Raw genomic sequence first — 57,291 nt, 5'->3', positions numbered from 1 at the left:
GAAGTACGCGCTGCGCGGCCGCGAGCGGCTCGGCATGCTGCGGGTGGTCGACGATGTGATTGCCATGCACGGCCTGCTCTGGCCGGACGAGATCCGCAGCCCGGAGGGCGTCGCCCCGGAGACCGAGGTCAGGGTCCGCGACGCCGAACTCGACCTGGCCGACGCGCTGATGGAAACCCTCGGCGAGGTCGACATGGATTCGCTGCACGACGACTACCGCGAGGCCGTCGAGGAACTGATCGCCGCGAAGGCGGAGGGCCGGACCCTGGAGCCGGCGGAGGCGGACGAGTCCGGCGGCAAGGTCATCGACCTGATCGCGGCCCTGGAGAGCAGCGTCCGGGCGGCGAAGGAGGCCCGCGGCGAGGAGCCGGAGGCCGAGGAGGAGTCGGCGGACGCCCCGGTGGCCAAGGTCACCTCGCTCAGCGGCCGCAAGAAGTCCGGCGGAACCGGGGCGAAGAAGAAGGCCACCGAGGCCGCCGAGAAGACGGCCGCGACCACGAAGAAGTCCGCATCGAGCAGGGCGCCCGCCAAGAAGACCGCCGCGCGGTCGACGAAGAAGTCGGCCGCCAAGACGGGCACCAGGACGACGGCGAAGAAGACCACCGCGAAGTCGGAATCGAAGCAGGCGACGAAGAAGGCGGCCCCCCGCAAGCGTGCCTCGGCCTGAGGTGGGGACGGGTTCGTACGGGCCGTCGCCGACGCTGCCGCCCCCGCGCACACGGCGAGGAAACACTCATCACGATCATGCTCCGAGCGCTGTCAACTGTCGCCTGATTGTTGCCAGTATGGGATCCGTCGGGGCCATCGGAGTCAGGGCATCCATGATTCCCCGGACCTCCTGCAAAGGCAGCTCGTTCTTGAGGATTCGTATGAGGCGACTGATGCACTCCGCGGCCGCTTGCTGCGATTCGGGAGAGGTGGCACTGCGCGCGGCGACCTGAACCAGCGTGGCCACCATTTGGCGTTGACGGCTTGTGTCTCCGTAGTAGAGACGAGTGGCTTCCTCGACTGCCTGTCCGGCGAAAACCTCCCACGCGACGGCCGGCTGGCCGCCCGCTTCCTGTTGCGCCGACGAGGAAGCCGGCCCGTTGCGTGCCGCCAGGGCGCCGTCAAATGCTTCCCGGGACCATTTCTCCAGCAGCCCGACGTCTCCTCGCAAGTCCTGGAAGTTCGTGAGCGAGGGGCCGAATGAGCGCAGTTCCAGGGGAACCACCGGGACGCCCTGGACATTGTCCGGACGCGGCAGCTCCGTCATGCCGCCGAAGGCGTAGTTCTGAGATCCGGATTTAATGGGTTCTTCACCTTTGAGGGCGGACGTGGCGTAAGTGTTCAAGATCTCCATGTCCCCGGTGTCTATGGGCTTCTCGCCTTCCTTCATCGGGTTGACTTCCCCGTAGTGTCTCCAGAAAGCCTGATCGATTTCTCCGGAGTTCTCCCGTAGGAATTCTTGAACACTCCCGGAAAGAGTGAGCCGTACCGATTCGAGACCGACGCGGGACAGTGCAGCGGTCTTGTTCTTTATCTGGCCGGCGGAGAGTTCGGGGCTGCCCTTGCGGCCCTTGTCGGCCAAGGCGGCCACCTGGGTGTAGAACAAGGCGCCGAACCCGCGCAGTTCCTCGCGATCCACATGAATCGCCTGATCATCCGCAAACATGCTGGTCGCATACATTTCAGCCAGAGCCGAACCGAATTCGAGCGACTTGGCGAGGTGTCTCTCTGAATGGTTTTTCGTGGCGCGGATCTTGTTCCCGGAGTTCGTTCTACCGTCAGGTTCACTGAGTGCATTGGTGAAGAACCCTGCCATGCCATGCAGAGGAACTCCCACGGTCTGATGGACGAACAGCCCGCCACCGTCTCGTCCACCGCGCTCCACGTGTGCGTTCTCGGGTGCCACTCTGGCCGTCTTGAACCCCTCTTTGGCGGCGTAGCCCTCGTCGGCAAAGAGAGTCTTCATCTGCTTCTCGGAATTTGGGGAGCTTGCGGTCGGGCCGTAGAGCCGCCTGTGAGCATCCTCAAGATGTCCGAGCGTGTCACTGAGGGGAGGGAATTCTTCGCCAGGCAGTACTGAAGCGGGCCCCGATACGATTTCTGCATTCGTGTAGAGCCCCGATTTGTCCGGGAGCCAGCGTGCATCCGAGACAACCTTGATGCCGCGCTGCTGATTTTCCGCCAAGGTAAATCCGGTGCTGTTGCCGCTCATGACGTTCTCACCGTTGTGCCGGACGACGGGACGGTCGACCTCGATCTCCAGCCCGATCGCTCGTTGGATGGTGGGTTCCCCGCTCTCGGCCGATCGGTCTGCCTGGTTCTGTTCGTCGTCCAGGCGTTCACCCTGTGGGCTGGGGGCGCTCATCAGTCGTGTGGCGTTTGCTTCGGCCTCGCGTTCAAACCGGTCGGAGGGGTCGGAGACCTTCAGCCCCGCACCGTTGTCGGTCCCGGTGACGGGGCCTTGACGTTGCTGAATGACATGGGTCAGTTCGTGGGCCAAGGTGTGCTTGGTGCCACCGCCGTCGCCGAGGACGATGTGGTTCCCGGAGGTGTAGGCGCGGGCGCCGATCTCGGCCGCGGACGCCTTCGCCGTGCTGTCGTTGTGAATGCGGACGTCGGAGAAGTCCGCGTCGAGCCGGGCTTCCATGTCGGTGCGGGTCGCCTTGTCCAACGGCCGGCCTCTGGTGCGCAGAACCTCGTGCACCGCGGAGCGCTGTACTGCGGGTCGTTCCGTCGCCCGGCCTTCCTGGTGGCCGCAGTCGGGGCCGTGTTGGTGCTGGTCCGATTGTGCTGGGACATGGCCGGCCTGACGGAGCATCTGGACGACGGCGGCGTTCCCGACGTCGGCCTGAAGAGCGAGGAGGCCGAGAGGGACCGCATGTGGTGTGGCCGCAGGCTTGAAGGAGGTGATGCGCCCGTTGTCGGCTCCGGTGCTTCGGTGGATCTCGTGATCGCGCAAGGGAACTTCTTTCCGGCGTGGGGTGTCCAACCCTTCCTGGATACGCGGTGAGTGTGCGCTGGTCCAGGTATCCAAGGGCAGTGTGGTGTGACCGGACGGGGCAACGCCTGGGCTCTCCCGGACAGGTGCCCGAGAGGCGGTCGGACCGCAGAGCGTGAGGGGGCGACGAGCATCGAACTCGTGCTCCGAGCTTGGGAATCACCTGGCACGAATGACGCCGCACTGGGGTGGGCGTTGTCGCGGTTGCGTGTGGAGCCGGTCACTCAGGCTCTCGCGCAGTCCGCCGCCGCACTGCTGCGGGGAACGGGGCTGCACGGTCACAGCTACGCCATCGACGCGATGCTGTGCGCGACCGCACCGGCGCCGCCGGGCCGCGTGACGATCCTGACCTCCGAAGTGGAGGACATTGAGATGCTCACGGCCACACACTCCCGGGCCCTGGTCGAGAAGGTGTGAGCTGGGGGCGGCTCTGCAAGAACCGGGTCACGGGACAGGGCGTACGTTGCCTCGCGATTACGGCCGGCCGTCGCGTTGTCCCCTGAGCTCCGTCGCCTGGAGGCGGTGGCTGAGTTCTGTATGAACACCCTCGAAGAAGACGGCGGCGCGGCGGCCATCGCCGACAGGGCGGTGGAGTAGGTCAGCGACGAGACCTGGAAGAGGCTTGTCAGGAAGCGTCGCGGACGGGAGGTGACGGTCTCGCGGCGCTGGCCCGGGACATCTTGAAGGGAAGGAGCAATTGCACGAGACGGCCGGCCAGGCAGTCGGTGGCTTGCTGAGGATCCGAGGGGAGGGCGAGGCTTCAGCAGCTTGTGCGGGGTGCAGTCGAGGACTGGCGCCTGCTGCCGCAACGGATGGCGGATGTGGTCGGATGACCAGGCGCGGGCCGGGAAAGCACGGGTGCTGCGGGGCGCTTGCCGGAGAGAGTCGGGGCCTCATTTTCTCGGACGGCGGCGGGAAACGCCGATTGATCACCGGCCGCATGACTGCGCGCTTATGCTCGCTGGATGGAGCAGAGTGAAGTGGTGAAGCGGGTGGTGGGCATCCTCACGGAGGCGGGCGAGATCCGTCGGCTGCTCGAAGAGAATGTCGACCGCGACGACCTGGACACCGACCCCAGCGTGGTGACCGTACTCCTGAACGAGACGATGCCCCGGATCACCGTTCCCGAGGACGCCTCGATCGAAGAGGTCGCGACGCTGGTCGGCCACGAGGTCGGCCACGCCGTGGAGCAGCTCGTCGGCGCGTTCACCCTGGCCTTCGCGATGCTGGCCCAGGTGCACGACTCCGGGCAGACGGACGTCTCCTCCGCCGATGTGCTTCAGGACCTGGCGCTGCGGGCCGAACAGATCGGCTCCGACGGGCCGGAGGACGCGGGGGCGTAGGCCGCATGTACCACGGTCCGCACCTCCTGGATTTCAGATGGCTCGCGTCGGGTCGGAACCACTGGGGTCGCGCCCGCAAACGCGGCGTTCGGGAAATTTGGCTCATCGGTGACGGTCCAGGTGCCCCACTGCTTGAGTTCGAAGATCACGGTGAGTGGCATCGCGTACCGGGCGGGGAGACGGGAGGGCGCGGGCCTGCGGCAGGGCCGTACACGAAAGACGTACACGGGGCCCGGCGCGAAAGGCGTACATGAAAAAGGCCCCTCGATCGGGCTTGTTGCCTGATCGAAGGGCCCTTCTCGACACCTTTTCCAAGGTGCCCTCGGCAGGATTCGAACCTGCGCACACGGCTCCGGAGGCCGATGCTCTATCCCCTGAGCTACGAGGGCGTATCGCTGTGTTGCTCGGCGACGGGTGAAACACTACCAGCTTCCGCGGGGTGTCCGTGAACAGGTATTTCCGGGTCGCCGGAGGGGCGGTGCGGGCCACATGGCGGGGGTGTGCGGTGCGCTCCGGATGCATCCGGCCACCCGTCGCGCCACCCGTCCGGGGGCGGAAATGGGCAAAACCCGGACGCAGCCCCTACGTCCCGCCTACCCTCGAAGTGTGTCAGGGGCGTGTGGCCGCGTGCTTGTTGTCGACGACAACAAGGTCATCCGGCAGTTGATCAGGGTCAACCTTGAGCTTGAGGGCTTCGAGGTCGTGACCGCGGCCGATGGTGTCGAGTGTCTGGATCTGGTGCATCGGGTCCGCCCCGATGTGATCACGCTCGATGTCGTCATGCCCAGGCTGGACGGTCTGCAGACCGCCACCAGACTGCGTTCCGATCCACGGACCAGACATCTGCCCGTGGCGATCATCAGCGCCTGTACGCCGTACGAGGTGGACAACGGCGTCGCTGCCGGGGTCGACGCCTTCCTGGAGAAGCCCTTCGAGCCGACCGAGCTGGTGCGGCTCGTGCGGCAGTTGATGGAGCGGGAGGAGCCGCCGTCGCTCGACGACAGACGGAGCGCCGGGACCGCGGAGCGCGCCGCGGGGTGACCGCATGGCGAAACCGGGTCGCGGGGTGCCCCCCTTCCTCCCATACGCTTGTCCTGTGACCCCCGCCGACCTCTCCAGGACCGTGCTGCACGCTGTGCGCCGCGCGGTCGACGAGAACGCCCTGCGAGCGCCCGTGCCCGCGCGCGTGCGGGTGGAGCGGACCCGGCCCGGCGGGCGCGGGGAGTACGCCTGTGCCGTCGCCCTCCAGCTGGCCGGGCCCGCCGCGCTGCCGGCCAGGGACGTGGCCGAGATCCTCCGGGAACGCGTGCTGGAGGCGCCGGGGATCGGGGACGTCGAGGTCACCGGACCGGGATTCCTGAACTTCACGCTGCAAGCCGGTGCGCGCGGCCTCGACACACTGGTGCGGGCCGTCGACGCGCACGGCACGACGTACGGGCACGGGGACGCCCTCGCCGGCACCTCGATCTCGTTCGTACCCGTCGAGGAGCTCCGCGCCCGGGTCGTCACCGGGACCGTCGAGCGGCTGCTCCGGGCCCAGGGGGCCGAGGTCGGGGAGCGGACGGCGGGCGGGGAGGCGCTGCATGTGATGCCGGTGCCGGCCGCCGACCGCGATCTCTTCGAACGGCTCGGGAGCGACGCCGCGCGCTGGGCGCTGCTGCGGGCCGCCCCGCACGACCGGCCCCGCAGCACGGGGAGCGACGAGCTGCTCGTACAGCAGGAGAGCAACCCGCTGTTCCGGGTGCGGTACGCGCACGCCCGGATCCGTGCGCTGGGCCGCAACGCGCGGCAGCTCGGGTTCGCCGCGGCGTACGAGGAGAGCGTGGACGCGCCCGTGCTCGGTGCGCTGCTCGCCGACCACCCCTCGGTGCTCGCCGCCGCCGCCCGGCACCGTGAGCCCGACCGGGTCGCCCGGCAGCTGGAAGCCCTCGCGCTGGCCTTCTTCGACTTCCACGACAGCACTTCGCCGCTCCCCGTCGGTGACGAGAAACCCTCGGCCGCCCACCGTTCCCGGCTCGCTCTTGCCGAAGCCGCCGGGACGGTGCTGGCAGGCGGCCTGTCCCTGCTCGGCATCAGCGCACCCGAAGTCCTCTGAGAGATCCGAGAGAGCAGAGCAACACCATGAGCCGATCCGCACACCCCGCCGGGCCCCGTCACGCCGATGTCATGACGGAGGGGCACTACACCGCCCCGCCCGCCGATCTCAACGCCCTGGACGAGAAGGTCTGGGCCCGTACCGTCACCCGCGACGAGAACGGTGCGATCACCGTCGGGGGCATCGAAGTGACGCGGCTGGCCGAGGAGTTCGGCACCCCTGCCTACTTCCTCGACGAGAGCGACTTCCGGGCCCGCTGCCGCGCCTGGGCCGACGCCTTCGGACGCGACGCCGACGTGTTCTACGCCGGAAAGGCCTTCCTGTCGCGCGCCGTCGTGCGCTGGCTCCAGGAGGAGGGGCTCAACCTCGACGTCTGCTCCGGTGGCGAGCTGACCACCGCGCTGGACGCCGGGATGCCCGCCGAACGCATCGCCTTCCACGGCAACAACAAGACCGTCGCCGAGATCGAGCGAGCGGTCGCCGCCGGTGTCGGCCGCATCGTGCTCGACTCCTTCCAGGAGATCGCCCGGGTCTCGCACATCGCGCAGCGGCTCGGCAAGCGGCAGCGCGTACAGATCCGGGTGACGGTCGGCGTCGAGGCCCACACCCATGAGTTCATCGCCACCGCGCACGAGGACCAGAAGTTCGGGATCGCGCTGGCCGGGGGACAGGCAGCCGAGGCGGTGCGCCGGGCGCTCACTCTCGACGGTCTTGAGCTCATCGGCATCCACTCGCACATCGGTTCGCAGATCTTCGACATGGCCGGCTTCGAGGTCTCCGCCCGGCGCGTGGTGCAGCTGCTCGCCGAGGTGCGCGACGAGCACGGGGTGGAGCTGCCCGAGATCGACCTGGGCGGCGGGCTCGGCATCGCGTACACCTCCGAGGACGACCCGCGCGAGCCGCACGAGATCGCCAAGGCGCTCGACGACATCGTGACCCGCGAGTGCGAGGCGGCCGGGCTCGCCACCCCGCGGATCTCCGTCGAGCCGGGGCGCGCCATCGTCGGACCGACCGCCTTCACGCTGTACGAGGTCGGCACCATCAAGCCCCTGGAGGGGCTGCGTACGTACGTCAGCGTCGACGGCGGCATGTCGGACAACATCCGCACCGCGCTGTACGACGCCGAGTACACCGTCGCGCTCGCCTCGCGCACCTCCGACGCCGAGCCGATGCTCGTGCGCGTCGTCGGCAAGCACTGCGAGAGCGGTGACATCGTGGTCAAGGACGCGTTCCTGCCGTCCGATCTCGCCCCCGGCGACCTGATCGCCGTGCCCGCCACCGGCGCGTACTGCCGTTCCATGGCGAGCAACTACAACCACGCCCTGCGTCCGCCGGTCGTCGCCGTGCGCGACGGTCGGGCGCGTGTCATTGTCAGGCGCGAGACGGAGGAAGATCTCCTGCGTCTCGATGTCGGCTGATGCCGATTTTCCCGGGGAACACCCCCGGACCCCCGTAGATGTCTCAGGATCCGGACGGATGGCAGGAACGCTCGTCCGGTGAGTGAGACTGGTCCATACAACAGATGTAAAGGAAACGAGGTCGGATGATGCGTACGCGTCCGCTGAAGGTGGCGCTGCTGGGCTGTGGAGTGGTCGGCTCAGAGGTGGCGCGCATCATGACGACGCACGCCGACGACCTCGCCGCGCGCATCGGCGCGCCGGTCGAGCTCGCCGGTGTCGCCGTGCGCCGGCCCTCCAAGGTGCGCGAGGGCATCGACCCCGCACTGATCACCACCGATGCGACAGCCCTGGTCAAACGGGGCGACATCGACGTCGCCATCGAGGTCATCGGCGGCATCGAGCCCGCCCGCACGCTCATCACCACCGCCTTCGAGCACGGCGCGAGCGTCGTCTCCGCCAACAAGGCACTGCTGGCCGAGGACGGCGCCGCGCTGCACGCCGCCGCCGAGCAGTACGGCCGGGACCTCTACTACGAGGCCGCCGTGGCCGGTGCCATCCCGCTCGTCCGGCCGCTGCGCGAATCCCTGGCCGGTGACAAGGTCAACCGGGTCCTCGGCATCGTGAACGGCACCACCAACTTCATCCTCGACAAGATGGACACCAGCGGCGCCGGATACTCCGAGGCGCTCGACGAGGCCACCGCCCTCGGCTACGCCGAGGCCGACCCGACCGCCGACGTGGAGGGCTTCGACGCCGCAGCCAAGGCTGCGATCCTCGCCGGCATCGCCTTCCATACCCGGGTGCGCATCGGCGACGTGCACCGCGAGGGCATCACCGAGGTCACCGCCTCCGACATCGCGTCCGCCCGCCGCATGGGCTGCACCGTAAAGCTCCTCGCCATCTGCGAGCGCGCCGCCGACGGGCAGTCGGTCACCGCGCGGGTGCACCCGGCGATGATCCCGCTGAGCCACCCGCTGGCCTCCGTCCGCGAGGCGTACAACGCGGTCTTCGTCGAGGCGGAGGCGGCCGGACAGCTCATGTTCTACGGCCCCGGCGCCGGTGGCTCGCCGACCGCGTCCGCGGTCCTCGGCGACCTGGTCGCGGTCTGCCGCAACAAACTCAGCGAGGCCACCGGCCCCGGTGAGTCCGCGTACACGCGCCTGCCGGTCAGCCCGATGGGCGACGTCGTCACGCGGTACCACATCAGTCTCGACGTGGCCGACAAGCCTGGCGTGCTCGCCCAGGTCGCGACGGTCTTCGCCGAACAGGGCGTATCGATCGATACGGTCCGCCAGCAGGGCAGAAATCCGGGCAGCGGCGACGACGTCGCCGTCGAGCAGGGTGGCGGCGGGCGACGGGTGGGCGGCGAGGCGTCCCTCGTCGTCGTCACCCACCGTGCAGCCGACGCCGCCCTCTCGGCGACCGTCGAGGCGCTGCGCAAGCTCGACACCGTGCGCGGTGTCGCCAGCATCATGCGTGTTGAAGGGGAGTAAGGACCCATGACCAGCAAGGGCACCCACCAGTGGCGCGGCATCATCGAGGAGTACCGGGACCGCCTTCCGGTCACGAGCACGACGCCGGTCGTCACGCTTCGTGAGGGCGGTACACCGCTCGTCCCCGCTCAGGTCCTCTCCGAGCGCACGGGCTGCGAGGTGCACCTCAAGGTCGAGGGCGCCAACCCCACCGGTTCCTTCAAGGACCGCGGCATGACGATGGCCATCACCCGGGCCAAGGAGGAGGGTGCGAAGGCCGTCATCTGCGCCTCCACCGGCAACACCTCCGCCTCCGCCGCCGCGTACGCGGTGCGGGCCGGCATGGTCTGCGCCGTCCTCGTACCGCAGGGGAAGATCGCGCTCGGCAAGATGGGTCAGGCGCTGGTGCACGGCGCCAAGATCCTCCAGGTCGACGGCAACTTCGACGACTGCCTGACGCTGGCCCGCTCGCTCTCGGACAACTACCCGGTGGCACTGGTCAATTCGGTCAACCCGGTCCGTATCGAGGGCCAGAAGACCGCCGCGTTCGAGATCGTCGACGCGCTCGGCGACGCCCCGGACATCCATGTCCTCCCGGTCGGCAACGCGGGCAACATCACCGCGTACTGGAAGGGTTACAAGGAGTACGCGGGGGACGGCATCTCCACGCACACCCCGCGCATGTGGGGCTTCCAGGCCTCCGGCTCCGCGCCCATCGTCCGCGGCGAGATCGTCAAGGACCCGTCGACCATCGCCACCGCGATCCGGATCGGCAACCCGGCCTCCTGGCAGTACGCGCTGAACGCCCGGGACGAATCGGGCGGTTTCATCGATGAGGTGACGGACCGACAGATCCTGTCCGCCTACCGGCTGTTGGCCTCCCAGGAGGGCGTCTTCGTCGAGCCCGCCTCGGCCGCCTCCGTGGCCGGCCTGCTGAAGGCCGCCGAAGAGGGCAAGGTCGACCGCGGCCAGAAGATCGTCTGCACGGTCACCGGCAACGGCCTCAAGGACCCCGACTGGGCCGTCGCGGGTGCACCGCAGCCGGTCACGGTCCCGGTCGACGCGGCCACCGCCGCCGAGAAGCTGGGCCTCGTCTAGGGCGTTTCGTTTGGATCATGCCGGGCTCGCGGGGCCCGGCCTGATCCAAACGAAAGACCCCAGGTCGGACACGGCCCGAGGGTCGTCCGGCACGGGGGACGCGGTCCGCCCTCGGGAGCCGCGTTCTCCCGTCCGCAAGAACCCAGCTCAACCGCCACTTTTCGGGGCGGAGAGCGCATAGGAGGCGTGCGACACGCATCGTGCGCCTCCTGTGCGCCCTATGTCGCCACAGAACCTTCCTTCGATAAGCTGTACCCAACCCGCCCCGCCGCATCTGCCGCGGCGCATGGGCCGTTGTGGCCGTCGGGTTCCCCGGAATTCCACTCCCCGCCGCCACGACCTCCCGCCACCACGAAACCGCTTCACCACCCCCGCTGCCACACAAGGAGAGTCGTCCAACCGATGGCCGGTCCCGCCTTCCGAGCCGCCGCCGTCCGGGTGCGCGTCCCTGCGACCAGCGCCAACCTGGGCCCGGGTTTCGACGCCTTCGGCCTGTCGTTGGGGCTGTACGACGACGTCGTCGTCCGCGTCGCCGACTCCGGACTGCATATCGACATCGCGGGTGAGGGCGCCGACACGCTGCCCCGCGACGAGTGCCACCTCCTCGTTCGTTCCCTGCGCACCGCCTTCGACCTGCTGGGCGGACAGCCCCGGGGCCTGGAGATCGTCTGTGCCAACCGCATCCCGCACGGACGCGGCCTCGGCTCCTCCTCCGCCGCCATCTGCGCCGGCATCGTCGCCGCCCGCGCCGTGACGACCGGCGGCGACGCCCGGCTCGACGAGGCGGCGCTGCTGGAACTCGCCACCGAGATCGAGGGCCACCCCGACAATGTCGCGGCCTGCCTGCTCGGCGGGTTCACACTGGCGTGGATGGACGGCGGATCGGCGCGCGCGATCAGGATGGATCCCGCAGAATCCATCGTTCCGGTGGTTTTCGTACCCGGCAAGCCGGTCCTCACCGAAACCGCCCGCGGACTGCTCCCGCGCACGGTCCCGCATGTCGACGCCGCCTTCAACGCCGGCCGTGCCGCACTCCTCGTCGAGGCCCTGACCGGGCGCCCCGATCTGCTGCTCACCGCCACCGAGGACCGGCTGCACCAGGAGTACCGCGCCCCGGCGATGCCCGAGAGCGTGGAACTCGTCAATCGACTGCGCGCGGACGGCGTCCCCGCGGTCATCTCCGGTGCCGGGCCGACCGTGCTCGCACTGGCCGAGGACGGTGCGGCCGACAAGGTCGCACAGCTGGCGGGCGAGGGCTGGGCGGCCAATCGCCTCACTCTCGACGCCCCGGGTGCGAGTGTGCTGCCGCTCGCCCCGTAGCCGAGAAGTGATTGCCGGTGAGTGAGAGGGGGAATGTTTGTTGGAGCCGGTAGTGTTAACCTCAAGTCTGCAACCGACGTCTATGTGGCGCGTTGCTTCGTGTCCCTTTCCGGGACCACCAATTCTTCCGGGAGCCTCCCCAACTGCCTGAGCAGCCTGCCTGAGCAGTTTCGTGCACGCTCCGGAACCGGCACGACACCCCTCGCTTGTCCAGGAGTGGGCCGAGCAGGGGGATGCTCGCGCCGGGCCCTTGCACACCTTCATCTCTCCGCCGTACCCGGCGGACCACCGCCCCGGCACGGTCCGCAAGAAAAAGACCGCAGTCGGACAGCACAACCGGTCGCCGAGCCAGAAGGCCGACGTCCGCTCCAGGGAAGGACCCTTCGTGAGCGACACCACCGATCTGATGGGCGTGACTGCCGACAAGAGCGTCGACAGCGCTGCGCCCGCCGAAGGTGCTGCCACTGGCACCACCGCACGGCGCCGCCGCTCCGGCACCGGCCTTGACGGCATGGTCCTGGCCGAGCTGCAGCAGGTCGCGTCCGGCCTCGGCATCAAGGGCACTGCGCGGATGCGCAAGGGCCAGCTGATCGAGGTCATCAAGGAGGCGCAGGCCGGTAGCTCCGCTGCGCCCAAGGCCGCCGCGCCCGCCGCGACGTCCGAGACCAAGCCGAAGCGCCGCGCCACCTCCAAGGCGCGCACCGGGGACGAGTCCGCCGCCGCCGCGCCCGCCGAGAAGGCCGCGGCCCAGCAGCAGATCGACATCCCCGGCCAGCCGGCCAGCGACGACCAGCCCGCGGGCGAGCGCCGTCGGCGCCGTGCGACCGCGCAGGCGGGCAGCCCGGAGACCAAGGCGGAGACCAAGACCGCCGAGGCCAAGACGGACACGCAGACCGAGCCCAAGGGCGAGGACCGCGCCGACGCCAAGGCCGAAGCCGCCGCCGACACGGCCGAGGGCCGCCGCGGCGACCGTCAGGACCGCGGTCAGCGCGGCGATCGGGGCGACCGCCAGGAGCGCGGCGAGCGCGGGGAGCGCCGCGACCGTCAGCGCGACCGCAGGGGCAAGGGCGACGAGCAGGGTGGTGGCCAGGGCCAGCAGGGCGGCCAGCGCCAGCAGCGCCAGGGCCAGCAGGGCGGCGGCCCGCAGGACGACGGGTACGACGATGAGGCGGGCGGCCGTCGCGGCCGTCGCGGCCGCTACCGCGACCGCCGTGGCCGTCGTGGCCGCGAGGACTTCGCCAACGAGGTCCCGGTCTCCGACGACGACGTCCTGATCCCCGTCGCGGGCATCCTGGACATCCTCGACAACTACGCGTTCATCCGGACCTCCGGCTACCTGCCGGGCCCGAACGACGTGTATGTCTCGCTCGCCCAGGTCCGCAAGAACGGCCTGCGCAAGGGTGACCACGTCACCGGTGCGGTGCGCCAGCCCAAGGACGGCGAGCGCCGGGAGAAGTTCAACGCCCTGGTCCGCCTCGACTCGGTGAACGGCATGGCGCCCGAAACCGGCCGCGGCCGCCCGGAGTTCCAGAAGCTGACCCCGCTCTACCCGCAGGACCGGCTCCGTCTGGAGACCGACTCCAATGTCCTGACGACGCGGATCATCGACCTGGTCGCTCCCATCGGCAAGGGCCAGCGAGGCCTGATCGTGGCCCCGCCGAAGACCGGCAAGACCATGATCCTGCAGGCGATCGCCAACGCGATCACCGTCAACAGCCCCGAGTGCCACCTGATGGTCGTCCTGGTCGACGAGCGTCCGGAAGAGGTCACCGACATGCAGCGGTCGGTGAAGGGCGAGGTCATCTCCTCGACCTTCGACCGTCCCGCCGAGGACCACACCACCGTCGCCGAGCTGGCCATCGAGCGCGCCAAGCGTCTCGTCGAGCTGGGTCACGACGTGGTCGTCCTGCTGGACTCCATCACCCGCCTCGGCCGTGCGTACAACCTCGCGGCCCCCGCCTCCGGCCGCATCCTGTCCGGTGGTGTCGACTCGACCGCGCTGTACCCGCCGAAGCGCTTCTTCGGTGCCGCGCGCAACATCGAGGACGGCGGTTCGCTGACCATCCTGGCCACCGCGCTCGTCGAGACCGGCTCGCGCATGGACGAGGTGATCTTCGAGGAGTTCAAGGGCACCGGCAACATGGAGCTCAAGCTCGACCGGAAGCTCTCGGACAAGCGCATCTTCCCGGCGGTGGACGTCGACGCGTCCAGCACCCGCAAGGAGGAAATCCTGCTGGGCAGCGAGGAGTTGGCGATTGTCTGGAAGCTCCGCCGGGTGCTGCACGCGCTCGACCAGCAGCAGGCGATCGAGCTCCTCCTTGACCGGATGAAGAAGACCCAGTCCAACGCGGAGTTCCTGCTCCAGATCCAGAAGACGACGCCGGCCCCGGGCAACGGCAACGACTGACGTCGTACCGGACCGGCTGAATCACAGGGCCGCCCCCGTCACTTCGGTGCCGGGGGCGGCCCTGTGCCGTGGGCCGGGCGAATGTGACGCAGCCGACCCGGCGCCCGTGGCCGATCCGAGACCTTTGCCACATGCCGGACGTGCCACCGGCCACCGTCGCGATGCCTGTACCGGGCAAGAAACCGCAGGTGAGCGCGGAATCACCGGCTGTTCAACTGCGCCGGGTGCCCGTTTTGTCCTCACGCGGAAGCAACAGGTGGCTGTGCAACCCTTCTTCGTGCCACGGCGTCGTACGCAGTACCGACGAGCCGACAGTCCAGTGCCCGAACACCGCTGCTGGGGGTAGCCGGGGAAGCTGACGACCGAAGGAGACCCATGACCGAGCAGAACGGGAGCGGCGGCCGGATACGCCCCACCGGCAAGCGCCGGAAGAAGCCCTCCCGTCGCCGCCGGGCGACAGTGATCGCCGCCTGGACCCTGGCCGGTGCGGTGGTCGTCGGTGGTGCCGGACTGGGATACGCCTACGTCAAGCTCAACGGCAATCTCAAGGCCGTCGACATCAACGCCGCGCTCGGCAAGGACCGCCCCGACAACATCGACAACGGCTCCCAGGACATCCTGGTGCTCGGTTCGGACTCCCGGTCCGGCGCGAACTCCGAGTACGGCGCCGACGAGGGAACGGCCCGCTCCGACACCGCGATGGTCCTGCACATCAACAAGGGCCACAGGACGGCCTCCGTCGTCTCCATCCCGCGCGACACCCTCATCACCCGCCCCGACTGCGCCAGCGACACGACCGGGCAGACCGTCGCGGGCCAGCAGCGCGCGATGTTCAACACGGCGTACGAGGTCGGCGGACCGGCCTGCGCGGTCAAGACCGTCGAGTCCATGTCCGGCATCCGCATGGACCACTACCTCGAAGTCGACTTCACCGGCTTCAAGAAGCTCATCGACGAGCTGGGCGGCGTGGAGATCACCACCACCGAGGCGATCGACGACCCCAAGAGCCATCTGAAGCTCGAACCCGGCACCCACACCCTCGACGGCGAGCAGTCGCTGGGCCTCGTCCGTACCCGCAAGAGCGTCGGCGACGGCAGCGACCTCGGCCGCATCCAGCTCCAGCAGGCGTTCATGAAGGCGCTGATGGAACAGGCCAGGAGCGTCGGGGTGTTCTCGAACCCGAAGACCCTGTTCGACCTCGCGGACACGGCCACCAAGACCATCACCACCGACTCCGACCTGAGCTCGGTCACGGAACTCACGTCCTTCGCCAACGGCCTCAAGGGGCTCGCCTCGAAGGACATTCACATGGTCACCCTGCCCGTCCAGTACGACCCGGCCGACCCGAACCGCGTCGTGCCGCTGGAGGATTCCGCCCGGCAGGTATGGGCCGCGCTCGCCCAGGACAAGGCGATCCCCGCCTCCGCCACCGAGAAGTCGGCGGGCGACAAGGGCGCCGCGGGCGGCGTCGTGCGGTGACCGGGCGGGCCGGGAATAGTTGCGGCCCGCCCCCGGTTTTGGGAGATACGGCCGGTCCTGGCAGACTGGTACGTCGGCCCCGGTTCACGGACGCGCAATCCGCGCGTACGACCCGGCGCCCTCCCGAACCTAGGAGAAACCCTTGAAGCGCGACATCCACCCCGAGTACGTCGAGACGCAGGTCAGCTGCACCTGTGGCGCGTCGTTCACGACCCGGAGCACCATCGACGGCGGCACCATCCGCGCCGACGTCTGCTCCGAGTGCCACCCGTTCTACACGGGCAAGCAGAAGATCCTCGACACCGGTGGCCGCGTGGCCCGCTTCGAGGCCCGCTTCGGCAAGGCCGCCGGCTCCGCCAGCAAGTAGCGAGCCACTGCGCCGGTTCCTGGCGCCCTCTTCCGGGGGCGTCGGGACCGGCGTTTTTTCCGGCCGGGGGTACGCGGCCCCGTTCCGTATCCCCGCCCGGCCGGCATCTCGCCGTCCAGCAGGCACGCACGAGTGAAGAAACCAGGAGCCCGAAGATGTTCGAGGCGGTCGAGGAACTGATCGGCGAACAGACCGATCTGGAGAAGAAGCTCGCTGACCCGGCGGTCCACGCCGACCAGGCCAACGCGCGGAAGCTCAACAAGCGCTACGCCGAGCTGACCCCGATCGTCGCGACGTACCGCTCCTGGAAGCAGACCGGGGACGACATCGAGACGGCCCGCGAGCTCGCCGCCGACGACCCCGACTTCGCCGCCGAGGTCAAGGAGCTGGAGAAGCAGCGCGAGGAGCTCACCGAGAAGCTCCGCCTCCTCCTGGTCCCGCGCGACCCGAGCGACGACAAGGACGTGCTCCTGGAGATCAAGGCCGGCGCGGGCGGCGACGAGTCCGCCCTGTTCGCCGGCGATCTGCTGCGCATGTACCTGCGCTACGCCGAGCGCGTCGGCTGGAAGACCGAGATCATCGACTCCACCGAGTCCGAGCTCGGCGGCTACAAGGACGTCCAGGTCGCCGTGAAGACCAAGGGCGGCAACGGCGCCACCGAGCCCGGCCAGGGGGTGTGGGCCCGGCTGAAGTACGAGGGCGGGGTGCACCGCGTGCAGCGGGTGCCGTCCACCGAGTCGCAGGGCCGCATCCACACCTCCGCAGCCGGTGTGCTCGTCACGCCCGAGGCCGAGGAGGTCGACGTCGAGATCCACGCCAACGACCTCCGTATCGACGTCTACCGCTCCTCGGGCCCCGGCGGCCAGTCCGTCAACACCACGGACTCGGCGGTCCGCATCACCCACCTGCCGACCGGCGTCGTCGCCTCCTGCCAGAACGAGAAGAGCCAGCTCCAGAACAAGGAGCAGGCCATGCGCATCCTGCGGTCGCGACTGCTCGCGGCCGCCCAGGAAGCCGCCGAGCAGGAAGCCTCGGACGTACGTCGCAGCCAGGTGCGTACGGTCGACCGTTCCGAGAAGATCCGTACGTACAACTTCCCGGAAAACCGCATCTCGGACCACCGCGTCGGCTTCAAGGCGTACAACTTGGACCAGGTGCTCGACGGCGACCTGGATTCCGTGATCCAGGCGTGCGTCGACGCCGACTCCGCAGCCAAGCTCGCCGCCGCGTAAGCAAAGCCCGCCCCACCCGTAAACCGTACGGAGAACCGCGATGAACCTGCTGCTCGCCGAGGTGGCCCAGGCCACCCAGCGGCTGGCCGACGCCGGTGTGCCCTCGCCGCGATTCGACGCGGAGGAACTCGCCGCGTTCGTGCACGGCGTCAAGCGGGGCGAGCTGCACCGGGTGCCGGACGCGGACTTCGACGCCCGCTACTGGGAGGCCATCGCCCGCCGCGAGGCCCGCGAACCGCTCCAGCACATCACCGGCCGCGCCTTCTTCCGCTACCTGGAGCTCCAGGTAGGACCCGGTGTGTTCGTTCCCCGCCCGGAGACCGAATCGGTCGTCGGCTGGGCGATAGACGCCGTGCGCGCGATGGACGTCGTGGAGCCGACCGTCGTCGACCTGTGCAGCGGATCGGGCGCCATCGCCCTGGCCATGGCCCAGGAGGTGCCGCGCTCGCGCGTGCACGCGGTCGAGCTGTCCGACGACGCCATCGAGTGGACCAGGAAGAACGCCGACGGATCCCGGGTCACCGTCCATCAGGGAGACGCGCTGACCGCCCTCCCCGAACTGGACGGCCAGGTCGACCTGGTCATCTCCAACCCGCCGTACATCCCGCTCACCGAATGGGAGTACGTGGCACCCGAGGCCCGCGACCACGACCCGGAGATGGCCCTCTTCTCCGGCGAGGACGGCCTCGACACCATCCGCGGCATCGAGCGCACCGCACACCGCCTGCTGCGCCCCGGCGGCCTCGTCGTCATCGAGCACGCCGACACCCAGGGCGGCCAGGTGCCGTGGATCTTCACCGAGGAGCGCGGCTGGGCGGACGCGGCCGACCACCCCGACCTGAACAACCGGCCCCGGTTCGCCACGGCCCGCAAGGCCATGCCGTGACCGGCGGCCACCACCCGCACGACCCGTACCCGTCATACCCGTACATGCTTGAGGAGGCCGGCTGATGGCACGGCGATACGACTGCAACGACGCGACCGACCGTACGACGGGTCTGCGTGAGGCCGCGTCGGCCGTCCGCCGCGGCGAACTGGTCGTGCTGCCCACCGACACCGTGTACGGCCTCGGTGCCGACGCCTTCAGCTCCGAGGGCGTCGCCGACCTGCTGGAGGCCAAGGGCCGCGGCCGCAACATGCCGACCCCCGTCCTGATCGGCTCCCCGAACACCCTGCACGGCCTGGTCACCGACTTCTCCGAACAGGCCTGGGAACTCGTCGACGCCTTCTGGCCCGGCGCCCTCACGCTCGTCGCCAAGCACCAGCCGTCGCTCCAGTGGGACCTCGGGGACACCCGCGGCACCGTCGCCATCCGGATGCCGCTGCACCCGGTCGCCATCGAACTGCTCACGGAGGTCGGCCCGATGGCCGTCTCCAGCGCCAACCTCACGGGCCACCCGGCGCCCGAGGACTGCGACTCCGCCCAGGAGATGCTCGGCGACTCCGTCTCCGTCTACCTGGACGGCGGCCCGACGCCCGGCATCGTGCCCTCGTCGATCGTCGACGTGACCGGCAAGGTCCCCGTGCTGCTGCGGGCCGGCGCGCTCTCCGTCGAGGAGCTCCGCAAGGTGGTACCCGACCTCGAGGTGGCCAATTGACCGCCCCTGAGGGGCGTGGCATAGCGGGGCGGTCCGACTCTTTCCGCATCCTCCACGTCAGCACCGGCAACGTCTGCCGCTCACCGATCACCGAGCGGCTGACCCGCCATGCCCTGGTGGACCGCCTCGGCGATCCGCTCAGCGGCGGACTGATCGTGGAGAGCGCGGGCACCTGGGGCCACGAGGGCGCCCCCATGGAGGCCAACGCCGAGACCGTCCTCGCCGACTTCGGCGCCGACACCACCGGCTTCGTCGGCCGGGAACTGCTCGACGAGCACGTGATCCGCGCCGACCTGGTGCTCACCGCCACCCGCGACCACCGCGCGCAGGTGATCTCGATGGGTCACTCGGCCGGCCTGCGGACCTTCACCCTCAAGGAATTCACCCGGCTGGTCCGGGCGATAGACCCCGCCACGCTGCCCGACCCGCGGGACGAGGGCGTCGTCGAGCGCGCCCGCGCACTGGTCCGCGCCGCGGCCGCGCTGCGCGGCTGGCTGCTGGCCCCCACCGCCGAGGCGGACGAGGTGTACGACCCGTACGGCGCCCCGATCACGTTCTTCCGCTCCATCGGCGACGAGATCAACCAGGCCCTCGACCCGGTCGTCACCGCCCTGACCGGCGTACCCGTACAGCACTGACGGGCATGCCGTCCGCGCCACTCTGACGGGCGTACGCACCGTCCGGGTACGGCAGGGCCCAACGGGTGCACGACGGCGCCGCACAGCAGGCAGGAGGCCCGTCGCGGGCCTACATTGGACCTGACGCCAGCGCACCCCTCCCCAGGTCCGGAGCACATCGATGCCGGTCACCACTCCAGCCGCACCGCCCTCCGCCCCCGGGACCGCCCTGCCGCAGGACTTCGACGCCCTGCTCCGGGAGGATCCGGAGATCGCCGCCGTGCTGCTGGGGGAGCTGCACCGCGAGTCCAGCACCGTGCAGCTGACCGCCGCCGAGAACTTCACCTCGCCCGCGGTCCTCGCCGCCCTCGGCTCCCCGCTCGCCAACAAGTACGCCGAGGGCTATCCCGGCGCCCGCCACCACGGCGGCTGCGAGCAGGCCGACGCCGCCGAACGCATCGCCTGTGGCCGCGCCACCTCGCTCTTCGGCGCCGAGCACGCCAACGTCCAGGCGCACTCCGGTTCCTCAGCGGTCCTCGCCGCGTACGCCGCCCTGCTCCGCCCCGGTGACACGGTGCTCGCGATGGGACTCCCGTACGGCGGACACCTCACCCATGGTTCGCCCGCCAACTTCTCCGGCCGCTGGTTCGAGTTCGTCGGCTACGGGGTGGACTCGGAGAGCGGCCTGATCGACTACGAACAGGTGCGCGCCCTGGCCCGTGCCCACCGCCCCAAGGCGATCGTGAGCGGCTCGATCTCGTACCCCCGCCATCCCGACTACGAGCTGTTCCGGGAGATCGCCGACGAGGTGGGCGCGTATCTCATCGCCGATTCCGCGCATCCGATGGGACTGATCGCCGGGGGAGCGGCACCCAACCCGGTGCCGTACGCCGATGTGGTCTGCGCGACCACGCACAAGGTGCTGCGCGGGCCGCGCGGCGGGATGATCCTGTGCGGTGCGGAGCTGGCGGAGCGGATCGACCGGGCGGTCTTCCCGTTCACCCAGGGCGGTGCCCAGATGCACACCGTCGCCGCGAAGGCCGTCGCGTTCGGGGAGGCGGCCACCCCGGCGTTCACGGCGTACGCGCATCGGGTGGTGGCCCATGCCAGGGTGCTGGCGGCCGGACTGGAGGAGGAGGGCTTCGAGGTCACCACGGGCGGCACGGACACCCACCTGATCGTCGCGGACCCGGCCCCGCTGGGCGTCGACGGACGGACCGCCCGCGCCCGGCTGGCCCAGGCCGGCCTGGTGCTGGACACCTGCGCGCTGCCGTACGGGGACGCCCGGGGCATCAGGCTCGGTACCGCGGCCGTCACCACCCAGGGCATGAACGACGCCGACATGGCCAGGCTCGCGGTGCTCTTCGGAATGGCGGTGCGTGAGGAGGGCGACATCCGCGCCGAGGTGCGGGAACTGGCGGAGCGGTATCCGCCCTATCCGGGGTAGCCCCGGGGTGTGCAACCGATCGGCCCGAGCGTTGTGTCCTCAGTCATGAGGCCGACGCAGCGCGGCCGTCCCGCCCAGCCGGACGGTTTAAGGTGTGGGCTGAGATGGCCGGCGAAAATCTATGGGGCAGCCCGTGCGTGATTACCTGCTGACGCTCTGTGTCACGGCCGCGGTGACCTATCTGCTGACCGGTCCGGTGCGTAAGTTCGCCATCGCGATCGGGGCGATGCCCGCGATCCGTGCGCGTGACGTCCACCGAGAACCGACACCGAGGCTCGGTGGCATCGCCATGTTCGGCGGGCTGTGCGCCGGACTGATCGTCGCGGCCCATCTCCACAACCTCGACTGGGTCTTCCAGCTCTCCAACGAGCCGCGGGCGCTGCTCTCCGGCGCCGCGCTGATCTGGCTGATCGGTGTCCTGGACGACAAGTTCGAGATCGACGCCCTGATCAAGCTCGGCGGGCAGATGATCGCCGCCGCGGTCATGGTCATCCAGGGCCTCACGATCCTGTGGCTGCCGATCCCCGGCGTCGGCACCGTCGCGCTCACCCAGTGGCAGGGCACGCTGCTCACGGTCGCCCTGGTCGTCATCACCATCAACGCGGTCAACTTCGTCGACGGTCTGGACGGTCTCGCGGCTGGCATGGTGTGCATCGCCTCCGCCGCGTTCTTCCTGTACACATACCGGCTCTGGTACGGGCACATGATCGAGGCGGCGGCCCCGGCGACGCTCTTCATGGCGATCCTGATGGGCATGTGCCTGGGCTTCCTCCCGCACAACATGCATCCCGCGCGGATCTTCATGGGCGACTCGGGTTCGATGCTGATCGGCCTGGTGCTCGCGGCCGGAGCGATCTCCGTGACGGGCCGGGTCGACCCGGACACGATGAGGCTCTTCGCCGGCAGCGAGCGCGAGGCCACCCACGCGATGCTGCCGGTCTTCATCCCGCTGCTGCTGCCGCTGACGATCATCGCGGTCCCGACCGCCGACCTGGTGCTGGCGATCGTGCGCCGGACCTGGAACGGCCAGTCGCCGTTCGCGGCGGACCGCGGCCATCTGCACCACCGGCTGCTGGAGATCGGCCATTCGCACAGCAGGTCCGTGCTGATCATGTATTTCTGGTCGGCCCTGATCGCCTTCGGGGCGGTCGGCTACTCGGTGCACTCGGCGTCCCTGTGGATCGTGCTGGTGATCATGGGGATGAGCACGCTGGGTCTCGTGCTGCTGCTGATGCCCCGCTTCACCCCGCGGGCCCCGTACTGGGCGGAACGCTTCGTACCGCCTCGCTATCGCCGCAGGCGCCGGGGCAAGGGCGGTGCTCCCGAGGCGGAAGCCTCGTCGGAGTCCGAGGCCCAACAGGCGCCCCTGGAAACCCGGATGGGACAGAAGGGGGCCGAGTCACAGGAGCGCACCCCGGTCGTCGTGGGAGTCTCCGGCGTCAACGGGGCGACCGCTATCGGCCCCCGTTCGCGTTTTTCGGACAGAGACAGGGCTGAATCCGCACGCTGAGAATTCGGTCATCAAGGGTCAATACCTGACAACAAATCGAGTTGTCTTGCTCACATGCGCGAATTCACTCTCACGTGTGACAGTAAGCACACTTTCTTGGTAAAGACCTCATCAAATAGTTTGTGATACCGTTCACGAAGCCCGGTGACGGAGCCGAAGGGCCTGAGTAGCACGGTCCATTGGCCCGAGGCATCGACTCGGACCGGGCCTACGCTCGTCCATGACGACACACTGCCCACCCCCTGCAAGCGGAGCTGCCGCCATGCCGTCCAACGACGCCCGGACTCTCCTTCAAGCCGCCGTACCCACCGCTGTCGCCGGTGCTGTTGCCGTCGCCGTCAGTGCTGGTGTCGCCGGTGGCAAGGGAGCCCTTGGCGCGGGCGTTGCGACGATCGTGGTGATCCTCTTCATGGGGATCGGACTGCTGGTCCTGCAACGGACCGCGCGGTCCCTGCCCCATCTGTTCCAGGCGATGGGGCTGATGCTGTACACGACTCAGCTTCTCCTTCTGTTCATCTTTGTTGCCGCCTTCAAGAACACGACGATGTTCAACCCGAAGGCGTTCGCGATCACGCTGGTCGCGATGACCCTCGTGTGGATCGGCGCACAGACGCGTGCACACATGAAGGCCAAGATCCTTTACGTCGAACCCGAGTCCGACAAGGCGGAAAAGCCCAAGAACACGGGCTCGAAGTCGTGAAGGGTAGGGGCGGGATAAGTGCGGGTTCAAGACCCTGCTATCGTCCGGTTCCAACTGCGGCACTGCGGGCGCGGGCATGTGAGCTGACGCCTGCTCGATCGCGAGGCTCAATGCCTGACTGCCGCTCACACATCCGTAACACCAGTCCAGTGCCGAACCGCGGCTGCGCGCCGCGCCGACACAACGAGGTTGCCGTACCTATGCGCCACGCTGAAGGAGCCCGCGGTGAGTGCTGACCCGACACAGGTGCTCGCCTTCGAGACCGATTGCCACATCTTCGACGGTTGTGGTTTCCCGGGTCCCGGCTTGCACTCTTTCCTGTTCGAGCCGATCTTCGGTGACGCGGACAGCAACATCTACTTCAACAAGACGATGCTGCTGGCGCTCCTCGGTACGGTCATCATCGTCGGCTTCTTCTGGGCCGCCTTCCGTAAGCCGAAGGTCGTTCCGGGCAAGCTGCAGATGGTCGCGGAGGCCGGCTACGACTTCGTCCGCCGGGGGATCGTCTACGAGACGCTCGGCAAGCGCGAGGGCGAGAAGTACGTCCCGCTGATGGTGTCGATCTTCTTCTTCGTGTGGATGATGAACCTCTGGTCGATCATCCCGCTCGCCCAGTTCCCGGTGACGTCGATCATCGCGTACCCGGCCGCTCTGGCCTTGATCGTCTACGTCCTCTGGATGAGCGTCACCTTCAAGAGGCACGGCTTCGTCGGCGGCCTCAAGAACCTGACGGGCTACGACAAGTCGCTCGGCGGGGTTCTGCCGCTGATCATGGTCATCGAGTTCTTCTCGAACGTCCTGGTCCGGCCCTTCACGCACGCGGTCCGACTCTTCGCGAACATGTTCGCCGGTCACACGCTGCTGCTGCTCTTCACCATCGCCAGCTGGTACCTGCTCAACGGCATCGGTATCGCCTATGCGGGCGTCTCGTTCGTGATGGTCATCGTGATGACGGCCTTCGAGCTCTTCATCCAGGCTGTTCAGGCGTACGTCTTCGTGCTCCTGGCGTGCACCTTCATCCAGGGCGCTGTCGCCGAGCACCACTGATCGCGCCTCCCATACCCCCAGTCGTCCGGTGGCCAACCCCCGCCGGTCCGTGAAAGAGAAGGAAGAACTGGCATGTCCCAGACCCTTGCCGCCGTCACCGGTTCCCTCAGCTCCGTCGGTTATGGCCTGTCCGCCATCGGCCCCGGCGTCGGCGTCGGCATCATCTTCGGTAACGGCACCCAGGCTCTCGCCCGTCAGCCCGAGGCTGCCGGCCTGATCCGCGCCAACCAGATCCTCGGCTTCGCCTTCTGTGAGGCGCTCGCCCTGATCGGTCTGGTCATGCCGTTCGTCTACCCGACCTCCTGACTGGTCGCGTACAGACCATTCGACGGAAGGCACTGACGTGAACCCTCTGGTTCAGCTCGCGGCGGAGAAGCCGGAAAACCCGCTCGTCCCGCCGATCCCTGAGCTCGTCATTGGCTTCATCGCCTTTGTCATCGTCTTCGGCTTCCTCGCCAAGAAGCTCCTCCCGAACATCAACAAGGTTCTGGAAGAGCGCCGCGAGGCCATCGAAGGCGGTATCGAGAAGGCCGATGCGGCCCAGACCGAGGCCCAGAGCGTGCTTGAGCAGTACAAGGCTCAGCTCGCCGAGGCCCGCCACGAAGCCGCGCGCCTGCGCCAGGAGGCGCAGGAGCAGGGCGCCGTGATCCTGCAGGAGATGCGGGCGGAAGGCCAGCGGCAGCGCGAGGAGATCATCGCTGCCGGCCACGCCCAGATCGAGGCCGACCGCAAGGCCGCGGCCTCCGCGCTGCGTCAGGACGTGGGCAAGCTCGCCACCGACCTGGCCGGCAAGCTCGTCGGCGAGTCCCTTGAGGACCACGCACGGCAGAGCGGCACCGTCGACCGTTTCCTCGACGAGCTCGAGGCGAAGGCCGAGGCTGTCCGATGAACGGCGCGAGCCGCGAGGCACTGGCTGCCGCACGCGAGTCGCTCGACGCGCTGACCGACAACACGTCGGTCGACGCGGCGAAGCTCGCCGAGGAGCTGGCCGCCGTAACGGCGCTGCTCCAGCGCGAGGTCTCACTGCGGCGGGTCCTGACCGACCCGTCGCAGCCCGGCGAGGCCAGGGCGGAGCTGGCCGGACGACTGCTGCGCGGTCAGGTGGGCGGCGAGACCGTCGACCTGATCTCCGGCATGGTCCGCTCCCGCTGGTCGCAGTCGCGTGACCTGGTCGACTCGGTCGAGGAACTGGCGAACACCGCAGACCTCACCGCCGCCCAGCGCAGCGGAGACCTCGACGACGTCGAGGACGAGCTGTTCCGGTTCGGCCGGATCGTCGCCTCCGACAAGGAGCTGCGCGCCGCGCTCACCAACCGGTCCGCGTCCGCGTCCGCCAAGGGGCAGCTGCTGCACAGCCTGCTCGGCGGCAAGACACGGCCCGCCACCGAGCGCGTCATCACGCGTCTTGTCACCCAGCCGCGTGGACGTAGCCTGGAAGAGGGAATCGAGTCCCTCTCCAAGCTGGCCGCGGAGCGCCGGGAGCGCATGGTCGCCGTGGTCACCTCGGCAGTGCCGCTCAGCGATCGGCAGAAGCAGCGCCTCGGCGCCGCGCTGGCGAAGATCTACGGCCGCCCGATGCACCTGAATCTCGATGTGGACCCCACGGTCCTCGGCGGGATCGTGGTGCGGGTCGGTGACGAGGTCATCAACGGCACCATCTCGGAGCGCCTCGAAGAGGCGACCCGTCGTATGGCCGGCTGACCGGCGCGGCGCAGCAACAGAACAGAGCAAGACCAGCGGCCCGGTTGGGCCGTGCAGAAATTGCAGAAGATTCCTGGGGGTCGGCCCCCAGACCCCCTTAAGAAACTTCGGGCCCAACAAGGAGAGCAGGGAACCCAGATGGCGGAGCTCACGATCCGGCCGGAGGAGATCCGGGACGCGCTGGAGAACTTTGTCCAGTCGTACAAGCCGGACGCGGCCTCGCGCGAGGAGGTCGGTACGGTCAGCGTTGCCGGCGACGGCATCGCGAAGGTCGAGGGTCTTCCCTCGGCCATGGCGAACGAGCTGCTGAAGTTCGAGGACGGCACCCTCGGTCTCGCCCTCAACCTTGAGGAGCGCGAGATCGGTGCGATCGTCCTCGGCGAGTTCAGCGGCATCGAAGAGGGCCAGCCGGTGCAGCGCACCGGTGAGGTGCTCTCCGTCGGCGTCGGCGAGGGTTACCTCGGCCGCGTCGTCGACCCGCTCGGCAACCCGATCGACGGTCTCGGCGAGATCGCGACCGACAGCCGCCGCGCCCTCGAGCTGCAGGCCCCTGGCGTCATGGTCCGTAAGTCGGTGCACGAGCCGATGCAGACCGGCTACAAGGCCGTCGACGCCATGGTGCCGATCGGCCGCGGCCAGCGTCAGCTGATCATTGGTGACCGTCAGACGGGTAAGACCGCTCTGGCCGTCGACACGATCATCAACCAGCGCGACAACTGGCGCTCGGGCGACGTGAACAAGCAGGTGCGCTGCATCTACGTCGCCATCGGTCAGAAGGGCTCCACCATCGCCTCCGTGCGCGGTGCCCTCGAAGAGGCCGGCGCGCTCGAGTACACGACCATCGTCGCCGCCCCGGCGTCCGACCCGGCCGGCTTCAAGTACCTGGCGCCGTACACCGGTTCGGCCATCGGCCAGCACTGGATGTACCAGGGCAAGCACGTCCTGATCATCTTCGACGACCTCTCGAAGCAGGCCGACGCCTACCGCGCCGTGTCGCTTCTGCTGCGCCGTCCGCCGGGCCGTGAGGCCTACCCGGGCGACGTCTTCTACCTCCACTCGCGTCTGCTGGAGCGCTGCGCGAAGCTCTCCGACGAGATGGGCGCCGGTTCGATGACGGGCCTCCCGATCGTCGAGACCAAGGCGAACGACGTGTCGGCGTTCATCCCGACCAACGTCATCTCCATCACCGACGGCCAGTGCTTCCTGGAGTCCGACCTGTTCAACGCCGGCCAGCGTCCGGCCCTGAACGTCGGTATCTCGGTCTCCCGCGTCGGTGGCTCCGCCCAGCACAAGGCGATGCGCCAGGTCTCCGGCCGTCTCCGTGTCGACCTCGCCCAGTACCGCGAGCTGGAGGCGTTCGCCGCCTTCGGTTCCGACCTGGACGCGGCCTCGAAGGCGTCGCTTGAGCGCGGTAAGCGCATGGTCGAGCTGCTGAAGCAGCCGCAGTACTCTCCGTACCCGGTCGAGGAGCAGGTCGTCTCCATCTGGGCCGGCACCACCGGCAAGATGGACGAAGTCCCGGTCGAGGACATCCGTCGCTTCGAGAGCGAGCTGCTGGAGTACCTGCGCCGCGAGCGCAAGGACCTCCTGACCAGCATCGCCGAGGGCGCCAAGATGTCCGACGACACGCTGCAGTCGGTCGCCGACGCGGTCGCCGCCTTCAAGCAGCAGTTCGAGACCTCGGACGGCAAGCTCCTGGGCGAGGGCTGATCGATGGGCGCTCAGCTTCGCGTTTACAAGCGCCGCATTCGCTCCGTCACCGCCACGAAGAAGATCACCAAGGCGATGGAGATGATCGCCGCCTCGCGCATCGTCAAGGCGCAGCGCCAGGTGGCGGCGTCGACGCCGTACGCGACCGAGCTCACCCGTGCGGTGACCGCGGTGGCGACCGGCTCCACCACCAAGCACCCGCTGACCACCGAGGCCGAGACCCCGGCACGGGCCGCGATCCTGCTCATCACGAGCGACCGCGGTCTGGCCGGCGGTTACTCCTCCAACGCCATCAAGGCCGCGGAGCGACTGACCGAGCGGCTCCGGGGCGAGGGCAAGGAGGTCGTCACGTATGTGATCGGCCGCAAGGGTGTTGCCTACTACGGCTTCCGTGAGCGCAAGCTCGCGGATTCGTGGACGGGCTTCACCGACAGCCCGACGTACGCGGATGCGAAGCGGGCCGCGGCCCCGCTGATCGAAGCGGTCACCCAGGAGACCGCCGACGGCGGCGTGGACGAGCTGCACATCGTCTTCACGGAGTTCGTGTCGATGATGACGCAGAACCCGGTCGACGACCGGATGCTGCCGCTCAGCCTCGATGCCACGAAGAACGAGGACGGCAAGGGCGAGATCCTGCCGCTGTTCGACTTCGAGCCGTCGGCGGAGGACGTCCTCGACGCCCTGCTTCCGCGGTACGTCGAGAGCCGGATCTACAACGCGCTGCTGCAGGCCGCTGCTTCCGAGCACGCTGCCCGCCGCCGCGCGATGAAGTCGGCCACCGACAACGCCGGTGAGCTCATCAAGACGCTCTCCCGGCTTGCCAACGCGGCCCGCCAGGCCGAAATCACCCAGGAAATCAGCGAGATCGTCGGTGGTGCCAGTGCGCTGGCCGACGCGACCGCGGGGAGTGACAAGTAATGACCACCACAGTTGAGACGGCCGTTGCCACGGGCCGCGTCGCCCGGGTCATCGGCCCGGTCGTCGACGTGGAGTTCCCCGTCGACGCGATGCCGGAGATCTACAACGCGCTGACCGTCCAGGTGGCCGACCCGGCCGAGGACGGCAAGCTCAAGAAGCTGACCCTTGAGGTCGCACAGCACCTCGGCGACGGCCTGGTCCGCGCGATCTCGATGCAGCCCACCGACGGTCTGGTCCGCCAGGCCCCGGTGACCGACACGGGCACCGGCATCACGGTCCCCGTCGGTGACATCACCAAGGGCAAGGTGTTCAACACCCTCGGCGAGATCCTCAACAAGCCCGAGGCCGAGGCCGAGGTCACCGAGCGCTGGCCGATCCACCGCAAGGCGCCCAACTTCGACCAGCTCGAGTCCAAGACCGAGATGTTCGAGACCGGCGTCAAGGTCATCGACCTTCTCACCCCGTACGTCAAGGGTGGAAAGATCGGTCTGTTCGGTGGTGCCGGTGTCGGCAAGACCGTTCTGATCCAGGAAATGATCTACCGCGTGGCCAACAACCACGACGGTGTGTCGGTGTTCGCCGGTGTCGGCGAGCGCACCCGTGAGGGCAACGACCTCATCGAGGAAATGGCCGACTCGGGCGTCATCGACAAGACGGCGCTTGTCTTCGGTCAGATGGACGAGCCGCCGGGCACGCGTCTTCGCGTCGCGCTGGCCGGTCTGACCATGGCGGAGTACTTCCGCGATGTGCAGAAGCAGGACGTGCTCTTCTTCATCGACAACATCTTCCGGTACACCCAGGCCGGCTCCGAGGTGTCCACCCTGCTCGGCCGTATGCCGTCCGCGGTGGGTTACCAGCCGAACCTGGCCGACGAGATGGGTCTGCTGCAGGAGCGCATCACGTCGACCCGTGGTCACTCGATCACCTCGATGCAGGCGATCTACGTCCCCGCGGACGACCTGACCGACCCGGCTCCGGCCACCACCTTCGCCCACCTCGACGCGACGACGGTTCTCTCCCGTCCGATCTCCGAGAAGGGCATCTACCCGGCCGTGGACCCGCTGGACTCCACGTCCCGGATCCTGGACCCGCGTTACATCGCGGAGGACCACTACTCGGCCGCCATGCGCGTCAAGGGGATCCTCCAGAAGTACAAGGACCTCCAGGACATCATCGCGATCCTCGGTATCGACGAGCTGGGCGAGGAGGACAAGCTCGTTGTCCACCGTGCCCGTCGTGTCGAGCGCTTCCTGTCGCAGAACACCCACGTCGCCAAGCAGTTCACCGGCGTGGACGGTTCGGACGTGCCGCTCGACGAGTCGATCGCCGCGTTCAACGCGATCTGCGACGGGGAGTACGACCACTTCCCCGAGCAGGCGTTCTTCATGTGCGGTGGCATCGAGGACCTCAAGGCCAACGCCAAGGAGCTCGGCGTCTCCTGAGCCCATGGCTCACCGAGGGGGGCGGGCGTGTCCCGTCCCCCTCACCACGCCCCTTAGAATTGACCCAACACCCGGCTCGAACGGCCGGGTGGTGACCCGAGGAGCCACCCTTGGCTGCTGAGCTGCACGTCGAGCTGGTCGCCGCGGACCGCAGTGTCTGGTCCGGCGAGGCCACCCTGGTCGTCGCGCGCACCACGTCCGGCGACATCGGCGTCATGCCCGGTCACCAGCCGCTTCTGGGTGTGCTGGAATCGGGCCCGGTGACGATCCGTACGAGCGATGGCGGCACCGTGGTCGCCGCTGTGCACGGCGGTTTCATCTCGTTCGCGGACGACAAGCTCTCGCTGCTCGCGGAGATCGCGGAGCTGGCGGACGAGATCGATGTCCAGCGCGCCGAGCGTGCGCTGGAGCGCGCGAAGTCGGACACGGACGCTGCTTCCGAGCGGCGCGCCGAAGTTCGACTGCGTGCGGTGGCGGTGCGCTAGCGCACCGCGACAACATAGCTTTACCCTCAGCCGCGGCCCGAGCTGGAGACCACTCCAGACCGTGCCGCGGCTGAGGCGATGCAGGTGCGGTTGTAGTTCTGGCGGTATCCGTTACTCGACGACGCGAGGAGGTCGGTGGAGATGTTCCTCGCGCTGTGGGTGGGCGGGCTGGTCGTCGCACTGGTTTTGATTGGACTCTTCGTCTTCGGTCTGCGCCGGCGGCTGATTCAGCGTTCCGGCGGGACCTTCGACTGCAGCCTGCGATGGAACGTGCCGGAGGAGCCCGATATCTCCGGCAAGGGCTGGGTGTACGGGGTCGCCCGGTACAGCGAGGACCGGATCGACTGGTTCCGGGTCTTCTCGTACGCGCCTCGCCCGCGCCGGGTCCTGGAGCGTTCCGCGATCGAGGTGGTCGCCCGGCGGCTGCCCGAGGGCGAGGAGGAGCTGGCGCTCCTGTCCGACGCCGTGGTGCTCGGCTGTCTCCACCGGGAGACCCGCCTGGAGCTGGCCATGAGCGAGGACGCGCTGACCGGATTCCTGGCCTGGCTGGAGGCGGCGCCGCCCGGCCAGCGGGTCAATGTGGCTTAGCGTCTGAGAAAAGAACCGGGGAGACGGGGGGCGGACCCGTCTCCCCGGTTGTTTTCGGGGTGTTGCTCGGTGCTGGTGGGGGGTTGCTCCAGACCGTGGGGGTTACTTCAGGCCGCTGCTGATGGCGCCGACGAGTTCACCGTTGGCGGTGTCGCCGCTGAACTCCCAGAAGAACGCGCCTCCCAGGCCCTGGCTCTTCGCCCAGCTCATCTTGGACGTGATGGTGGCGGGGGTGTCGTAGCTCCACCAGTTGGTGCCGCATTTGGCGTACGCGGTGCCGGCGACGGTGCCGGTGGCCGGGCAGCTGGTCTTGAGGACCTTGTAGTCCTCGATGCCGGCCTCGTACGTGCCGGGGGCGGCGCCGGTGGCGGTGCCGCCGGGTGCGTCCTGGGTGACACCGGTCCAACCGCGGCCGTAGAAGCCGATGCCGAGCAGGAGCTTGGAGGCGGGGACGCCCTGGGCCTTCAGCTTGGCGATGGCGTCGGCGGAGTTGAAGCCGGCCTGCGGGATGCCGTCGTACGAGGTGAGCGGGGAGTGCGGGGCGGTCGGGCCCTTGGCTGCCCAGGCGCCGAAGAAGTCGTACGTCATCACGTTGTACCAGTCCAGGGACTGGGCGGCGCCGGCGTAGTCGGCGGCGTCGATCTTGCCGCCGTCGGAGCCGTCGGCGGTGATGGCGGCGGTCACCAGGTTGTTGCTGCCGAACTTCGAGCGCAGCGCCGTGGTGAGGCCCTTCAGCGCGGCCGGGCCGCTGGTGTCGCAGGTCAGCCCGCAGGCGTTGGGGTACTCCCAGTCGATGTCGATGCCGTCGAAGACATCGGCCCAACGGGGGTCCTCCACCAGCTTGTAGCAGGAGTCGGCGAACGCGGCCGGGTTCTTCGCGGCCTCACCGAAGCCACCGGACCAGGTCCAGCCGCCGAAGGACCACAGGACCTTGATGTGCGGGTACTTCGCCTTGAGCTTGCGCAGCTGGTTGAAGCTGCCGCGCAGTGGCTGGTCCCAGGTGTCGGCGACGCCGTCGACGGACTTGTCGGCGGTGTACGCCATGTCGTAGTCGGCGTAGGAGTCACCGATCGTGCACTTGCCGCCCTGGACGTTGCCGAAGGCGTAGTTGATGTGCGTGATCTTCGCGGCGGAACCCGAGGTGTCCAGGTTCTTGACGTGGTAATTCCGGCCGTAGACGCCCCAGTCGGTGAAGTAACCGAGGTTGACCTTGCCGCCGGGGTCGGGGTTGCCGCCACCGCCGGTGGTGCGGACCTTGACCGCGCCGCTGACCGGGCCGGTCTGGCCGGCGGTGTCACGGGCCTGCACGGTGTACGAGTAGTCGGTGCCGGCCTTGAGGCCGGAGTCGGTGTACGTCGTACCGGTGACCGTCGAGACGACCGCGCCGTCCCGCAGCACGTCGTAGTTCTTGATGCCGTTGTCGTCGGTTGCCGCGGTCCAGCTCAGCTTGGCGGAGGTGTCGGTGACGCCGCTCGCGGTGGGGGTGCCCGGTGCCGAGGGGGCGTTGTTGCCGGGGACGCTGCCGCCGTCGCAGGAGGCGCCGTTCAGCTTGCAGCCGGTGGGGGCGCCGGGGCCGGTGCCGTTGAAGCCGAAGCTGACGGAGGCGCCGGGGGCGACCGAGCCGTTCCAGCCGAGGTTCTTGGCGGTCCAGTGGGTTCCGGAGCTGGTGACGGTGGCGTCCCAGGCGGAGCCGACCGCGGTGCCGGAGGGGAAGTCCCACTCGATGGTCCAGGAGGACAGGGCGGTGGTGCCGGTGTTCTTCACCGTCCACTGGCCCTCGAAGCCGCTGCCCCAGTCGGACTTCTTGACGAAGGAGGCGGTCGCCGAGGTGGCGGCCTCGGCGGGGGAGGCCAGGCCGACCATCGCGGCGAGGGGAAGCAGCAGCGCGGTGAGGCCCGCGACCGCTCTGGATCTGGTGGCTCTTCCGGACCCGAGTCTGAATCGGGTCCGGCGTAGGGGGGTTTCAGTGCTCAACGGTGCTCCTCGGGTGAGGTCCGGACAAACGGGGGTGGTCCGTGGACTGCAAACCCTGCGCCGCCCTGAGCCCGCCTTGTCATGGCGTGCTCACCGCAGTGTGCTCGGTGAGATTAGGAAGGTCTGGACCAATCGTCAAGAGGTCTGGACCAAAGTTCGTGACTAGGGCCTGATCCGCCGGACAGGCCCTAAACCTCAGACGCCCAATTCCTGTGCGAGTACGGCCGCCTGGACCCGGCTGCGCAGCCCCAGCTTGCCCAGCAATCTGCTCACATGGGTCTTCACCGTCGCCTCCGCCATGGAGAGCCGGAGCGCGATCTCGGCGTTCGACAACCCCTCGCCGAGGCAGCCCAGCACCTCCCGCTCCCGCCGGGTGAGCGCGTCGAGCACCGAGGAGTCGGGCGCGTTCGCCGGCCGTACGGGAGTGGTTCCGGCGAACTCGGCGATCAGACGGCGCGTCACCGCCGGGGCGATCAGCCCCTCACCCCGGGCCACCGTGCGTACAGCTTCGAGCAGATCGCGCGCGTCGGTGTTCTTCAGCAGGAAGCCCGCGGCCCCCGCCCGCAGCGCCCCGAAGACGTACTCGTCCAGATCGAACGTGGTCAGCACCAGTACGTCCGCGAGCCGTTCGGCCACCACCTGCGCGGTCGCCGACACCCCGTCCAGCCGCGGCATCTGAATATCCATCAGCACCAGATCCGGCCCGAGTTCCCGGGCCAGCCGCACCGCCTCCTCGCCGTCCCCGGCCTCGCCCACGACCTCGATGTCGGGGGCGCTGCGCAGAATGAGCACCAGCCCCGCCCGGACGGCCGACTGGTCCTCGGCGACCACAACCCGGATCGTCATGTCCTCGACGCCCCTTCCTCCACGGGCAGTTCGGCCCGTACCCGCCAGATCTTCGTACCGCCGGCGGCGCTCGACGGACCGGCCTCGATCGTGCCGCCCAGCAGCGCCACCCGCTCCCGCATCCCCACCAGACCGGCCCCCGAACCGGGGGCGCGCGGCACGGGGCGGTCCCCGAGCACACTGCTGACCTCCACCGTGAGCAGCTGCCCGGACTGCCCGAGCCGCACCGTGACCGGACCGGGCGCGGCATGCTTGAGCGCGTTCGTCAGGGACTCCTGGACGATCCGGTACGCGGCCAGCTCGACCGGCGCGGCAAGCGGGCCGCGTTCGCCCCGGGTGTCCTCGAACGCGCAGCTCAGGCCGCTCGGCGCGGCGCTCGTACGGGTCTGCTCGACCAGTGCGTCCAGCGAGGCGAGGGTGGGGGACGCGGCCGGTTCCAGGGCGCCGCCGCCGGTGCGCAGCAGCCCGATCAGCCGGCGCATCTCGGCGAGGCCGTCGACGCTGTTCTCCCGGATCACCCCGAGCGCGTCGCGGGAGGTGTCCGGGTCGTCGATGGAGAGCGCGGCGGTGGAGTGGATGGCGATCGCCGAGAGGTGGTTGGCCACCATGTCGTGCAGCTCGCGGGCCATCCGGGTGCGCTCGGCGGTCACCGCCTGGGTCCGGTCCATCTCGGCCAGCAGCGCGGTCTGGTCGGCGCGCAGCCGGGCGGCCTCGGCGGCGTCCCGGTGGTTGCGGACGCTGACCCCGGTGATGGCGGGCAGGAACGACACCATGGCGGTGACGAGGCCGATCAGCAGTGCTTGCGGGTTGCGGAACCAGGCCAGGAATCCGATGGTGATCCCGACCGTGATCAGGAACGTGGTCACCGGGATGCGGCGGGCGGCGGACGGTGTCCCGTACAGCACGGCCGCGTACATGAGATCCGTGAACATCAGGACCGTCGCGAGGTTCCCGACCGTGAACTGGTCCGCGACCAGCGCGAGGGTTCCGATGACCAGGGCCGTCTGCGGGGCGGTCCTGCGTACCAGTTCGAGCCCCGAGACGACGGCGAGCGGCAGCAGGGAGACCCATGGGGCGACGAAGGTCCGTTCGCCCTGGATGTACAGGCCGAGCGCCCACAGGACGAGGCCGCCGAAGAGACCGAGGGCGGCCAGGAGCACGTCGTGGCGGTGCGGCCGGGCGAGGGAGATCACCCTCCTATCCAACACGGCGGCCCGCGGCCGGACCTCCTTACCGGGGGCGAGGCACGAGTACATCGAAGTATGCAGTCACGGTTCGTCACTGCCGACGACGTTTCCGGGCGTCGCGGCCGGGAGGCTGGAGGCGACGGGAAGGAGAAGTGCTGTGATCGTCACGCTGATCGTGCTCTGTGAAGTCGCCTTCTGGGTGCTGCTGGCCGCGGGGCTCGCGCTGCGGTACCCGGCGAAGAAGCCGAGGCTGGGCGCGGCCGTGCTGCTGTGCGAGCCGCTGCTGGAGGTCGTGCTGCTGGTGGTGACGGCCATCGACCTGAAGAACGGGGCGCAGCCCGACTGGAAGCACGGGCTCGCCGCGGTCTACATCGGCTTCACGGTGGGGCTCGGCCACTCCACGATCCGCTGGGTCGACGCCCGGGTCGCCCACCGCTTCGCGGGCGGGCCGCCGCCGGTGCGGCCGCCGAAGTACGGCCTGGCGCGCGCGGTGCACGAGTGGAAGGTCGCCGGGCGCTGGACGGTCGCGGCGGTGACCGCGCTGGCGCTGCTCCAGGCGGCCGTTTGGTACGTGGGCGGGGACGGCGATGTGTCGTCGCTCCAGGCGTGGCAGCAGAAGATGCTGTTCGTGATCGGGCTCAACGTGGTCATCGCGGGGAGCTACACGCTGTTCCCGAAACGCGAGCCGGCCGGGCGCTGAGCGGCCGGACGGGCAGCGGCCCGCACCCGTCCGGCGTCTTCGTACGCGGTGGTTACCGCTCGCCGCCCGGCACCCACAGCACGTCGCCGACCTCCTTGTTCGCCGTCCGCGCGAGGATGAACAGCAGGTCGGAGAGCCGGTTGAGATACGTGGCGGTCAGCGCGTTCATCACGTCGCCGTGCACCTCCAGCGCCGCCCAGGTGGACCGCTCCGCGCGCCGGACCACCGTGCACGCCTGGTGCAGCAGCGCCGCCCCGGGCGTGCCGCCCGGCAGGATGAAGCTGCGCAGCTTCTCCAGCTGCTCCAGGAAGTGGTCGCAGTCCGCCTCCAGCTTGTCGACGTAGCTCTGCTCCACCCGCAGCGGCGGGGCCATTTTCTTTAGAAGCGCCGGGTCCTTGACGACCGGGGTCGAGAGATCCGCGCCCACGTCGAACAGGTCGTTCTGCACACGGACGAGGACCTTCACGACGTCCTCGGGGAGCTGGCCGAGCGCGATCGCGGTACCGATGACGGCGTTGGCCTCATTGGTGTCCGCGTACGCGGAGATCCGCAGATCGGTCTTGGCGGTCCGGCTCATGTCGCCGAGGGCGGTGGTGCCCTGATCGCCGGTGCGCGTGTAGATACGTGTCAGATTGACCATGCTGCAAGGCTAGTGCCCCACTCGACGAAACACCCGGGCGCCCACCGCCACGGCCGCGACCGCGAAGGCGACCGCCACCACTGCCCCGTACAGCATGTGCGAGGTGGCGTACGAGCCCACGTACGCGTCCCGCACCGCGTCCACGAGATAGCGCAGTGGTGTGAAGCGCGACGTGATGTCCAGCCACGCCGGTCCCAGTGTCATCGGCAGCATCAGACCGGAGAGCAGCATCGCCGGCATGGTCACCGCGTTGATGACGGGTCCGAACTCCTGCGGCGTCGCGACCTTCATGGCCAGCGCGTAGGACAGCGACGCCAGCGCGACCGTGAGCAGACCGACGAACGCGAAGCCGATCAGCACCCCGGGCAGCGGCGCGCGCAGGCCCATGACCAGGGCGGCCAGCACCAGCAGCACCGCCTGGAGCATGAAGAGCAGGGCGTCGCGCAGCACCCGGCCGAGCAGCAGCGCCAGTCTGCTGACCGGTGTCACCCGCATCCGCTCCAGCACTCCCGTGGACTTCTCGACGATGATCGAGAATCCGGCGAACGAGGCGCCGAACAGGGCAAGTTGAAGCAGCAGTCCGGGGATCAGGACCTGCCAGGAGTCGCCGGACGAGCCGAGCGGCAGACCGTCGAGGAGTGGGCCGAAGAAGAGCAGATACAGCAGCGGCATCAGTACGCCGAAGAGCATCTGGAAGCGGGAGCGCAGGGTCTGGCGGGCGTACCGTCCGAAGACGAGCGCGGTGTCGTGAAGCAGCATCAGAGCCCTTGTACGGAGAGGGGTGCGGCAGCGGCGGGCGCGGCGGCGCGGCCGGTGATCGCGAGGAAGGTGTCCTGGAGCGAGGCGGCGGGGGAGCCGGCGTACTCGGCCCTCAGTGCGGCCGGGGTGCCCTCGGCCACGACCACGCCCCGGTCGATCACGATCAGCCGGTCGGCGAGCGCGTCCGCCTCGTCGAGGTAGTGGGTGGTGAGGACGACCGTGGTGCCGAAGTCGTCGCGCAGCCCGCGCACCAGCTCCCACAGGCCGGTGCGGCTGCCCGGGTCGAGGCCGGTGGTGGGCTCGTCGAGGAAGAGGACGGGCGGGCGGTGGACGATGCCCATCGCGATGTCCAGACGGCGGCGCTGACCGCCCGAGAGCGTGACCGCCTTCCGGTCGAGCAGATCGTCGAGGCCGAGCCCGCGGGCCAGTTCCGCCGCCCGCGCGCTCGCGTCCGCCCTGCTCAGCCGGTACAGCCGCCCCTGGGTGACCAGCTCCTCCCGCACGGTCAGATGCGGGTCGACGCCGCCGGACTGGGCGACGTATCCGCACTTCGCACGGACCTCGGCGGGGTCGTCGGCCAGGTCGTGCCCGGCGACGGTTGCCGCGCCGCCGGTGGGGGCGAGCAGCGTGGTCAGCATCCGCAAAGTGGTGGTCTTGCCCGCCCCGTTGGGGCCGAGCAGGCCGACGATCTCGCCCTCGGCGACCGTCAGATCGACGGACCGGACGGCGTGGACCGGCCCGTGCCCGCTGTCGAAGGTCCGGGCGAGCCCGGCCGTACTGATGATTGGCATAGCGACCACAAAAACAGAGTCGCTTAAAAAATGCAATGACTCCAATTTTTCATCGGCTCACCCACCGGCCCTACGATGGACGGATGGCTGAGGGACTCAGGGAACGCAAGAAGCGCCAGGCCAGGCAGCACATCTCGGACCTCGCGACCGGGCTGTTCCTGGAGCGCGGTTTCGTCACGGTGACCGTCGCCGAGATCGCCGAGCTGGCGGACGTCTCCGTCAACACCGTCTACAACTACTTCCCCGCCAAGGAGGACCTCTTCCTGGACCGGATGACCGGTGTCACCCAGCGGGTGGCCCGTTTCGTCCGCGCCCGCGACAAGGGCGAGTCGGCGGCCGAGGCGGTGCTGCGGGAGCTGCGGGCCCTGGTCGTCGCGGTGTCGCCGGAGATCGGACTGATGGACGGCTTCGCCGACTTCATGCGGGTCGTCGAGGAGGCGCCCACGCTCCAGGCCCGTCTCGGCCGCCTCCAGCGGGAGGTCCTGGACGCCGTCGTCACGACCCTCCGCGAGGAGACGGGCGCTGCGGCGGACGATCCGCTGCCGGGTCTGGTGGGTGGTCAGCTCGCCTGGATCGAGGGGGCCCTCGTGGACTGCGTCAGCCGGGAGATGCTGGCCGGACGCAAGGCGGTCGACGTTTCGCGCGACGCGCTCGTCCTGCTCGACGAGATCGAGGACCTCCTCGGCGAAAAGGTCCTCAACTACGCCCGACGCGCCGCCGAATGAGGTGTGCCGGTGTGATGTCCGTCATGTGAGACGTGACGCGCATCTCTTCACGGCCCCAGCGCCCCTCACGGGTACTAATCTCCGCCGGAGAGCATATGAACAACCGTTGAGACCGGCCGTGCAGGGACCAGCTGCAGAGGCGAACAGAAACCAAGGGGTGCAGACGTGGCCAGGAAGCTCGCCGTCATCGGAGCCGGACTCATGGGATCCGGCATCGCGCAGGTCTCCGCCCAGGCGGGCTGGGACGTGGTGCTGCGCGACGTCACCGACGAGGCCCTGGCCCGTGGACGTGACGGCATCAAGGCCTCGTACGACAAGTTCGTCTCCAAGGGCAAGCTGGAGGCGGCCGACGCCGAGGCCGCGCTCGCCCGCATCACGACCACCACCGACCTCGACGCGGTCGCCGACGCGGATGTCGTCGTCGAGGCCGTCTTCGAGAAGCTGGAGGTCAAGCACGAGATCTTCCGGGCCCTCGACAAGATCGTCCGGGACGACACCGTCCTCGCCTCCAACACCTCCGCCATCCCGATCACCAAGATCGCGGCCGTGACGGAGCGCCCCGAGCGCGTCGTCGGTGTGCACTTCTTCTCGCCGGTCCCGATGATGCAGCTCTGCGAACTCGTCCGCGGCTACAAGACCAGCGACGAAACCCTCGCCACCGCACGGGAGTTCGCCGAGTCCGTCGGCAAGACCTGCATCGTCGTCAACCGCGACGTGGCCGGCTTCGTCACCACCCGGCTGATCTCGGCGCTCGTCGTCGAGGCCGCCAAGCTGTACGAGTCGGGCGTCGCCTCGGCCGAGGACATCGACATCGCCTGCAAGCTGGGCTTCGGCCACGCCATGGGCCCGCTCGCCACGGCGGACCTGACCGGCGTCGACATCCTGCTGCACGCCACGAGCAACATCTACACCGAGTCGCAGGACGAGAAGTTCGCCGCGCCGGAGCTGATGCGCCGGATGGTGGACGCAGGTGACATCGGCCGCAAGAGCGGGCAGGGCTTCTACACGTACTGATCGTTTTCGGTCCTCCGGTCGCCTGATCTGCCGTCGGTCAGGCCCGGAGGTCCGGGGGGAGTCTCCCGGAGCCAGTGGATCCGAGCGGGCCCCGCCGCGCCTCAGTCACTCCGCGGAGTGAATTCGGTATCGGTTCGCTTACAGACGGCAACTTCCCTGTCGCTGCCGCAGTCAGTTGTGGCAGAGACAGAACAGACAGACGAACCTTGCTACGGAGCATTTCAGGGGAGCGCATATGCACATCAGGGGCGACCACGCCGAGCTGGTCGTCGGGGGCCGCCTCGACGTCCGAAGCGCGGCGGACGCCCGTACGGCCCTGCACTCGGCCCTCGACGACGGCGTCGGCGACCTGGTGCTCGACCTGACCGAGCTGGATTCCTGGGACGCCACCGGACTCGGCGTCATCATGGGCGCACACCGCCGGGCCGGGCGGGCCGGGCGGCGACTGGTGCTCCGCGGCGTGCCGCCGCAGATGCAGCGCCTGCTGGTGGCGACCCGGCTGCACCGCATCCTGGCCATCGAGGGCGGAATCGCCGCGGACTCGCTGCCACGCGTGTAGCGAGCCTCCGACCGGCCGGAGCGCCCGGTCCGGTGAACGGCCGCCGGTCGTGCGCCGCGGCCGAAAGCACACAATCCGCACGAGAGCGTGCGCTTCGGACGGCGTGACCCCCCGACTGTGCGGGGACACCGTGCGACGGTCTAGGGTTCGGCCCGTCCGCCGATTGACGAACCCACCGGGCGGACACCGGACCGGAAGCGACAGCGGGGCGTGCGAGGCCGGAGGGGCAATCGTGCGCGACGCGTCTGGGGGCTTTGGCGATGGACCCGACACACCGGGGACCGGAAGAGTACGGCCGGGACAACGACAGCTTCGGTGAGGGGCCCGGCCGCAGGCGGCCGGCCCGTGACCAGCTGACCCCGGACCCCGGTCAGCCGACGCCGCCGCAGGCGCGGGTCGTCCGGCTCATATCGGGCGACTACCTCCTCACCGTCAACCCGGTCGACGGCAGCGAGGTCGAGCTCTGCCCGCCGGGGGAGCAGCCCGGCCCTCCCACCCGGCGCACCGCCGCCGGACGCGCCGACCGCGAACGCGCCACCGCGCCGCCCGTACCGCCGGGCCCGCCCGCTCCCCAACTGCCGCTCCTGGAGCGTGCGCAGGAGCGCGAACGACTGGTGCGCCTGCTGGCCCAGGGCCGCTCGGTGCGGCTCACGGGACCGGCCGGATCCGGCCGTACGGCACTGCTGGACGCCGTCGCGGCCGACTGCGCGGACCTCGCACCGGACGGAGTCGTACGGCTCAGCGGCTACAAGCGGACCGCCACCGACCTGCTGTACGGGCTCTTCGAGGCCGTCCACGACGCACCGCTGCACCGCCCCGACCGCGCCGGACTGCTCGAAAAGGTCCGCAGCATCGGGGCTGTCGTCCTGCTCGACGACCTGGAGTTCGGCGGGGCCCCACTGGAGGAGCTGCTCGACGCGACACCGGAGTGCGCCTTCCTGTTCGCGACGGTTCCGGAAGTCGCCGCGCCCACCACGGACTCGCACCTCGAAGAGGTCTTCCTCGCGGGCCTCGGCCGCAGCGCCGCGGTCGACCTGCTGGAGCAGGCCGTCGAGCGTCCGCTCACCGACGAGGAGGCGAACTGGGCGGGAGACCTCTGGTTCGAGTCCGAGGGGCTGCCGCTGCGCTTCGTCCAGGCGGGCGCCCTGCTGCGCCAGCGCGACCTGCTGCGCACCGACCCCGATGCCTACGGCGAGTACGGCGGCCGCGACGGCCTGCCCGCGGACGTCCCCTTCGGGCACGACCAGGCCGTCGACGGTGTCCACATCCCGCTGCCCAGCCTCGGGGAGGGCGCGGCCCCCGCCGCACTGCTCGCCTCACGGCTGAGCGGGCCCGCCCGCGACACCCTGCGCTTCGCGGTGGCCCTCGGCGGCGAGGTGCCGCACCAGGCGCATCTGCCGGCGCTCATCGGGGACACCCACGCGGACGCCGCGCTCGGTGAACTGGCCGGCTGCGGGCTGCTCTCCCCGGCCGGTCCCCGCTACCGGCTCGCCGCCGGAGTCGTCACCCAGCTGGAGGCCGCCGGATACGGCGAGGACGCCACCGACCGGGCGCGGACCGCGGCCCAGCACTACGCCTGGTGGGCCGGTCACCCCTCGGTCACCCCCGAGCGGGTGACGGCCGAGGGCGACGCCGTCGTCGCGGCGATGGCGCAGCTGGTGCCCGGCGACGGGGCGGGGCAGACCAGCGTCGCCGTGCTGCTGGCCCGCAGCGCCTCGCCGGCCTTCGCGGCGGGCCTGAACTGGGGGGCCTGGGAGCGGGCGCTGCGGATCGGCCAGGAGGCGGCCAGGATTGCCGGGGAGGTCGCCGAAGAGGCGTACTTCCACCATGAGTTGGGCGTCCTCGCGCTCCTGGCCGGAAATCCGGACCGGGCCAGGGCCGAGCTGGAGACCTCGATCAGCATGCGCGGTGTGCTCGCCGACAAGTCCGGCGCGGTGGCCGGACGGCGCGCGCTCGCCCTGGTCGCGGACCGTTCCGGCGGCCCGCTGCCCGTCGTCCTCACCCCGCCGGGAGACGAGCTGCCCGTCCCGCGGACCGAGGAGCCGCCGTCGGCACCCACCCGTGCGACGCCGTCCGTGACGCAGACGCTGTCGGGGCCGTACCAGGCCGCCCCCACGGTGATTTCGCGGCAGAGCGCCGCCAAGGCCGCCGGGGGAGCGCGGGGAGGCCGGTTCGCGGTGTTCGCCGGGGCCCGGCGCAATCTGGTCGCCACGGCCGCGGGCGTACTCCTGACCGGGGTGCTCGGCACCGTCGTCGCGCTGGGGCTGACCTCCGGCGACGACGACGTCCAGGGGAACCAGGACGTCACGACCGAGCAGTCGCGGAGCCAGGACGACGGCGAGGACGAAGTCCCGGCCGACAGCCCGGCGGACGGCTCGACGCCCGGCTCCGCCTCATCCAGCGGCAGCGCGGCGACGCCCGGACCGTCCGGCGGCGAGCCCACGCCGAGCAGCAGCGGTACGCCGTCCACGGACCCCACGGGACCGAGCGACACTCCGTCGTCGGACACGCCGTCCAGCGGCAAGCCGTCGTCGCACCGGCCGACCAAATCGACCAGCCCCACGAAGTCGTCCACACCGACGAAGTCGCCCAGCCCGACCGCGAGTCCGACGGACACCGGATCCCCGACCCCGACGGACACGGCCACCGAGCCCGAGCCGTCCTCGCCCGACACCTCCGACTCGGCGAGCGGGCCCTCCTCGTCCTCATCGGCGGCGGTGAGTGCGGACAGCAGCCCGACGGTGGCCTGAGCCGCCCCGGAACCGACGAAACGCCGGACGTGACACACACGTCCGGCGTTCGGGGACCGGGGGCGGGGGAGCGGGAAGGGTCAGAACAGCCGCAGCTTGTCGTCCTCGATGCCGCGCAGCGCGTCGTAGTCGAGAACGACACAGCCGATCCCGCGGTCCGTCGCCAGCACCCGCGCCTGCGGCTTGATCTCCTGGGCCGCGAAGATGCCCTTCACCGGAGCGAGGTGCGGATCGCGGTTGAGCAGCTCCAGATAGCGGGTCAGCTGCTCCACACCGTCGATGTCGCCGCGCCGCTTCAGCTCCACGGCGACGGTCCGGCCGTCGGCGTCCCGGCACAGGATGTCGACCGGCCCGATGGCGGTGAAGTACTCACGGCGGATCAGGGTGTAGCCCTCGCCGAGCGTCTCGATCCGGTCGGCGAGCAGTTCCTGCAGATGCGCTTCCACGCCGTCCTTGATGAGACCCGGGTCGACACCCAGCTCATGGGACGAGTCATGGAGGACTTCCTCCATCGTGATGATCAGTTTCTCGCCCGCTTTGTTCACCACGGTCCAGATGCCCGCGGTGTCGTCGGTGCCCTCCTTCAGAGTGCACGGCGGTGACATCCAGTTGAGGGGTTTGTACGCCCTGTCGTCGGCGTGGATCGACACGCTCCCGTCCGCCTTCACCAGGATCAGACGGGGAGCGGAGGGCAGGTGGGCCGTGAGCCGGCCGGCGTAGTCCACGGAGCAGCGGGCGATGACGAGACGCATGGTCGGCAACGCTACTCGACGAGGGGTGCTCCACGCGATTCTCCCCCTGTCACACCCGTCACCCTGCTTGCGTCCGAGGGGTGCCTTTCGGGCTTGCCCCTCTTTGCGCCCCTTCGTTATTGGCCGGTTGTGTTCCCAATCTCCTGGTGCGGCCAGGACTGCACCCTTACCGTGGAAGCAGGAGGTCGTCGTCCGTGTACGCTGCGTCGCCGTCCTCCTTCCCAGCCCGTAAGGCCCCGGCCCGGCGTCGGGGTCGCGAGAGGAGAACCCATGTCGCTCGACGTCTCACCGGCGCTGTTGGAACAGGCCGAGCGAGGCGAGGTCGACGAAGCCGACTTCGTCGACTGCGTCCGGACCTCCCTGCCCTACGCATGGGAGATGATCAGCTCGTTGGTGGCTCAACTGAAGGTCGACGGCGGGGAGTTCGCCGACAACCAGACGCCGCCGCCCAACGAACAGGCACGTGGTCAGTTGCTGCGCGCGCTCGCGAGTGATGCGATACGCGGCGCGCTGCAGCGGCACTTCGGGGTGCGCCTGGCATTCCAGAACTGCCACCGCGTCGCAGTGTTCCCGCTGGACTCCTCGGTCGACGAGCGTCTGGCCCGATTCACCTCGGTGCGGGGCCAGTTGCTCAACCAGTCGCCCGAACTACGGGACTGCTAGGCCCTGTCCGGCCCTGAACGGCCGGACAGGCCCTGAACGCCTCTGCTGCCGTTCCGGGCCGCCCATCGGTGCACCTGGCTCCGGGGCGGCAGCGCCCGTACCTCTTACGACTCGTCATGTGAGCAGCGGGAGCACTTCGGTGCCCAGCAGCGCTACGTTCTCCTCCGTGGCCGCCAGATCTCCCGATCCCTCCACCAGGAGCGCGAAGCGGGTGATGCCTGTCCGCTCGGCGGTGGCGGCGAGCCGGTCGGCGGCGAGCCGGGGCGGGCCCACCGGATGAAGGCCGCACAGCAGCTCCGTGTACGCGACCGGATCGCGCATCACCCGGTGCCGGCCGTCGACCGTCACATGGGCGTCCAGTCCCTGGCGCAGCCAGCCCGGCATCGCCTTCACGAGCATCTCCACCGCCTCCTCGGGACGGTCGGCGATCTGGGCCACCCCCGCGGACACGTGCCCGGCCTCACGGACGCTCTCGGGCGAGCGACCCGCGGCGAGCGCGGTGGAGCGCCACAGGGCGACCATGTCGGCCTTCTCCTGGTCCCCGCAGTGCATCCCGAGCAGCATCGGCAGGCCTTTCTCCGCGGCGAGCTTCACCGTCTTCGGAGAGGTGCACGCGACGACCACCTCGGGGCCGCCGGGGTTTTCGCCGCCGTCCCCGGCGAGCAGTTCGTCGGCCCGGGGGACCACGGCGACCTCGCGGAAGCCGTACCGCTCCCCGCGCCCGGCCACCCGCGGCTCGCCCAGCCAGTCGAGCAGCAGCTCCAGGGACTCCGGGAAGCCCTTCTCGTACGCCTCCAGGCCCCCGCCGAACACCTCCAGATCCACCCAGGGGCCGCCCCGGCCGACGCCGAGGGTGAATCGGCCGCCGCTGGTGAGATGGAGCAGCGCGGCCTGTTCGCCGAGCGCCACCGGATGCTGGGTCGGCAGCACGCTCACCGCCGTGCCCACCCGGATTCTGCGGGTGCGGCCGAGCAGCAGCGCGGCCAGGGTGACGGCGGACGGGCAGACCCCGTACGGCACGAAATGATGCTCTGCCAGCCAGACCGAGTCGAGTCCGGATTCCTCCGCGACCTCGGTGGACCGGATCGCGCGGTGCAGCGCTTCCCCCGGCCCCTGCCCCGGAAACTGGGCTGCCAGTACGAACGTTCCGACACGCATCGCCAATTGCCTCCTTGCGGCCGACGCGGCTCTCCCCTATTGAGCAACAACGCCTGACACGTGCCAAAGGCACGGTCCGCCGGCAAGGTTGTTGCGATTTTCCGGTAACTCACCCCGCCCGGTACGTCGCCCCGCGAGGCGCCGGACGCCCGCGTCGGCCAAATGGCCCTACGCTGGACGGGAACTGCCCAGACCACCCTGTGAGGTGTACACGTGTCCCCGCGCCGCAACCGCCCCCGAGGCGGCGAGAGTCCCCACGACAGCACAGCGGAGCCGGGGGCCAGGTACGGCGGTGGAGGGCGTGCCGAGGAGTGGCAGGGCGAGCAGTGGTCGGTCCGTCCGGTGAGCGGCGCGAGCGCGGCGGGCAAGCGGTACCGCTGCCCCGGCTGCGACCAGGAGATCCCGTCCGGCGTCCCGCATCTGGTGGCCTGGTCCGAGTACGGCGGGATCGACGACCGCAGGCACTGGCACAAGGCGTGCTGGAACGCGAAGGACCGCCGCACCACACAGGTGCAGCGGTCCAGGAACGCGCCTCGCTACTGAGCCCCTCCGGGCGGGGACGGGTCAGACGTCCCGGCGGTCCAGGGTGGCGAACGCGCAGAGCATGGCCACGGCCGTGACGCCGAGCATGATCCACAGCGGGTCCCAGCCGGTCGGTCCCGAATCGGCGACCGAGGTGGAGTAGAAGGCGCTGAGCTGGCTGGGGATCGAGTACTCGAAGAGCTTCATCCGCAGGCCGGAGAGCGACTCCGCGAACATGAACATGGCCAGCACGAGCGGCAGCAGCACCACTCCGATCATGATCGTGATCGCCCCGGCGGAGTGCCGGATGAGAGCGCCGACCGCGAGCGAGAGCAGGCCCAGCGTCGCGGTGTAGAGGCCGACACCGACCGTCGCGCGCAGCCAGTCGCCGCCACTGGGCGCCGCGCTGTCGATGAACGCCGTCTGCAACACCGCGACCAGCGCGGTCGTCACGGTCGTGATCACGAAGGTGAGCAGGAAGAAGACGATCGCCTTCGCGCTCAGCACCCGCGCACGGCTGGGGCAGGCGGTCAGCGTCGTACGGATCATGCCCGTGCCGTACTCCGACGCGATGGTCATCACGCCGAGCGTGATCACACAGATCGAGCCCAGCAGCACCCCGAAGAAGCCGAGGCTGAGCACCGGCGTCGAGCCGAGATCGGTATCGGCGGCGTTGACCGTGACCGCGGCCAGCAGCCCGATGCCGAGCAGCAGCACGATCATCACGCCGAGCGTCCACATCGTGGAGCGCACCGAGCGGATCTTGGTCCATTCGGAGGCGATCGCGTCGCCGAGGGTGGCCCGGCGCACCGGGATCGGTGAGGCGTAGAGACCGGCCGGTGCGGCCTGCGGGCTCTGCTGCGGGGCCGGGGCCTGCTGGTGGTACGGCGCCTGCGGGGTCGGCGGCGTTGTCATCGGGCGTCCTCGCTGGTGTCGCGCTTGGTCAGGTCCGGGGTGGCGGCGGGCTCGGCCGGGGCTCCCGCGTACGGGTTCTGTCCGGGCGGCGGCGGGGCGTACCAGTTCTGCTGCGGCAGCTCCGGGGCCGGCGGCTGCGGCGCGCCGTACCCCGGCTGCGCGTACCCGTGCGGCGCCGGCTGCTGCAGACCCGCCTTCTGGTCCGCCGTCGAGCGATAGTCCACGGCGCCCTGGGTCATCCGCATGTACGCCTCCTCCAGCGAGGCCTGGTGCGGCGAGAGCTCCCACAGCCGGACGTCCGCCTCGTGCGCCACATCGCTGATCCGCGGCAGCCGCAGCCCGGTGACCCGCAGGGCCCCGTCCGGCTCGGACATGACCTGTCCGCCCGCCTCGGTGAGCGAGGCGGTCAGCTTCTCGCGCTGCTCCGCGACGCCGTCCGCGACCCGCACCCGGGCGAAGTCGGCCGAGTTGGCCGAGATGAAGTCCTTGACGCTCATGTCGGAGAGCAGCTGCCCCCGGCCGATCACGATCAGATGGTCGGCGGTGAGCGCCATCTCGCTCATCAGATGGCTGGAGACGAAGACCGTACGCCCCTCGGACGCCAGCATCTTCATCAGATTGCGGACCCAGAGGATGCCCTCGGGGTCCAGACCGTTGACCGGTTCGTCGAAGAGCAGCACCTGCGGGTCGCCGAGCAGCGCCGCCGCGATGCCGAGCCGCTGGCCCATGCCGAGCGAGAACCCCTTGGACCGCTTCCGCGCGACGTCCTGGAGACCGACGACTCCGAGCACCTCGTCGACCCGGGCGGCCGGGATACCGGCGAGCTGGGCCAGCGAGAGGAGGTGGTTACGGGCGCTGCGCCCGCCGTGCACCGCCTTCGCGTCCAGCAGCGCACCGACCTGGCGCGGGGCGTTCGGCAGGCTGCGGAAGGGGTGGCCACCGATCGTCACATGGCCGGAGGTCGGCTGATCCAGGCCCAGGATCATGCGCATGGTGGTGGACTTGCCCGACCCGTTGGGACCGAGGAATCCGGTGACGGCGCCCGGCCGCACCTGGAAGGAAAGGTTGTACACGGCCGTCTTCGCGCCGTAGCGCTTGGTCAGGCCGACTGCCTCGATCATGCTCCAGCCCCATCGACTCACATCTGTCGTCGGGGCCCAGGCCGAGCGGCCGCACGCCCCCGTAAGAGTTAGGAGGATATCCAGGCATTGACGGTTCCGGCCAAGCCGTTGCGGATCCGCGCCGCGTCGCGGCGGACCGGACGGAAGGCTTCCGTGCAGGTCGGACGCACCGCCCGCCGGTCCTCCGCCCGCGCTCCGCGAGCGGTCACGCGTCCCGCTTCTTGAGTACCAGGTAGCCGCCGAGCAGCGCGGCCGCCACCCAGGCGACCAGAATCCCGAGCCCTCCCCACGGCCCGTACGGAGCCGGATTGCTGTTCATGGCGTCGGGAACCACCTGCATGATCTTGGACCCGGCCTGGTCGGGGAAGTAACGGGCGACCTGCTCCGCCCCCGGCACCGCCGACAGGATCTGGGAGACCAGGAAGAAGAACGGCATCAGAATGCCGAGCGACAGCATGGAGCTGCGCAGCATCGTCGCCACACCCATGGAGAAGATCCCGATCAGCCCCATGTAGATGCCGCCGCCGACGACCGCGCGCAGGACATTGTCCGCGCCGATGTCCGTGCGGTGGTCGCCGAGCAGGGCCTGCCCGAGGAAGAACGAGACGAAGCTGGTCGCGATGCCGACCACCAGGGCCAGCACACCGGCCACCGCGACCTTGCTGAACAGGAACGAACCGCGCTGGGGCACGGCCGCCAGCGAGGTGCGGATCATGCCGGAGCTGTACTCCGTACCGACCACCAGCACCCCGAAGACGACCATGGCCAGCTGGCCGAGGACCATGCCGGAGAAGCTGATCAGGGTCGGGTCGAAGGTGGCGCGCTCCGCCACCGGGAGGTCGTCGAACTGGGAGTTCATCAGGGCGCAGAGCGCCGCGCTCATCGCGACGGTGACGACGAACGCGGAGATCAGCGTCCAGACGGTCGAGGAGACCGTACGGATCTTGGTCCACTCGGAGGTCAGGACCGCGGGTACCGATGCCATCGTCGTCACACCCCCTGGCCGGTGTCGGTGGGGCCGACCGGTCCGCCGCCGGTCCGCTGGTTCCACTGATCGCCCCACTGCGGGCCCGTGGGCGGTGGCGCCGCGGCGTGGTCGGAGTGCGCGTGGTACTCCACCGAGTCCGCCGTCATCTGCATGAACGCTTCCTCCAGGGAGGCCCGTTGGGCACTCAGCTCGTGCAGCACGATCTGGTGCTGCGCGGCGAGCTCGCCCAGTGCTTCGGTCGTGGCGCCGTCGATCTCCAGCGTGCCGCCCCCCGTCTCGACCACGATCAGACCCGCCTCGTGCAGCACGTCACGCAGCCGCTCCTGCTGCGGCGAGCGCAGCCGCACATAGCTGCGGGAGTTCTGATGGATGAAGTCGGCCATCGATGTGTCGGCGAGCAGCCTGCCCTGGCCGATCACGATCAAGTGGTCGGCGGTGAGGGCCATTTCGCTCATCAGATGCGAGGAGACGAAGATCGTCCGGCCTTCCGCCGCGAGCGCCTTCATCAGATTGCGGATCCAGTGGATGCCCTCGGGGTCCAGACCGTTGACCGGTTCGTCGAAGAGCAGCACCTGCGGGTCGCCGAGCAGCGCCGCCGCGATGCCGAGCCGCTGGCCCATGCCGAGGGAGAACCCCTTCGACTTCTTCTTCGTCACCGCGGTCAGACCGACGGTGTCCAGCACCTCCGCGACCCGGCTCTCGGGGATGCGATTGCTCTGCGCGAGACAGAGCAGATTGTTGTACGCGCTGCGTCCGCCGTGCATCGACTTGGCGTCCAGCAGCGCCCCGATGTACTTGAGGGGTTCTTCCAGATCGCGATAGTGCTTGCCGTCGATGCGCACCGAACCGCTGGTCGGGTTGTCGAGATCGAGCATCATCCGCATCGTCGTGGACTTGCCCGCCCCGTTGGGCCCCAGAAAGCCCGTCACCATTCCGGGTCTGACCCGGCAGGAGAGCCGGTCGACGGCAACCTTGTTGCCAAAGCGCTTGGTGAGACCATCGAGCTCGATCATGCGTTCACGCTAGAACGGCCGCGCGCCCGGCGCCACCACAAGGGCGGAACCGGGCGCGCAAGGGGTACAGCTGACGTACTCGGGGTCAGCGGCCCTGCTGAGCCGGGACACCACGGGTGACCGGCTCGTCGTCGGCGGGGGTGCCGGCCGCGGCGACCGCGGCACCGGTCAGCGTGGCCAGCATCTCGCGGACGTTGGTCAGCTGAGCGTTGATCGAGTCGCGGCGGTTGGTGAGTGCCGCCAGCTCGCGCTCCGATTCGCTGCGGATCCGGTCGGCCTTGGCGTTCGCGTCGGCCACGATGTCCTCGGACTGGCGCTGTGCGGTCTCGACCGTCTGACGGGCCCGGCGCTCGGCGTCCGTACGGAGCTTCTCGGCCTCCAGGCGGAGCTGCTCGGCGCGGTGCTCGATCTCGGCGAGACGCTTCTCGGCCTTGGCCTGACGGGACGCGAGGTCGCGCTCCGACTGGTCGCGGCGCTTGGCCAGGTTGGTCTCGAAGTCCGCGGCGGCCTGAGCGGCCTTGGCGCGGGTCTCCTCGAAGAGGGCATCGGCCTCCTCGCGCTTCTGCGCGGCGTCCTTCTGCGCCTCCGTGCGCAGCGAGCCGGCCTCACCCTTGGCCTTCTCGACGATCCGGACGCCCTCGTCCTCGGCCTTCGCCTTGCGCTCGGCGGCGAACGTCTCGGCGTCGTTGCGCACCTGCTGGGCGGCCGACTCGGCGAGCTCACGGTGCTGCTCGGCGGCGCGACGGGCCTCCTCGCGCAGGTCCTTCGCCTCCTCCTCGGCCAGGCGGAGGATCTTCTCCACCCGCGCGCCGAGACCGGCGTACGACGGCTCCGCGTCGTTCACCTGGGCCTGGGCGTTCTGCGTTTCGAGGTGGAGCTCCTCGATGCGCTTTTCCAGCGACGTGATGCGGGTCAGGGCACTATCACGGTCGGCGACGAGCTTGGTAATGCGGTCATCCACCTGACCGCGGTCGTATCCACGTCGCACGAGCTCGAAGCCGAAGGGGGAGGAAGGGTCGCTCATGGGGTTCCTGTCGAATGAGACCGGTGAGGTGTTAGGGGGAATCCTAGGGGCCGGAACGGCGTGTCATCGAGCGGATGCCCTTTTGGTCTGGAGAATGACACCTCTTTTGAGTGGCTGACCCCCGCAACTCTTGCCACTCGGAGGGTTGAACGTTCCTGTCGCAGCACGGGAACTGACAAGGTGACTACCCCTCGGACGACTTGCCACTCGATCGAGTGCCCGCCGCGGCCCCGGCCTTGACGCTACCGGAGGAACCGCCCGAGCCCTTGCCACCGCCCGTCGGCGTCTCGAAGGACTCCAAGGCCTCCAGCACGTCCTGGACGCGGGAGATCTCGGTGTTGATGTCCGCGCGTCGGCGCACCAGCAGATCGAGCTCGCGCTTGCCCTCGTCGACCGTGCGCTTCGCCTCGGCCTCGGCGTCGGCCCGCAGCTTCTCGGCCTCGCGGACCAGCGTGGCCTTCTTCTGCTCGGCCTCCTTCAGCAGCGACTCGGCCCGCTTCACCGCGGCGATCCGGACCTTGCTCGCCTCCGAATTGGCGTCCGCCAGCAGCTCCTTGGCCTTGGCGGCCGCCTCGTCGCGCTGTTCCGTCGCCGCCTTCATCAGGTTGTCGACGCGCTCGCCCGCCGTCTTCATCTGCTCGGACGTCTCCCGCCGGGCCCGGTCGTGCAGTTCCTCGATCTCGCCCTCGATCCGGGTCCGCAGCTCCTCGGCCCGCTCCCGGATCGCCGTGGCGTCCCGGCGTGCGCCGACCAGCAGCTCGTCCGCGTCCGTACGGGCCCGCTCCACCAGGGAGTTGCCCTCGACGGTCGCCTCCGAGGTGATCCGCACGGCCTCCTTGCGGGCCGCGCCGACCATCGTGTCGGCCTGTTCCTCGGCCTCGGTGGCGGCGCGCAGCGCCTCCTCCTGGGCCTTGTTGATGAGCTGATCGGCCTGCTCCGCCGCATCGGCCCGGCGCTTCGCCGCGGCCTCCCGGGCCTCGTCGAGCAGCCGGTCCGCCTCCTGGCGGGCCTCCGCGCGCATCTGCTCGGCCGCCGACTCCGCCTCGGCGCGCACCCGCTCCGACTCCTCGCGGGTGCGGGCCGCGTGCTCCTGCGCCGAGCCGACGGTGGCCGCCGCCTCCGCACGCAGCCGCTCGGCCTCGTCCGCGGCCTCGTCCGACAGCCGGGCCGCCTGCTGCTTCGCCTCGTCGACGAGCGCGGTGGCCCGCTGCGTCGCCTCTTCGACGAGCGCGGTGGCCCGCTGCGTCGCCTCTTCGACGAGCGCGGTGGCCTGCTGCGTCGACTCCCTGCCGATCCGCTCGGCCTCGCTCGTCGCCTCGCCCACCAGCCGGTCGGCCTGGGCCGCGGCGTCGGAACGCATCCGGTTGGCGTCCTCGCGGGCCTCGGCGCGGCTGCGCGCGGCGTCCTGCTCGGCCGAGGCCAGCGCGTCGGAGGCCTCGGTACGCATCCGCTGGCTGTACTCGGCGGTGTCCGCCCGCAGCCGCTCCGACTCGGCGATCGCGTCGGCGACGGTCCGCTCGGCCATCGCCTTCGCGGCCTCGGACTCCTCCTGTGCCTCCCGGCGGATCCGGGACGCGTCCTCGCCGGCCCGCTCCCGCTCGGCGTGCGCGTCGGTGCGGACCCGGTCCGCCTCCTCCTGCGCCTCGGACTTCGTCCGCTCCGCGACATGCTCGGCGGTCGAGCGCAGCCCGGCGATCTCCGCCTCGGCCTGCTCCTGCAGCCCGCTGACCGAATCCCGTACCTGCTGGGCGGTCTGCTCGGCCGCGGAGACCAGCTCGGTCGCCCGGCTGTCCGCCTCCTCGACCAGACGCTGCGCCTCGGCCTGCGCCTGCTCGACCCGCTTTCGGGCGGAGGCGAGCAGCTCCTCGCTCTGCTCACGGGCCCGCTCGCGCTCCTGGTTCGCCTCGGTGCGCGCCGCGTCGAGGGTCTCCTCGGACTCCCGGCGGCGCCGGTTGGCCTCCTCCTGGGCGGCGGCCAGCGCCTCGGCGGCCTCCGTGCCCACCCGCTCCGCGGCGGCGGCGGCCTCGGACCGCACCCGGTCGGCGCTCTCCTGCGCCTCGGACTTGAGCCGCTCGGCCTCGGCGGCCGCCTCGGAGCGCAGCCGTACGGCGACGGACTCGCCCTCCGCACGCGACTGCGACGCATCCGCCGCGGCCTCGTCACGCAGCCGCTCCGCCTCGGTCTCCGCCTGCTCCCGCAGCGTCCGGATCCGCTCGGCGGCCTCCGCGCGCAGCCGCTCGGACTCCTCGTTCGTCTCGCGCCGGATGCGCTCCGCCTCGGCGCGCGCGTCGGTGAGCGCCTGCTCGGCGGCGGCGACCCGGGTCTCGGCCTCGCCATGCAGCCGGGTCAACTCCTCGGTCGTCTCCGCCTGCCGGGCGGCGACCGCGCGCTCGGTCTCCTCGCGCAGCTCCGCCGCCGCCCGCTCGGCCGCGGTGGTGGTCGCGCCGGCCTGCTCCTCGGAGTCGGTACGCAGCTGCTCGGCCTCGGCGCGGGCGCGCTCCAGAGCCTCCTCGGCCTGCTTGCGCAGCGCGCCGGCCCGCTCGGCCGCCTCGGTGCGGACCCGCTCGCTCTCGGTGCCCGCGGTGGAGCGCAGCTCCTCCGCGTCCGCCTTCGCCTTGGCCAGCAGCTCCTCGGCGGTCTTCGCGCCCTCCTCGATCTGCTGGACGGCCTCGCGGCGGGCCTCGCCGCGGATCCGCTCGCCCTCGGCGACCGCCTCGGAGCGCAGCTGCTCGGCCTCGCCGCGCAGCCTGCGGGCCTCCTCCTGGAGCTCGACCGTCTTGGCCCGGTACTCCTTGGTGTCGTCCTTGGCCGCACCCTTGAGCTGATCGGCCTGCTCGGCGGCCTCGCCGCGCAGCCGGTCCGCCTCGGCCTCCGCCTCGCGGCGGATCCGGTCGGCCTCCTCGCTCGCCGCCCTGGTGGTGGACTGTGCGTCCTCGGACGCCTTGGTCAGCACCTCCTCGGCGCTCCTGGCGGCCTTGGCGAGCTGGGCCGCGGTGTCCTCGGCTGCGGCCGTGCGGGCCTTCTCGGTCGCCTCGGACTTCAGCCGGTCCGCCTCGGCCCGCGCGTCGGCGAGCGCCTGCTCGGCCTCCGCCTTGAGCGTCTCGGCGTCCTTGGTCGCCTCGCCGACCAGCCGGGCGATCTCCGACTTGGCCGTGCGGGTGCGCTGCTCGTTCTGCGACTCGGCGGCGGCCAGCCGCTTGACCGCGGCCTCCTTCGCCTCGGCGGTGACCTTCTCGGCCTCCAGCCGGGCCTCGCGCAGCCGGGTCTCGGCCTCCTGCATGCGCTGCTCGGCGGCCCGGTTCAGCTCGGCGGTCTGCTGCCGGGTCAGCTCGGTCTCGGCCGACGTGGACGTACGCAGCCGCTCGGCGTGGCTGGTGGCCTCCTGCGCCTGGCTGGAGGCGGCGTCCAGCAGCCGTTCGGCGTCCTTGCGGGCGCGCAGCAGGATCGCCTCGGCCTCGGTCCGGGCCGTCTCCGCCTCGGAACCGAGCCGCTGCCGGGTCTCCTCCGCCAGCCGGCTCGCCTCGGCGCGCGCGGCCGCCAGGGACTGCTCGGCCTCGGCCCGCGACTCCTCCAGCAGCCGCCGGGCCTGGGACTCCGTCCTGGCCCTGAGCTGCTCGGCCCAGGCGACGTTCTCGTTGACGTGGGACTCGACGGTCTGGCGGCGCTCCGCCAGCTCCTGGTCGAGCCGCTGGCGCCGCTGCACCGCCTCGTTGTGCAGCTCGGCCTGGAGCCGTGCCTGGTGCTCGGCGTGCTCCTGAAGGATCCGCTGCGTCTGCGCACGGGCGTCGCGGAGCTCCCGCTCGGCGTCGGTCCGCAGCTGCTCCGCCTGGATCTGGGCATTACGGAGCAACTGCTCGGCCTGATAGCCGATGTCCGCGCTGTCGTACGCGGGACGGGTCGCGAGATTGCGCCGAGCCTCGTGCAGCTTGGCGCGCAAGACCTCGACCTGGTAACCGAGGTCCTCGGCGTGCTGGACGGCCTTCTCCCGGTCGGTCTTCAGCCGGTCCATCTCGGCTTCGAACCGCGAGAGGTGGTCGTCGTCAGCTCGGTGGCTCTCCTGGCGTTCGTAGCCCCGCACTGCGCGGTCCCATCCGTCCCCTGGTCGCAACTCTCCAACGAGTACCGTTCACCGGTGAACGGTCCCCCGGGGAATGGTGACAGATCAACGGCTGGGGACGCGGCGCGGCCCCGACCCGGCCCCGGCCCGGAGCAGCCCACTCTACCGGGCCGGGTATCCGCCGGGTCAGTGCTCCGCTGCGGAGGTGACCAGTTCGGTGAGGACGCCGTGGCAGTCCTTGGGGTGCAGGAAGGTGATCCGGGACCCCATCGATCCGGTCCTCGGCTCCTCGTAGAGCACCCTGACCCCCTTCTCCCGGATGTCGGCGGAGTCGGCGTCGACATCCGCGGTGCCGAAGGCGATGTGGTGGACGCCTTCGCCGTTCTTCGCCAGCCACTTGCCCACCGCGGAGTCCTCCCGGGTCGGCTCCAGGAGCTGGAGGTAGGAAGCGCCGCCGTCGGACGTATCGTTGATCTTGAGCATGGCCTCGCGTACGCCCTGCTCCTCGTTGATCTCGGAGTGGAACACCTCGAACCCGTAGGTCGAGCGGTAGAACTCGACGGTCCTGTCGAGGTCGAAACAGGCGATCCCGATGTGATCGATTCGCGTCAGCATGGAATCAGTGCAGCGCGACACGGATGGTTACGCAACGTGCGCGCCGTCACACCCGCTGCCGGATGACGGGCGAGGTACCGCTCAGTACATTCAAGTAAACCCTCGTTCACTCCTCTCATCACAAGGGGCGCCCCTCATGTCTGGAACGACCGGTACCACCTCAGTGATCGTCGCGGGCGCGCGTACGCCCATGGGCCGCCTCCTCGGCTCGCTGAAGAGCTTCTCCGGCGCCGACCTCGGCGGCTTCGCCATCAAGGCCGCGCTGGACCGGGCCGGCATCGGCGGCGACCAGGTCGAGTACGTGATCATGGGCCAGGTGCTGCAGGCCGGTGCGGGCCAGATCCCGGCACGCCAGGCCGCGGTCAAGGCGGGCATCCCGATGAACGTTCCCGCGCTCACCGTGAACAAGGTGTGTCTGTCCGGGCTCGACGCGATCGCGCTCGCCGACCAGCTGATCCGCGCCGGTGAGTTCGACGTCGTCGTCGCCGGCGGCCAGGAGTCCATGACGAACGCCCCGCACCTGCTCCCGAAGTCCCGCGAGGGCCACAAGTACGGCGCGATCGAGATGCTCGACTCGATGGCGTACGACGGTCTGACCGACGCCTACGAGAACATCCCGATGGGCGAATCCACCGAGAAGCACAACACCCGCCTCGGCCTGAGCCGCGCCGACCAGGACGAGATCGGCGCCCTCTCGCACCAGCGTGCCGCCGCGGCCCAGAAGAACGGACTCTTCGAGGCCGAGATCACCCCCGTCGAGATCCCGCAGCGCAAGGGCGACCCGGTCCTCTTCGCCAAGGACGAGGGCATCCGCCCCGAGACGACCGTGGAGTCCCTCGGCAAGCTGCGCCCCGCGTTCGCCAAGGACGGCACGATCACCGCGGGCACCTCCTCGCAGATCTCCGACGGTGCGGCCGCGGTCGTCGTCATGAGCAGGGCCAAGGCCGAGGAGCTGGGCCTGGACTGGATCGCCGAGATCGGCGCCCACGGCAATGTGGCGGGCCCGGACAACTCGCTCCAGTCGCAGCCCTCCAACGCCATCAAGCACGCCCTCAAGAAGGAGGGCCTGGAGGTGGCGGACCTCGACCTCATCGAGATCAACGAGGCGTTCGCCGCGGTCGCCGTCCAGTCGATGAAGGACCTCGGCGTCACCCCGGACAAGGTGAACGTCAACGGCGGCGCCATCGCGCTGGGCCACCCGATCGGCATGTCCGGCGCCCGGGTGGTGCTGCACCTGGCGCTGGAGCTGAAGCGGCGCGGCGGCGGCACCGGTGCGGCGGCGCTGTGCGGCGGCGGCGGTCAGGGCGACGCACTGATCATCCGCGTTCCGGGCAAGTAACAGGCAGTACGCGGTACGGACAGAGCACGCAGCGAGTGAACGGAGCGGTGATGGTGGACGTCCCCACCCTGGTCGAGCAGGCACGTGCGGGCCGGCCGCGGGCCGTGGCCCGGCTCATCTCCCTGGTGGAGGGGGCGTCGCCGGAGCTGCGCGAGGTGATGGCGGCCCTGGCGCCGCTGCCCGGCACCGCGTACGTCGTCGGCCTGACCGGGTCGCC

51 protein-coding genes, 1 tRNA gene and 2 pseudogenes (1 of these 54 only partly in view) are annotated in these 57,291 nt (G+C 69.9%); 37 read left to right on the top strand and 17 right to left on the bottom strand.

Going from position 1 to position 57,291, the window contains the following annotated elements; all coding sequences use genetic code 11:
- On the top strand, positions 1-667 hold the 3' portion of the coding sequence (locus ABZY11_RS12490) for a Ku protein (RefSeq protein ID WP_356479098.1). 416 nt of this gene lie to the left of the window's left edge; only the last 667 of its 1,083 coding nucleotides appear in the window; its start codon lies off the left edge, out of view; the stop codon is at positions 665-667.
- A gap of 75 nt (positions 668-742) precedes the next feature.
- Here ABZY11_RS12490 and ABZY11_RS12485 read toward each other — a convergent pair whose 3' ends face one another.
- Complete coding sequence (locus ABZY11_RS12485; protein ID WP_356479101.1) at positions 743-2,806, bottom strand: DUF4157 domain-containing protein; 2,064 nt, start codon at positions 2,804-2,806, stop codon at positions 743-745.
- A gap of 351 nt (positions 2,807-3,157) precedes the next feature.
- Between ABZY11_RS12485 and ABZY11_RS12480 the strand changes: the two are divergent.
- A pseudogene (locus ABZY11_RS12480) lies at positions 3,158-3,403 on the top strand (DNA-binding protein); the annotation flags it as partial.
- Between the two features lie 548 nt (positions 3,404-3,951).
- Positions 3,952-4,329, top strand: coding sequence for a hypothetical protein (locus ABZY11_RS12475; protein ID WP_356479097.1), 378 nt, complete (start codon positions 3,952-3,954; stop codon positions 4,327-4,329).
- A 317-nt stretch (positions 4,330-4,646) separates the two neighbouring features.
- On the opposite strand, the gene ABZY11_RS12470 is transcribed toward ABZY11_RS12475, so the two are convergent.
- A tRNA-Arg gene (locus ABZY11_RS12470) sits at positions 4,647-4,718 on the bottom strand.
- Positions 4,719-4,956: 238 nt separating this feature from the next.
- Here ABZY11_RS12470 and ABZY11_RS12465 point away from each other — a divergent pair.
- From ABZY11_RS12465 to ABZY11_RS12345, 25 genes are all read left to right on the top strand, one after another.
- A complete protein-coding gene (locus ABZY11_RS12465; protein ID WP_356479096.1) occupies positions 4,957-5,370 on the top strand; it encodes a response regulator in 414 nt (137 codons plus the stop codon).
- A 55-nt stretch (positions 5,371-5,425) separates the two neighbouring features.
- Positions 5,426-6,424 (top strand): ArgS-related anticodon-binding protein NrtL, encoded by a 999-nt coding sequence (nrtL, locus tag ABZY11_RS12460; protein ID WP_356479095.1) that lies wholly within the window; start codon positions 5,426-5,428, stop codon positions 6,422-6,424.
- A 26-nt stretch (positions 6,425-6,450) separates the two neighbouring features.
- Positions 6,451-7,842: a diaminopimelate decarboxylase gene (gene lysA, locus ABZY11_RS12455; protein WP_356479094.1), complete on the top strand. Its 1,392-nt coding sequence runs from the start codon at positions 6,451-6,453 to the stop codon at positions 7,840-7,842.
- A 125-nt stretch (positions 7,843-7,967) separates the two neighbouring features.
- Positions 7,968-9,317, top strand: coding sequence for a homoserine dehydrogenase (locus ABZY11_RS12450; RefSeq protein WP_356479093.1), 1,350 nt, complete (start codon positions 7,968-7,970; stop codon positions 9,315-9,317).
- Positions 9,318-9,323: 6 nt separating this feature from the next.
- Positions 9,324-10,394, top strand: a complete 1,071-nt coding sequence (gene thrC, locus ABZY11_RS12445) for a threonine synthase (RefSeq protein ID WP_356479092.1) — start codon at positions 9,324-9,326, stop codon at positions 10,392-10,394.
- Between the two features lie 402 nt (positions 10,395-10,796).
- Positions 10,797-11,714 carry a homoserine kinase gene (thrB, locus tag ABZY11_RS12440; RefSeq protein ID WP_356479091.1) on the top strand — a complete coding sequence of 306 codons (918 nt, stop codon included), beginning with the start codon at positions 10,797-10,799 and terminating at the stop codon, positions 11,712-11,714.
- Positions 11,715-12,099: 385 nt separating this feature from the next.
- Positions 12,100-14,121, top strand: a complete 2,022-nt coding sequence (gene rho, locus ABZY11_RS12435) for a transcription termination factor Rho (protein ID WP_356479090.1) — start codon at positions 12,100-12,102, stop codon at positions 14,119-14,121.
- A 375-nt stretch (positions 14,122-14,496) separates the two neighbouring features.
- The gene (locus tag ABZY11_RS12430; RefSeq protein WP_356479089.1) at positions 14,497-15,600 is read left to right on the top strand and encodes an LCP family protein; all 1,104 of its coding nucleotides are present in this window, start codon (positions 14,497-14,499) and stop codon (positions 15,598-15,600) included.
- A 142-nt stretch (positions 15,601-15,742) separates the two neighbouring features.
- Positions 15,743-15,967 carry a 50S ribosomal protein L31 gene (rpmE, locus tag ABZY11_RS12425; RefSeq protein ID WP_019764351.1) on the top strand — a complete coding sequence of 75 codons (225 nt, stop codon included), beginning with the start codon at positions 15,743-15,745 and terminating at the stop codon, positions 15,965-15,967.
- 155 nt (positions 15,968-16,122) lie between these two features.
- Positions 16,123-17,199 (top strand): peptide chain release factor 1, encoded by a 1,077-nt coding sequence (gene prfA / locus ABZY11_RS12420; protein ID WP_356479088.1) that lies wholly within the window; start codon positions 16,123-16,125, stop codon positions 17,197-17,199.
- A 40-nt stretch (positions 17,200-17,239) separates the two neighbouring features.
- The gene (gene prmC, locus ABZY11_RS12415) at positions 17,240-18,085 is read left to right on the top strand and encodes a peptide chain release factor N(5)-glutamine methyltransferase (protein ID WP_326767849.1); all 846 of its coding nucleotides are present in this window, start codon (positions 17,240-17,242) and stop codon (positions 18,083-18,085) included.
- Between the two features lie 64 nt (positions 18,086-18,149).
- Positions 18,150-18,797, top strand: a complete 648-nt coding sequence (locus tag ABZY11_RS12410; protein WP_356479087.1) for an L-threonylcarbamoyladenylate synthase — start codon at positions 18,150-18,152, stop codon at positions 18,795-18,797.
- Positions 18,794-19,435, top strand: a complete 642-nt coding sequence (locus tag ABZY11_RS12405; protein WP_356479086.1) for a protein-tyrosine-phosphatase — start codon at positions 18,794-18,796, stop codon at positions 19,433-19,435. The genes ABZY11_RS12410 and ABZY11_RS12405 overlap by 4 nt, the downstream gene beginning before the upstream one ends.
- Before the next feature lie 160 nt (positions 19,436-19,595).
- Positions 19,596-20,861 carry a serine hydroxymethyltransferase gene (glyA, locus tag ABZY11_RS12400; RefSeq protein WP_356479085.1) on the top strand — a complete coding sequence of 422 codons (1,266 nt, stop codon included), beginning with the start codon at positions 19,596-19,598 and terminating at the stop codon, positions 20,859-20,861.
- A 121-nt stretch (positions 20,862-20,982) separates the two neighbouring features.
- Positions 20,983-22,371 (top strand): MraY family glycosyltransferase, encoded by a 1,389-nt coding sequence (locus ABZY11_RS12395; protein WP_356479084.1) that lies wholly within the window; start codon positions 20,983-20,985, stop codon positions 22,369-22,371.
- A 262-nt stretch (positions 22,372-22,633) separates the two neighbouring features.
- Positions 22,634-23,071 (top strand): hypothetical protein, encoded by a 438-nt coding sequence (locus ABZY11_RS12390; protein ID WP_124716366.1) that lies wholly within the window; start codon positions 22,634-22,636, stop codon positions 23,069-23,071.
- A gap of 210 nt (positions 23,072-23,281) precedes the next feature.
- Complete coding sequence (gene atpB / locus ABZY11_RS12385) at positions 23,282-24,118, top strand: F0F1 ATP synthase subunit A (protein ID WP_326770187.1); 837 nt, start codon at positions 23,282-23,284, stop codon at positions 24,116-24,118.
- A gap of 72 nt (positions 24,119-24,190) precedes the next feature.
- Positions 24,191-24,424: a F0F1 ATP synthase subunit C gene (locus tag ABZY11_RS12380; RefSeq protein WP_072483720.1), complete on the top strand. Its 234-nt coding sequence runs from the start codon at positions 24,191-24,193 to the stop codon at positions 24,422-24,424.
- Between the two features lie 37 nt (positions 24,425-24,461).
- On the top strand, positions 24,462-25,007 hold the full coding sequence (locus ABZY11_RS12375) for a F0F1 ATP synthase subunit B (protein ID WP_072483719.1): 546 nt from the start codon (positions 24,462-24,464) through the stop codon (positions 25,005-25,007).
- Positions 25,004-25,819: a F0F1 ATP synthase subunit delta gene (locus ABZY11_RS12370; RefSeq protein ID WP_356479083.1), complete on the top strand. Its 816-nt coding sequence runs from the start codon at positions 25,004-25,006 to the stop codon at positions 25,817-25,819. Before ABZY11_RS12375 ends, ABZY11_RS12370 begins: the two co-directional genes overlap by 4 nt.
- 138 nt (positions 25,820-25,957) lie before the next feature.
- A complete protein-coding gene (gene atpA / locus ABZY11_RS12365) occupies positions 25,958-27,529 on the top strand; it encodes a F0F1 ATP synthase subunit alpha (protein ID WP_356479082.1) in 1,572 nt (523 codons plus the stop codon).
- Between the two features lie 3 nt (positions 27,530-27,532).
- Positions 27,533-28,447 (top strand): F0F1 ATP synthase subunit gamma, encoded by a 915-nt coding sequence (locus ABZY11_RS12360; protein ID WP_356479081.1) that lies wholly within the window; start codon positions 27,533-27,535, stop codon positions 28,445-28,447.
- Positions 28,447-29,889: a F0F1 ATP synthase subunit beta gene (gene atpD, locus ABZY11_RS12355; protein WP_356479080.1), complete on the top strand. Its 1,443-nt coding sequence runs from the start codon at positions 28,447-28,449 to the stop codon at positions 29,887-29,889. The genes ABZY11_RS12360 and atpD overlap by 1 nt, the downstream gene beginning before the upstream one ends.
- Positions 29,890-29,999: 110 nt before the next feature.
- Positions 30,000-30,374 (top strand): F0F1 ATP synthase subunit epsilon, encoded by a 375-nt coding sequence (locus ABZY11_RS12350; protein ID WP_093898532.1) that lies wholly within the window; start codon positions 30,000-30,002, stop codon positions 30,372-30,374.
- A gap of 141 nt (positions 30,375-30,515) precedes the next feature.
- A complete protein-coding gene (locus tag ABZY11_RS12345) occupies positions 30,516-30,962 on the top strand; it encodes a DUF2550 domain-containing protein (RefSeq protein WP_356479100.1) in 447 nt (148 codons plus the stop codon).
- A 102-nt stretch (positions 30,963-31,064) separates the two neighbouring features.
- On the opposite strand, the gene ABZY11_RS12340 is transcribed toward ABZY11_RS12345, so the two are convergent.
- The 3 genes from ABZY11_RS12340 to ABZY11_RS12330 form a co-directional block, all read right to left on the bottom strand.
- Positions 31,065-32,936: a glycoside hydrolase family 18 chitinase gene (locus tag ABZY11_RS12340; RefSeq protein ID WP_356479079.1), complete on the bottom strand. Its 1,872-nt coding sequence runs from the start codon at positions 32,934-32,936 to the stop codon at positions 31,065-31,067.
- A gap of 195 nt (positions 32,937-33,131) precedes the next feature.
- Positions 33,132-33,782 (bottom strand): response regulator transcription factor, encoded by a 651-nt coding sequence (locus ABZY11_RS12335; protein ID WP_356479078.1) that lies wholly within the window; start codon positions 33,780-33,782, stop codon positions 33,132-33,134.
- Positions 33,779-34,975 carry a histidine kinase gene (locus ABZY11_RS12330; protein ID WP_356479077.1) on the bottom strand — a complete coding sequence of 399 codons (1,197 nt, stop codon included), beginning with the start codon at positions 34,973-34,975 and terminating at the stop codon, positions 33,779-33,781. Before ABZY11_RS12330 ends, ABZY11_RS12335 begins: the two co-directional genes overlap by 4 nt.
- Before the next feature lie 151 nt (positions 34,976-35,126).
- On the opposite strand from ABZY11_RS12330, the gene ABZY11_RS12325 reads away from it, so the two are divergent.
- Positions 35,127-35,669 (top strand): hypothetical protein, encoded by a 543-nt coding sequence (locus ABZY11_RS12325; protein WP_356479076.1) that lies wholly within the window; start codon positions 35,127-35,129, stop codon positions 35,667-35,669.
- A 52-nt stretch (positions 35,670-35,721) separates the two neighbouring features.
- Here ABZY11_RS12325 and ABZY11_RS12320 read toward each other — a convergent pair whose 3' ends face one another.
- The 3 genes from ABZY11_RS12320 to ABZY11_RS12310 are packed head-to-tail and all read right to left on the bottom strand — an operon-like array spanning position 35,722 to position 37,859.
- Positions 35,722-36,309, bottom strand: a complete 588-nt coding sequence (locus ABZY11_RS12320; RefSeq protein WP_356479075.1) for a cob(I)yrinic acid a,c-diamide adenosyltransferase — start codon at positions 36,307-36,309, stop codon at positions 35,722-35,724.
- 9 nt (positions 36,310-36,318) lie between these two features.
- Complete coding sequence (locus tag ABZY11_RS12315) at positions 36,319-37,068, bottom strand: ABC transporter permease (protein ID WP_356479074.1); 750 nt, start codon at positions 37,066-37,068, stop codon at positions 36,319-36,321.
- Entirely contained in the window at positions 37,068-37,859 is a 792-nt protein-coding gene (locus tag ABZY11_RS12310; protein WP_356479073.1) for an ATP-binding cassette domain-containing protein, read from the bottom strand. The genes ABZY11_RS12315 and ABZY11_RS12310 overlap by 1 nt, the downstream gene beginning before the upstream one ends.
- Positions 37,860-37,942: 83 nt before the next feature.
- Between ABZY11_RS12310 and ABZY11_RS12305 the strand changes: the two genes are divergently transcribed.
- The 4 genes from ABZY11_RS12305 (at position 37,943) to ABZY11_RS12290 (ending at position 42,907) form a co-directional block, all read left to right on the top strand.
- Positions 37,943-38,584 carry a TetR/AcrR family transcriptional regulator gene (locus ABZY11_RS12305; protein WP_356479072.1) on the top strand — a complete coding sequence of 214 codons (642 nt, stop codon included), beginning with the start codon at positions 37,943-37,945 and terminating at the stop codon, positions 38,582-38,584.
- A 165-nt stretch (positions 38,585-38,749) separates the two neighbouring features.
- Positions 38,750-39,598 (top strand): 3-hydroxyacyl-CoA dehydrogenase family protein, encoded by an 849-nt coding sequence (locus ABZY11_RS12300; RefSeq protein WP_356479071.1) that lies wholly within the window; start codon positions 38,750-38,752, stop codon positions 39,596-39,598.
- A 235-nt stretch (positions 39,599-39,833) separates the two neighbouring features.
- Positions 39,834-40,157, top strand: a complete 324-nt coding sequence (locus ABZY11_RS12295) for an STAS domain-containing protein (protein ID WP_072486732.1) — start codon at positions 39,834-39,836, stop codon at positions 40,155-40,157.
- 260 nt (positions 40,158-40,417) lie between these two features.
- Positions 40,418-42,907 carry an ATP-binding protein gene (locus ABZY11_RS12290; RefSeq protein WP_356479070.1) on the top strand — a complete coding sequence of 830 codons (2,490 nt, stop codon included), beginning with the start codon at positions 40,418-40,420 and terminating at the stop codon, positions 42,905-42,907.
- A gap of 80 nt (positions 42,908-42,987) precedes the next feature.
- Here ABZY11_RS12290 and nucS read toward each other — a convergent pair whose 3' ends face one another.
- The gene (gene nucS, locus ABZY11_RS12285) at positions 42,988-43,659 is read right to left on the bottom strand and encodes an endonuclease NucS (protein ID WP_356479069.1); all 672 of its coding nucleotides are present in this window, start codon (positions 43,657-43,659) and stop codon (positions 42,988-42,990) included.
- Between the two features lie 270 nt (positions 43,660-43,929).
- Here nucS and ABZY11_RS12280 point away from each other — a divergent pair, with 270 nt between their 5' ends.
- Positions 43,930-44,322, top strand: a complete 393-nt coding sequence (locus ABZY11_RS12280) for an SCO5389 family protein (RefSeq protein WP_326767867.1) — start codon at positions 43,930-43,932, stop codon at positions 44,320-44,322.
- 114 nt (positions 44,323-44,436) lie between these two features.
- Here ABZY11_RS12280 and ABZY11_RS12275 read toward each other — a convergent pair whose 3' ends face one another.
- On the bottom strand, positions 44,437-45,480 hold the full coding sequence (locus ABZY11_RS12275; RefSeq protein ID WP_356479068.1) for an LLM class flavin-dependent oxidoreductase: 1,044 nt from the start codon (positions 45,478-45,480) through the stop codon (positions 44,437-44,439).
- Between the two features lie 213 nt (positions 45,481-45,693).
- Here ABZY11_RS12275 and ABZY11_RS12270 point away from each other — a divergent pair, with 213 nt between their 5' ends.
- Positions 45,694-46,023: an ATP/GTP-binding protein gene (locus ABZY11_RS12270; protein WP_326767869.1), complete on the top strand. Its 330-nt coding sequence runs from the start codon at positions 45,694-45,696 to the stop codon at positions 46,021-46,023.
- A gap of 21 nt (positions 46,024-46,044) precedes the next feature.
- Here the strand turns inward: ABZY11_RS12270 and ABZY11_RS12265 are convergent, their stop codons facing one another.
- The 7 genes from ABZY11_RS12265 to mce form a co-directional block, all read right to left on the bottom strand.
- Positions 46,045-46,917: an ABC transporter permease subunit gene (locus ABZY11_RS12265; RefSeq protein ID WP_356479067.1), complete on the bottom strand. Its 873-nt coding sequence runs from the start codon at positions 46,915-46,917 to the stop codon at positions 46,045-46,047.
- Positions 46,914-48,038, bottom strand: coding sequence for an ATP-binding cassette domain-containing protein (locus ABZY11_RS12260; RefSeq protein WP_356479066.1), 1,125 nt, complete (start codon positions 48,036-48,038; stop codon positions 46,914-46,916). The genes ABZY11_RS12265 and ABZY11_RS12260 overlap by 4 nt, the downstream gene beginning before the upstream one ends.
- A gap of 205 nt (positions 48,039-48,243) precedes the next feature.
- Positions 48,244-49,023 (bottom strand): ABC transporter permease, encoded by a 780-nt coding sequence (locus ABZY11_RS12255; RefSeq protein ID WP_356479065.1) that lies wholly within the window; start codon positions 49,021-49,023, stop codon positions 48,244-48,246.
- 5 nt (positions 49,024-49,028) lie between these two features.
- Complete coding sequence (locus ABZY11_RS12250) at positions 49,029-50,039, bottom strand: ATP-binding cassette domain-containing protein (protein ID WP_356479064.1); 1,011 nt, start codon at positions 50,037-50,039, stop codon at positions 49,029-49,031.
- Positions 50,040-50,124: 85 nt separating this feature from the next.
- The gene (locus ABZY11_RS12245) at positions 50,125-51,063 is read right to left on the bottom strand and encodes a cellulose-binding protein (RefSeq protein ID WP_072486740.1); all 939 of its coding nucleotides are present in this window, start codon (positions 51,061-51,063) and stop codon (positions 50,125-50,127) included.
- Positions 51,064-51,247: 184 nt separating this feature from the next.
- A complete protein-coding gene (scy, locus tag ABZY11_RS12240) occupies positions 51,248-55,141 on the bottom strand; it encodes a polarized growth protein Scy (RefSeq protein ID WP_356479063.1) in 3,894 nt (1,297 codons plus the stop codon).
- A 165-nt stretch (positions 55,142-55,306) separates the two neighbouring features.
- Positions 55,307-55,735, bottom strand: coding sequence for a methylmalonyl-CoA epimerase (mce, locus tag ABZY11_RS12235; protein WP_093544046.1), 429 nt, complete (start codon positions 55,733-55,735; stop codon positions 55,307-55,309).
- 136 nt (positions 55,736-55,871) lie between these two features.
- Between mce and ABZY11_RS12230 the strand changes: the two genes are divergently transcribed.
- Positions 55,872-57,074 (top strand): acetyl-CoA C-acetyltransferase, encoded by a 1,203-nt coding sequence (locus tag ABZY11_RS12230; RefSeq protein WP_356479062.1) that lies wholly within the window; start codon positions 55,872-55,874, stop codon positions 57,072-57,074.
- 50 nt (positions 57,075-57,124) lie between these two features.
- Positions 57,125-57,291: pseudogene (locus ABZY11_RS12225) on the top strand (methylmalonyl Co-A mutase-associated GTPase MeaB); the annotation flags it as partial.

Source organism: Streptomyces sp. NPDC006510 (genome assembly GCF_040611955.1).
Lineage (GTDB): Bacteria > Actinomycetota > Actinomycetes > Streptomycetales > Streptomycetaceae > Streptomyces.
Note: the sequence above shows the minus strand (reverse complement) of the source record. Positions and strands in the feature narration are given on the sequence as shown.

Bases quoted from the DNA above. Each gene is read 5' to 3' on its own strand.
- ABZY11_RS12290 (WP_356479070.1), top strand. From the start codon at position 40,418: ATGGACCCGACACACCGGGGACCGGAAGAGTACGGCCGGGACAACGAC.
- ABZY11_RS12390 (WP_124716366.1), top strand. From the start codon at position 22,634: ATGCCGTCCAACGACGCCCGGACTCTCCTTCAAGCCGCCGTACCCACC.
- ABZY11_RS12245 (WP_072486740.1), bottom strand. From the start codon at position 51,063: ATGAGCGACCCTTCCTCCCCCTTCGGCTTCGAGCTCGTGCGACGTGGA.
- ABZY11_RS12360 (WP_356479081.1), top strand. From the start codon at position 27,533: ATGGGCGCTCAGCTTCGCGTTTACAAGCGCCGCATTCGCTCCGTCACC.
- ABZY11_RS12230 (WP_356479062.1), top strand. From the start codon at position 55,872: ATGTCTGGAACGACCGGTACCACCTCAGTGATCGTCGCGGGCGCGCGT.
- ABZY11_RS12250 (WP_356479064.1), bottom strand. From the start codon at position 50,039: ATGATCGAGCTCGATGGTCTCACCAAGCGCTTTGGCAACAAGGTTGCC.
- ABZY11_RS12255 (WP_356479065.1), bottom strand. From the start codon at position 49,023: ATGGCATCGGTACCCGCGGTCCTGACCTCCGAGTGGACCAAGATCCGT.
- thrB (WP_356479091.1), top strand. From the start codon at position 10,797: ATGGCCGGTCCCGCCTTCCGAGCCGCCGCCGTCCGGGTGCGCGTCCCT.
- ABZY11_RS12475 (WP_356479097.1), top strand. From the start codon at position 3,952: ATGGAGCAGAGTGAAGTGGTGAAGCGGGTGGTGGGCATCCTCACGGAG.
- ABZY11_RS12345 (WP_356479100.1), top strand. From the start codon at position 30,516: ATGTTCCTCGCGCTGTGGGTGGGCGGGCTGGTCGTCGCACTGGTTTTG.
- ABZY11_RS12450 (WP_356479093.1), top strand. From the start codon at position 7,968: ATGATGCGTACGCGTCCGCTGAAGGTGGCGCTGCTGGGCTGTGGAGTG.
- ABZY11_RS12260 (WP_356479066.1), bottom strand. From the start codon at position 48,038: ATGATCGAGGCAGTCGGCCTGACCAAGCGCTACGGCGCGAAGACGGCC.
- ABZY11_RS12305 (WP_356479072.1), top strand. From the start codon at position 37,943: ATGGCTGAGGGACTCAGGGAACGCAAGAAGCGCCAGGCCAGGCAGCAC.
- ABZY11_RS12485 (WP_356479101.1), bottom strand. From the start codon at position 2,806: ATGCTCCGTCAGGCCGGCCATGTCCCAGCACAATCGGACCAGCACCAA.
- ABZY11_RS12335 (WP_356479078.1), bottom strand. From the start codon at position 33,782: ATGACGATCCGGGTTGTGGTCGCCGAGGACCAGTCGGCCGTCCGGGCG.
- atpD (WP_356479080.1), top strand. From the start codon at position 28,447: ATGACCACCACAGTTGAGACGGCCGTTGCCACGGGCCGCGTCGCCCGG.
- prfA (WP_356479088.1), top strand. From the start codon at position 16,123: ATGTTCGAGGCGGTCGAGGAACTGATCGGCGAACAGACCGATCTGGAG.
- ABZY11_RS12395 (WP_356479084.1), top strand. From the start codon at position 20,983: ATGGGGCAGCCCGTGCGTGATTACCTGCTGACGCTCTGTGTCACGGCC.
- lysA (WP_356479094.1), top strand. From the start codon at position 6,451: ATGAGCCGATCCGCACACCCCGCCGGGCCCCGTCACGCCGATGTCATG.
- ABZY11_RS12410 (WP_356479087.1), top strand. From the start codon at position 18,150: ATGGCACGGCGATACGACTGCAACGACGCGACCGACCGTACGACGGGT.
- ABZY11_RS12380 (WP_072483720.1), top strand. From the start codon at position 24,191: ATGTCCCAGACCCTTGCCGCCGTCACCGGTTCCCTCAGCTCCGTCGGT.
- ABZY11_RS12370 (WP_356479083.1), top strand. From the start codon at position 25,004: ATGAACGGCGCGAGCCGCGAGGCACTGGCTGCCGCACGCGAGTCGCTC.
- nucS (WP_356479069.1), bottom strand. From the start codon at position 43,659: ATGCGTCTCGTCATCGCCCGCTGCTCCGTGGACTACGCCGGCCGGCTC.
- ABZY11_RS12430 (WP_356479089.1), top strand. From the start codon at position 14,497: ATGACCGAGCAGAACGGGAGCGGCGGCCGGATACGCCCCACCGGCAAG.
- ABZY11_RS12265 (WP_356479067.1), bottom strand. From the start codon at position 46,917: ATGACAACGCCGCCGACCCCGCAGGCGCCGTACCACCAGCAGGCCCCG.
- ABZY11_RS12295 (WP_072486732.1), top strand. From the start codon at position 39,834: ATGCACATCAGGGGCGACCACGCCGAGCTGGTCGTCGGGGGCCGCCTC.
- ABZY11_RS12275 (WP_356479068.1), bottom strand. From the start codon at position 45,480: ATGCGTGTCGGAACGTTCGTACTGGCAGCCCAGTTTCCGGGGCAGGGG.
- mce (WP_093544046.1), bottom strand. From the start codon at position 55,735: ATGCTGACGCGAATCGATCACATCGGGATCGCCTGTTTCGACCTCGAC.
- ABZY11_RS12315 (WP_356479074.1), bottom strand. From the start codon at position 37,068: ATGCTGCTTCACGACACCGCGCTCGTCTTCGGACGGTACGCCCGCCAG.
- atpA (WP_356479082.1), top strand. From the start codon at position 25,958: ATGGCGGAGCTCACGATCCGGCCGGAGGAGATCCGGGACGCGCTGGAG.
- ABZY11_RS12310 (WP_356479073.1), bottom strand. From the start codon at position 37,859: ATGCCAATCATCAGTACGGCCGGGCTCGCCCGGACCTTCGACAGCGGG.
- glyA (WP_356479085.1), top strand. From the start codon at position 19,596: ATGCCGGTCACCACTCCAGCCGCACCGCCCTCCGCCCCCGGGACCGCC.
- ABZY11_RS12280 (WP_326767867.1), top strand. From the start codon at position 43,930: ATGTCGCTCGACGTCTCACCGGCGCTGTTGGAACAGGCCGAGCGAGGC.
- ABZY11_RS12320 (WP_356479075.1), bottom strand. From the start codon at position 36,309: ATGGTCAATCTGACACGTATCTACACGCGCACCGGCGATCAGGGCACC.
- prmC (WP_326767849.1), top strand. From the start codon at position 17,240: ATGAACCTGCTGCTCGCCGAGGTGGCCCAGGCCACCCAGCGGCTGGCC.
- thrC (WP_356479092.1), top strand. From the start codon at position 9,324: ATGACCAGCAAGGGCACCCACCAGTGGCGCGGCATCATCGAGGAGTAC.